Below are 57,671 nucleotides of genomic sequence, written 5' to 3' on the forward strand. Positions count from 1 at the left end.
GAATCGCTGATCTCGGCGGAAAGCCTGGCGCTGGTGGACTGCAGGTTGGCCAAAAGGACCGTGGAGGAGACCAGCAGCGGCAGCAGGGAGAGCAGCAGCGTGATGACCAGGATCTTTTTGAAGATGGTGAATCGTGGCAAAGGGCTCCCCCGCATGGTAGTGAGGTTCGCAGGTTAGCACAAAACGGCCGGCCGGAACAGCGTTCCTTTGCGCCGCTGCGGCCGGGGGTCTTTTGTGTTGACTTGACTGCGGGGGTGCATTAAAAGTAATGCGGTAATCAGGCTGACCTTGGCGGAGGATTTGTTGGGATATAAAGACCTTGCATCTTGCGTGGCCGACCTGGAGCGTACCGGCGCCCTGGTCAGGATCGATTGTGAAGTATCCGCGGAGCTCGAGATCGGCTCGATCCAGCGCCGGGTGTACCAGGCGGGAGGGCCGGCCCTCCTCTTCACCAGGGTCAAGGGAAGCTCCTTTCCCATGCTCGGCAACCTGTTCGGCACCCTGGAGCGGACCAGGTACATCTTCCGGGACACCCTGAAAGCGGTGGAGCGCCTGGTGAAGCTCAAGGTGGACCCGCGCTGCGCGCTCAGGGAGCCGGGTACCGTGCTCGGTGCCGTCCCGGCCGCCTGGCACCTGCTCCCCAAGAGCGTTAGCGACGGTCCCATCCTGGCCAACCGCACCACCATCGACCAACTCCCGCAGCTGAAGTCCTGGCCCGATGACGGCGGCGCTTTCATCACCCTGCCCCAGGTATATTCCGAGAGCCCGGCGCAGCCCGGCGTGCGCCATTCCAACCTGGGGATGTACCGGGTCCAGCTCTCCGGCGGGGAGTACCGGGTGAACCAGGAGATCGGGCTGCACTACCAGATCCACCGCGGCATCGGCTTCCACCACGCCGAGGCGATCGAGAAGGGGGTGCCGCTGCGGGTCAACATCTTCGTGGGGGGCGCCCCCTCGATGACCGTTGCCGCCGTCATGCCGCTTCCCGAGGGGATGCCCGAGCTCTCTTTCGCGGGACTTCTGGCGGGACACCGTATCGAGATTGTGCAGCGTCCCGGCGCGCTTCCCATCCCGGCCCAGGCCGACTTCTGCATAACGGGCGTGATCGACCCGGACAAGACCCTGCCCGAGGGGCCTTTCGGCGACCACTTCGGCTACTACAGCCTGGCCCACCATTTTCCCGTGCTTCGGGTCGAGGAGGTCTTCCACCGCGACGGCGCCATCTGGCCCTTCACCACGGTGGGGCGCCCGCCCCAGGAGGACACTTCCTTCGGCGCCTTCATCCACGAACTGACCGGGCCGCTGATCCCGACCGTGATCCCGGGGGTGAAGGCGGTGCACGCAGTGGACGCGGCCGGGGTGCATCCGCTTCTGTTCGCCGTGGGGAGCGAGCGTTACGTCCCCTACGGGGAGCGGCGTACCCCGCAGGAACTCTTGACCATCGCCAACGCAGTGCTGGGGCAGGGACAGCTCTCCCTGGCCAAGTACCTGATGATCGCCGCGTACGAGGATGCGCCGCGGCTGGACATCCACGACATACCGGCCTTCCTCGGGCACGTGCTGGAACGGATCGACCTTACCCGCGACCTCCATTTCCAGACCGCCACCACCATGGACACCCTGGACTACTCCGGCTCGGGGCTCAACAGCGGGTCCAAGGTGGTCTTCGCCGCCATCGGGGAAAAACGGCGCACCCTGGGGACCGAGTTCCCCGCGGCGCTGAGGCTCGCCCCCGGCTTCTCGGAGCCCGCCCTGTGCCTCCCGGGGGTGATCGCCGTCAGCGGCCCCGCCTGCCGCACCCCGAAGGGGGAGGCGGACGCACAGGTGGAGTCCCTGTGCCGCGCGCTCGAAGGGGTGGAGGGGATGGATGCCTTCCCGTTGATCGTGGTCTGCGACGACAGCCGCTTCACCGCGGCGCAGTTGAACAACTTCCTCTGGGTCACCTTCACCCGCTCCGATCCGGCCGCCGACATCTACGGCGTTGGGGCCGCCACGCACTGCAAGCAGTGGGGCTGCAGCGGTCCCCTGGTCATCGACGCCAGGGTGAAGCCGCACCACGCGCCGCCCTTGATCGAGGACCCCGCCGTGGAGAAGAGGGTGGACGAGCTCGCCGCGCCGGGCGGGCCGCTGCATGGATTGTATTAACCCCAAAAGCTTTAACGCAAAGACGCCAAGGCGCTAAGACGCAAAGAACAAAATAAATACTGGGAACTGCAAAAGGCTTTTATTTAACCTAAAAACGCAAGGCCGCAAAGAGAAGAACAATTCAAAAGCTTTGGGGGGTACCCTAATGCTTGTCTTCGCGCCTCTGCGGCTCCGCGCCTTTGCGTTAGGTCATTTTGCTTTTGGTTTTTGGGGTACTGGAGAGAAGGTGGCGAAGGAAAGACTCGACAAGCTGGTCATGGAACGGGGGCTCGCGCCCTCGCGGGAAAGGGCCAAGGCACTGATCATGGCGGGACAGGTGGTGGTGGACGACCACCTGGCGGACAAGGCGGGACTCATGGTGCCGTTGGAGGCGGAGATCCGCCTGAAGGGGGAACCGCTCCCCTACGTGAGCCGCGGCGGCCTGAAGCTCGCCAAGGGGCTGGACCACTTCGCCATACAGGTAGAGGGCCTCTGCGCGGTCGACGTCGGCGCTTCCACCGGCGGGTTCACCGACTGCCTCCTGCAACGCGGCGCCCGCAGGGTCTATGCCGTCGATGTCGGCTACGGCCAACTCGCCTGGAAACTGCGCGAGGACCCGCGGGTGGTGAACCTGGAAAAAACCAACATCCGCCACCTGGAATCGCTCCCGGAGGCCCCCGACCTCGCGGTGATCGACGCCTCCTTCATCTCGCTCGACAAGGTGCTCCCCCCGACGCTGCGCCTGATCAGGGAAGACGCCACCATCGTGGCGCTGATCAAGCCGCAGTTCGAGGTGGGACGCGGACAGGTGGGGAAGGGGGGCGTGGTCAGGGACGAAAAGAAACACCTGGAGGTCGTGGAGAACGTGACCGAACTGGCCAAGGGACTGGGACTCCTGGTGCTGGACGTCTGCGAGTCCCCCATCCTGGGCCCCAAGGGGAACAAGGAGTTCCTGATCCACCTGCAAAAGCATCCAGGGGGCACGTCGCAGCCCCTGGCCGAGGTTTGAGCAAAACTCGAACCTTTACTTTGAAACTGGAGGAAATCATGAGTGATTGTCTGTTCTGCAAGATGGCCGACGGCACCATCCCGGTAAAGAAGGTCTATGAGGACGACCTCCTCTTCGCCATCGAGGACATCAACCCGGTGGCGCCGGCCCACATCCTCATCATTCCCAAGAAACACCTGGTGAACACCCTGGAGCTCACCCCGGCGGACGACCAGTTGATCGGGGCGGTGCACCGCGTCGCCGCGGCGCTGGCCCGGGAGCGCGGCTTCGACCAGGAAGGGTTCCGCCTGGTGAACAACAACAACGCCGGAGCCGGGCAGTCGGTCTGGCACATCCACTTCCACCTGCTGGCAGGCCGCAAGCTTGGATGGCCTCCGGGGTAGTCGCCCGGCGGCCGTGTAACCGGCGCGAGGTGCAGATCCCTGAAGGCACGCTAAAGGAGGCCAGAATGAAAAGATTGCTCGTGTTGCTGCTCCTGCTGTACCCGCTGACCGCAGCGGGGGAAACCTACCAGTGGACCGACGAGAGGGGCACGGTGAATTTCGCCGATGACCTGGGACAGGTCCCCAAGAAGTTCCGGAAGAAGGCGAGGAGAGTCGGAGAGGAGGACGCCAGCCCCAGGGTGATCGAAGGGGGCTCGGCCGAGCCGACCAAGGGAAAACCGGAAGAGGCCCAGGGGGCCAAGAAGAGCTACGGCGGCAAGGACGAGGCCGCCTGGCGCAGGGAGTTCCTGCAGGCCGAGTTCAACTTGAAGAACGCGGAGTCGGAGCTTGCCACCCTCAAGGGGAGGCTTGTCGATACCTCGCGCATGACCCGTTCCGAGTACCTCACCATCCAGAACAGCATCAAGGTCGCCGAGGACAGGGTCAAGGCCCAGCAGAAGAGACTCGACCAGGTGCGCGAGAGCGCCGACCGCTTCGGCGTCCCTCCCGAGTTCAGGAAATAATTCCGGGGAGTGGCTCCGCCAGGTGCCTGTCCCTTGGTGTTTGGCAGGCGGCTGAGCTGAGAGGAGCGTTCCGCGAGAGGGACAGGCACCTGACGGAGCCTGTCCCTTCTGCCGCGGGCCCCGAGTCGGACACAATAACTATCACCTTGGAGAAAGCAGCATGATCTTCCCGAACATCGACCCGGTCTTCCTGCGCCTGGGGCCGCTGGAATTCCGCTGGTACGGTCTCATGTACATCTGCGGCTTCGTCGCCGCCTACTTCATCATCCTGTCCGGGGTGAAACGCAAGGGGCTCCCCCTGAACAAGGACCAGGTCGCCGACCTGATCTTCACCGTCGCGGTGGGGGTCATCCTGGGAGGGCGCTTAGGCTACATCCTGTTCTACAACTTCTCCTACTACCTGTCCCACCCGCTGAAGCTGTTCGCGGTATGGGAGGGGGGGATGTCCTTCCACGGCGGCCTGATCGGGGCGCTCCTGGCGAGCCTCTACTTCATCAGGAAGTTCAAGCTCCGCTTTTACCCGCTGGCCGACATCGGCTTCCTGGCGGCCCCGGTGGGGCTGGGCTTCGGCCGTATCGGCAACTTCATCAACGGCGAGCTCTACGGCCGGGTCACCGACGTTCCCTGGGGGATCGTCTTTCCTACCGGCGGACCGCTGCCGCGCCATCCGTCGCAGCTGTACGAGGCGTTCCTGGAAGGGCCGGTCATGTTCCTGATCCTGTACGCGATCTCGAAGAGGGTGCGGCATGACGGCGTGGTGGTGTGGTCCTTCATCGCGATGTACGGCCTGTTCCGTTTCCTGGTGGAGTTCGTCAGGCAGCCCGACGAGCAGATCGGATTTCTTCTGGGGGGATTTTCGATGGGGCAGATGCTGAGCTTGCCGATGTTCCTGCTGGGAGCGGCGATGGTATGCTACCGCTGCAGGCGGGGGTAACCCTCAACCGAGCTTTTTCTTCATCTCCAGCATGTTCTCCTTGCAGTTCTTGCGGTAAGCCACCGAGTCCATCAGGGTGCGGATCAGGAAGATACCCCGCCCCCGGTCCTCCAACTCCTCGAAGTTGGGGGCCGGGATGGAGTTGATGTCGAACCCCTGCCCGTCGTCGTAGACCCTGATGGTCAGGTCGTCATGGTGCAGGGTGATCACGATGCGCACGAGCTTTTCCGGCTCCTTGGGGCCGGCGTGCTTGATGGCGTTCACCATCGCCTCGGTGAGGACCAGGTTCAGATGGTAGGCAAGGATCTCCTTGTCGCCGCTGTAGCGCTCCAGCTCGCGGGCGATGTCCTCCCCGATCTTCCCGATAAGGCTCAGGTACCTCGTCTTGTTGGGAACCTTTATGTCGACCTCGATCGTGTTTCCTTCCATCTGATGCCTCGCTTTGTGCCACCCGATCCGTTAGGACTGGAAGTTCTCCACCGCCTCAGCCGTGGAAGGGAAGATCTCGAAGACCCGGTGCAGGCGGGTCAGCTCGAACATCGACTTGACCTGGGACTGCAGCGAGGAAAGTTTCAGGTTCCCCTGGTGCGAGATGGCGTTCTTGAACCCCGAGACCAGCGCGCCCAGCCCGGAACTGTCGATAAAACGTACATCCTTCAGATCCACCAGGACGTTCTTCTTGCCGTCCTCGAAAAGCTTCTGTACCGCGCTTTTGAGTTCAGTAGAGTTGTGCGCGTCCAGCCTTTCCTCCTTGACGTATATGATTACAACGTCGTTCCTCGTCTCGCTTGCTAGGTTCATAACCATCTCCTTGTTGTGAGGTCCGTACGGTATACAGCCAGATTTATTGTGCAATAAGTGCCGACATTTAGCAAGTGGCGCCGCCCCCGGTTCAGGCAACTTTCATGACTACCATGGATATGTCGTCCTGTAAAGGTTGCGGCCAGGCGTAGGAAGAGACCTCCGACAGCACCTTCTCGATCAACACCTCGGGCTCATGCTCGGTAAGCGTACCGATCAGCTCGCACAGCCTCGGGATGCCGAAGAGCTCACCCGCCGCGTTCTCGGCCTCGATGATGCCGTCGGTGTAGATGAAGAGGAGGTCCCCCGCCTGCAGCGTGATCCGCAGCTCCTCGAAGTCTACGTTTCGCTCCACTCCCAGGATGAGCCCCTCGGCGTCGAGTTCCACCCAGTTGCCGGCGCGAAACAACAGGGGGCGGGTGTGGCCGGCATTGGCGTAGCTGAGGGTCCGGTTCGCGCTGTCGTATCTCGCGCAGAACATGGTGATGAAGAGCTCGGCGCCGGTGAGGTCGTCGTAGAGGAGCTCGTTCAACAGCTGCAAGAGATCCCGGGCCGAGCGCGGCTCCTTGATCTGGGCCCTGAGCACGCTGCGGGTCTCCACCATGATCAGGGCCGCCCCGACGCTGTGGCCGGAGACGTCGGCCATGACCAGGTCCACCACCTGCTCGCCCCGCTCGAAGAAATCGTAGTAGTCCCCCCCCACGTGCGCGGCGGGGACGCAGCGGCTGGCGATGTGCGCCCCCGGCAGGGCGGGGGGGTGTTCCGGCAGCAGCGAGAGCTGGATCTGCTTGGCGAGCTCGAGGTCCCGGGTCACCCTGGCGTTCTCCAGGAGGGCGGCCTCCTTCTGGCGCCGCTCCCGCTCCTTGGCCTCGCGCTCCTCGACGATGCGCACCGCCTGGGCCAGCTGCCCGGCCAGGCTCTCCAGCAGTTCCACGAACTGCTCGGTGAAAAGCCCCACGATGGAACGGGAGAAGACCGAGAGTATGCCGACCGGCTGGGCCCCCTCGCTGGCGATGGGGATGTGGGCGAAGGACTTGATTCCTTCCCTGCGGAAGATCTCCTTGGCGATCGGCTTGGTGATGAAGGTGGTGTCGTTGAAGAACTCGGTGCGGCGCCCCAGGAAGGCCTCGCCGACGTGGGTGTCGATCTCCAGCAGACGGTCCTCGGCGGTGAGGCGCTCGCCGCCGATGCCGCGATAGCAGCGCACCTGCAGTACCGATTCCTGGTTCAGGAGCCTGATCACGGCGAGGTCGAGCTTGAACTCGCGCAGCAAAAGCTCCAGAAGATCCCCCATGATGATGTCCAGCTCCAGCGACCGGTTCATGATCTCTGAGGCGCGCAGCCGCACGAAGAGCGCCTCGCGGCTTTGGTCGCGCGAGGTGCGCACGGTGGAGAAGATGTCGTAGACCGGCTCCATGCGCGACCCGATGTCGGAGAGGAAACTCTCCACCACCGCACCCGCCGCGGCCCCCCCGAGCGAGCCGGCCAGGGTCTTCTCCACGAAGCGCTTCAGGTTGGGGAGCTCGAACTCGGAGACCCCCCCCTTGCTGTCGATCTCCCGGTCCCCCAGGTAGTCGGTGATGGCGGCGTTGGCCTGCTGCTCACCGATGAACTTGGTCATGAGGTTCACGAACTGCACGATGGTGACCGGCTTGGAGAGACGCTTGGTTTCCCAGTGCGGCGTCGCGCTCTCTGGGGTGAAGACGCGCACGAAGCGGTTCACCTGTTCGCGCTCCTTCTCGCTCTGGCCAAGGAGGATGGACAGGGACAGGTAGGCGGAGATGTTGATGAACATGCTCCAGAACAGGGTGTGGGTGTACGGGTCCAGCCCGGTCAGCCCGAAGAGCTCCTGCGGGCGCAACAGGGTGAAGCCGAAGGGGCCGTTCAACAGGAAACTGCTCTGCCAGCCGCCGGCCCGCAGCAGCGAGGGGAGCAACAGCGTGTAGAACCAGACCCCGAAGCCGGCGACAAGTCCCGCGATGGCGCCCGCCTTGTTGCCTCGGGGCCAGTAGAGCCCCCCTACCAGGGCCGGCGCGAACTGGATGGCGGCCGAGAAGGAGATGAGTCCCATGTTGGCCAGCATGTAGTTTTCACCGACCACGCTCTGGTACAGATACCCCAGGAGGATCACCAGCACGATCCCCAGGCGCTTCAGGTTAATGAGCAGTTGCGGGAACCAGGCGCGCGGCTTGAGCTTGATCACCACCGGCAGCAGCACGTGGTTCAAGAGCATGGTCGATACCGCGATCGATTCCACCATGACCATCCCCGCCGAAGCGGAGAAGCCACCCAGGAAGGCGACCAGGGCCAGCCACTGGTAGCCAAGCTGCATGGGAAGGGTGAGCACGAAATAGTCCGCCCCGGCGTTGCTGCCGTTTAGCAGCACCCCGGCCAAGGCAATGGGCATCACGAACAGGTTCATGAGGAACATGTAGGCGGGAAAGCGCCAGGACGCCGTGTTCAGGTGCGATTCGTGCGCGTTCTCCAGCACCATGACCTGGAACTGGCGCGGCAGGAGCATCACGGCGCCCATGGAGAGGGTCAGGATGCTGAACATGGAGGCGTAGGAGTTGTCGCCGTGGTCGCCCAGCGTGGTGAGCCGCGTCAGCATGAGCGGATCCTTCTGGTGCATGCGCTGGAAGATGTCCCCCATGCCGTTGAAGGCGAAATAGGTGATGCCGATGCCGACGGTGAGCATGGCGATCAGCTTCACCAGCGATTCGAGCGCGATCGCCGCCACCAGGCCGTCGTGGCGCTCCGTGGAGAGGAGGTGGCGCGCGCCGAAGAGGACGCTGAAAACGGCCAGAAAGAGCGCGGTGAAGAGCCCCGGATGGGGAGAGGGGATGTAGATGCGCTCCATGAAACCCAGGTGGAAATCGTGGTACCCGGTGATGATGGTGAACGAGGTCGAGACGGCGCGCAGCTGCAAGGCGATGTAGGGCATCACCCCCATCAGGGTGATCACGGTGATGATCGCGCCCAGCCACTGGGACGAGCCGTAGCGGGAGCTGATGAAGTCGGCGATGGAGGTGATGTTGTTCTCCTTGGAGATCCGCACCATCTTCTTGAGCAGGAACCACCAGGAGAACGCGGTGAGGGTGGGGCCCAGGTAGACCGGGAGGAAGTCTATGCCGGTGGTGGCGGCCTTGCCGACCGAGCCGTAGAAGGTCCAGGAGGTGGCGTAGACGGCGATGGAGAGGGCATAGACCCAGGGGGTGGCGGTGATGCTGCGGCCGGCCTTCTGCCGCTGGTCGGCGTAGTAGGCGACCAGGAAGAGAAAGGCTATGTAGAGCAGGGCCGTGCCCCACACCCAGTTGACATCCAGCATTACATATGCTCCCTGGTGTCGCTGTCCTTGCGTGCCGCCCGGCTGAACAAGTAGACGATGAAGATGGAGAAGACCCAGCCGATCAGCAGGTAGAGGTAGAGCAGCGGGATGCCGAAGGGAAGGGTCGGTTTGTTGAAGATGCTGATGAACGGATAGTTCATCATCACAAGGCCGAGGACGAAGCAGATCACCCAGGTGTCCTTCAGTTTGAGCCGGTGCAGCACCACTTGCTTCAGTTTGTTCTTCATGCCGTCAACCCCATGGCGGCCAGCACCCGGTCCGCCTCGTCCCAGACGGGGAGGGTGCTGTCGAGGAGCAGGCTTTCCCCCTCTTCGGGGTACTGGAATTCGGCCTGCTGCCGCTGGTACTGTTCCCACCGGGCGTCGGAGACCTCGGTGGGATCGTGGCGCCGCCGCTCCAGCCGCTCGCGAGCGACCTGTTGCGGGCAGCGGGTTTCTATGATCAGGAAAGGGCGCCCAAGCCGTGCGGCCAGTTGCCGAAACAGCTCCCGGTCGGAGCGCCGCTGGAAGGTGGCGTCGACCACGATGCCCCTGTGCTCGGCAAGGGAGCGCTCGGCCCGGCTCAAAAGGGCGCGGTAGGTGGCCTGGTCCATCTCCTCGTTGTAGATCCCGTCCCGGTAGGCGGCGCTTGGCTCCACACCGGAGGGAGCCACGCCCGCGAGCTCCTTGCGCACCAGGTCGGAGCGGACCAGGTCCAGTCCCAGCTCCCGGGCGAGCTCGGCGGCCAGACTGCTCTTGCCGCTGCCGCTCAGGCCGCAGGTGAGGACGAGAACCGGGGTGAGCCGGCTTCTCAGCGTGTAGCCGCGGGCCAGGCGGAAGTAGCGCCGCGCCGCGCTGCCGACGGCCGCGGATTCGGCCGCGTCCTGCCCGGGCTGGGCCAGGCGCAGACTGGTCACCTTACCGCGCACGAAGGCCCGCTGCGCCTTGTAGAAGTCGAGCAGCGGCGCCATGCCCCGGTCGCCGCTGGCCTCGCCGTAGGACAGCAGCAGCGCGCGGGACAGGTCGGCGCGCCCGGCGTACTCGAGGTCCATGAGCAGGAAGGCGAGGTCCGCGGCGGTATCTATGTAGCGGAACTGCTCGCCGAACTCGATGCAGTCGAAGATGCAGACCGGATCGGTGAGACAGATGTTGCCCGAGTGGAGGTCGCCGTCGCAGTCCCTGATGAAGCCGCCGGCGATGCGGGCTTGGAACAGCGTCTCGCTCTGCGCGAGGAACGCGCTCACCCATTGGCGGATTTCCGCCAGTTCCCCGGCCAGCAGGGTGTTGCCGACGAACGGGGCGCTCTGGCGGAAGTTCTGCTCCCAGTTCGCACCGATCATGGCCGGGGAGGCGCAGGCGTCGATGTGCGGGCCGCGCTCCGCGCCCGCGTGGAAGGAGGCGACGGCCGCCGCGATGCGGGTCATGTCGGCGCCGGAGACGGTTCCCTCCCGGAGCAGGCGGTCCAGCATGAGCTCCTCGGGGAGGCGCTTCATCTTGACGGCGTAGTCGATGACCGCGCCGGTACCGGTAAAACCCGCGCCGCGCGCGCTCTCGCGCAGTTCCACGACCCCGAGGTAGACCTCGGGGCACAGGCGCCGGTTCAGGCGCACCTCTTCGCCGCAGTAAAAGCGGCGCCGGTCCAGCGTGGTGAAGTCCAGAAAGCCGTAGTCGACGGCCTTTTTTACCTTGTATACGAAGTGGTCGGTGATGAAGATGAAAGAGACGTGGGTCTCGACCAGGCGCACCTTTGCCGTCGGTTCGGGGTAGGCCGCTGCTTCAAGTAGCGATTTTATAAGCTTTTGATCCATCGTTTTGCCGGTAAGCTGATGATTTCACTTGAGAATAGTATCATACCGCATTTGAGGTGCAACAGTCTAAAATGCATCTAAATGTTGTTTGACGCTGGTACCTATTTATGCTAGCTTTCATGTAGTGAACCGCGCCACCCCGGATACTGTATCCCACCGGGGTGCCGCGTTTTTTAGATTTTGCCCGAAATCTACCGAAGCCACAGGTAACCCATGACCAAGAAGTGTCTAGCGCTCCTTTTCCTGCCCCTGCTGCTCAACGCCTGCGCCACCACCGAACAAGCTTCGGAACTGCCGCCGCTCGCCGAACTCGGAGCCATTACCGCGCCGACCCCGCCCCCCGGGGCAGGGAGGAACCTGTCGCTGTTCGCCGAGGCCAGGCTGCGTGCGTCCGAAGGGGACCAGGACGGAGCCCTGCTCCTTCTGCGCGAAGCGATCGCCGCCGATCCCTCCTCCGCCTTCCTGCATAACGCCGCGGCACAGATCTACCTGCAGCAGAACCGTCCCGAAGAAGCGCTAAGCGAGTGCCAGGCCGCCATCGCCATCGATCCCGCCTCGCTTCAGGCCGAGCAGTTGTGCGGCAACATCCTGATGAGCATGCAGCGCGAGAAGGAGGCGGTCCAGCACTACAAGAAGGTGATCGAGCTCGACCCGACCAAGGAAGAGGTCTACCTGCACATCGCCATCTACTACCTGAAGAACTTCGAGTACGAGCAGGCGGTGGACACCCTGAAGGCGCTGGTGAAGGCCTCCCCCGATTCGGCGCTCGGTTACTACTACCTCGCCAAGACCTACGAGCAGATGCGTCTTCCCAAAGAGGCGCTCGCCTACTACAAGAAGGCGGTCGACCTCAAGCCCGATTTCGAGCAGGCCCTGATCGAGATGGGGATCTCCCAGGAGACCCAGGGGCTCATCCCGGACGCCATCGACAGCTATAAGGATCTCCTCGAGATCAACCCCAACAACGCCAACGTCATCCAGCACCTGGCGCAGCTCTACATCCAGCAGAAGCGCCTGGAGGAAGCCCTGGCCCTGTTGCAGCAACGAGGCGGCAAGTCTCTGGAGACCTCGCGCAAGATCGGCCTGCTGCTGCTCGAACTGGAGCGCTACGACGAGGCCATCAAGACCTTCCAGGACATCCTCGTGGCCGAACCGACAGCGCAGCAGGTCCGCTTCTACCTCGCCTCAGCGTACGAGGAGAAGGAGGACGTGGACCAGGCCATCGTCGAATTCAAGAAGATCTCCCGCGAGTCCCCGTACTACCTGGACTCTCTCGGGCACCTGGCCTACCTGTACAAGGAGAAGGGACAACCGGAGAAGGGGATCGTCCTGCTGCTGCAGGAAATCGGGGAGCAGCCTTCCCGCATCGAGCCGTACCTGCACCTGGCCGGGTTCTACGAGTCGATGGAGCAGTACCAGCGCGGCGTCGACACCCTGAAGAGCATGGACCCCAAAATGCAGGCCGATCCGCGCGTGCTGTTCCGGCTGGGCATCCTCTACGACAAGATGGGGCAGAAGGAGCTTTCCGTCGCCATGATGAAGAAGGTGCTGGCGGTGACCCCTGACGATCCCCAGGCCCTCAACTACCTGGGCTACACCTACGCGGAGATGGGTGAGAACCTGGAGGAGGCGCTGACCTACCTGAAAAAGGCGGTGAGCCTGAGGCCTGACGACGGGTTCATCCTGGACAGCCTGGGGTGGACCTACTTCAAGCTCAAGCGCTACAACGAGGCGATCGCGCAACTGGAGCGGGCCGCCGAGCTCTCCGAAGGCGACGCCACCGTGCTGGGGCACCTGGCCGACGTCTACTGCGCCACCCACGCCTTCAAGAAGGCGCTGCCGCTCTACAAGAAACTGCAGAAGATGGAGCCCGAGCAGAGCGCCGAACTCGCCGAGAAGATCAAGCACTGCCGCCAGGAAGCCGGTGAGAAATGAGCCTGGCCCGCACCGTCTGCCTCCTGGTCCTCCTTTTTCTGACCGCCTGCGGCAAGGATGCGCCGTGGAATAAGGCGCAGGGGCAGGGGGGATCGCAGTTCGTCACCGGGAGCATCGGCGAGCCCTCCAACCTCATCCCGATCCTCGCTTCGGACAGTTCCTCCAGCGACATCTCCGGGCTGGTGTACAACGGGCTCGTGCGCTACGACAAGAACCTGAAGCTGGAGGGGGACTTGGCCGAATCGTGGGAGGTTTCCCCGGACGGGCTCAAGATCACCTTCCACCTGCGGCGCGGGGTGAAGTGGCACGACGGCCACGACTTCACCTCGCGCGACGTGCTCTACACCTACCGCGTCACCGTCGATCCCAAGACCCCGACCGCATATGCCGAGGATTTCAAGCAGGTGCAAAGCGCCCAGGCCCCGGACCCGTACACCTTCCGGGTCACCTACGCCAAGCCCTTTGCGCCGGCGCTCGCCTCCTGGGGGATGCCGATCCTGCCTGCGCACCTGTTGGAGGGGAAGGACATCACCAAGAGCGCGCTGTCGCGCAATCCGGTCGGCACCGGTCCGTACATCTTCAAGGAGTGGGTCCCCGGGCAGCGGCTCGTGCTTGAGGCGTATCCGAAGTACTGGGAGGGGGCGCCGCACCTGGCGCGCTACGTCTACCGCATCATCCCGGACAACTCGACCATGTACATGGAGCTGAAGGCGGGCGGGGTGGACATGATGGGGCTCTCCCCGGTGCAGTACCAGCGCCAGACTACGAGGGAGGAGTTCCTGGCGCGCTTCAACAAGTACCGCTACCCTGCCTCGGCCTACACCTACCTGGGGTACAACCTGCGCCTGCCCATGTTCCAGGACGTCAGGGTGCGCCGGGCCATCACCTGCGCCATCAACAAGGAAGAGATCATCCAGGGCGTGCTGCTTGGGATGGGACAGATCGCCCACGGCCCGTACAAGCCCGGCACCTGGGCCTACAAGTCCAAGGTCGACAACGATCCGGGCTACGATCCGGAGCGCGCGAAGGAGCTGTTGCAGGAGGCGGGTTACCACATGGGGGCGGGCGGCATCCTGGAGAAGGACGGCAAGCCGCTCAGCTTCACCATCATGACCAACCAGGGGAACGACCAGCGCCTCAAATGCGCCCAGATCATCCAGATGCGCCTGAAAAAGGTCGGTATCGACGTGAAGATCCGGGTCATGGAGTGGGCCTCCTTCCTCACCAACTTCATCGACAAGGGGAAGTTCGAGGCGGTGCTGCTGGGGTGGACCATATCCCAGGACCCCGACCTTTACGACGTCTGGCACTCGTCCAAGACCGGGCCCAAGGAACTGAACTTCATCCATTATCTGAACCCGGAGCTGGACCGCCTCATCGTGGAGGGGCGCGGCACCTTCGACATGGCCAAGCGGCGCGACTGCTACTACAAGATCCAGGAGATCCTTGCCAAGGACCAGCCTTACACGTTCCTGTACGTGCCCGACGCGCTGCCGGTGGTGACCTCGAGGATCAAGGGGATAGAGCCCGCGCCTGCAGGGATAATGCACAACTTCATCAAGTGGTATGTGGAACAGTGAGCAATTGACAATTGACAATGGACAATTGACAACGGTTTGCAGCAGCGCCGCCTGGAGCGGTGCACGATACGTGAGCTGAGGCACAGACATACAACCGGCCTGCCGCTGCTAATGACATAGCGCGGCGGGCTCATGCAACACTTCAGACAACTATGGCCAACTACCTGATCAAAAGGATACTCATGCTGGTCCCGCTCCTCCTGGGGATCACGCTGATCACCTTCACGGTGATCCATCTCGCGCCGGGGGAACCGGTGGAGATGGCGACCGCCATGAGCCCCAAGGCCTCGGCCGCGACTCGGGCCCGGTTGCGCGAGTTCTACGGGCTGGACAAGCCGCTGCACGTGCAGTACGGGATGTGGCTCTCCAACCTCTCGCGGCTGGACTTCGGCCGCTCCTTCGCGCCGGACAACCGCCCGGTCCTGGACAAGATCAAGGAAAGGATCCCGATCACCATCTCGCTCAACGTGATCGCCCTGATTCTCGAGTTCGGCCTGGCGCTCCCCATCGGGATCATGGCGGCGGTGCACCGGGACACGTTGCTGGACCGCGCCATCTCCGTCTTCGTTTTCGTCGGTTTCGCGGTGCCGACCTTCTGGCTGGCGCTTTTGTGCATGTACCTGTTCGGGGTGAAGCTCGGCTGGCTCCCCATCTCGGGGATCCACTCGCTGGGTAGCGACCAGTGGTCCTTCTTCTGGCGCAGCGCGGACCTGGCGAGGCACCTGGTGCTCCCCGTTTCGATCGCCACCTTCGGGAGCCTCGCGGGGCTTTCGCGCTACATGCGTTCCACGATGATCGAGGTCCTGTCGCAGGACTACATCACCACCGCCCGGGCCAAAGGGGTGAGGGAGCGGGTGGTGATCTACCGGCACGCCCTCAAGAATGCGCTCCTTCCGGTGATCACGCTGCTCGGCTTCTCGCTTCCGGCTCTCATCGGCGGCAGCGTCATCTTCGAGACCATCTTCTCGATTCCCGGCATGGGGCAGCTCTTCTACCAGGGGGTGATGGCGCGCGACTACCCGCTGGTAATGGGGATCCTGGTGATCGGCGCCTGCCTCACCCTGATCGGCAACCTGCTCGCCGACCTCTGCTACGCCCTGGCCGATCCGCGCATCAGGCACGGGAGGGGATGATGAGAGGCAGGTCGAGGTCGAGGTCGAATAACTGGCAGCATTCAGCAGTTCGGGGGCGCCATGCGTGACCAGGTGAGCAGTCCGTTCCGGGAGTTCTGGGAGCGCTTCACCGGCAACCGTTTCGCGACGGCGGGGCTGGTGGTGATCGTGGCGCTGTTCGTGCTGTCGATGGCGGCCGCAGTGGTGACGCCCTACAGCCCCGATACCATCGATGCGTGGCACGTACTGCTGCCTCCGTCCGGAAGCCACTGGTTCGGGACCGATGAACTGGGGCGTGACGTTTTCACACGTGTCGTGTACGGCGCCCGGGTATCGCTCAAGGTCGGTTTCGTCGCGGTCGGCATTGCGGTTGTGATCGGGACGGTGATCGGTCTCTTCGCCGGCTTTTACGGCGGCTGGATCGACTCGGTCCTGATGCGGCTGGTCGACATCATGCTCTGCTTCCCGACCTTCTTCCTGATCCTCGCCGTGATCGCCATGCTGGAGCCTTCCATCTGGTACATCATGGTCATCATCGGGCTTACCGGCTGGATGGGGGTGGCGCGACTGGTGCGTGCCGAGGTGCTCTCGCTGAAGAGCCGGGATTTCATACTGGCGGCGCGGGTTCTGGGGGCGTCGGATCTGCGCATCATCTTCCGGCACATCCTGCCCAACGCGCTGTCGCCGGTGCTGGTTTCCGCGACGCTCGGGGTGGCCGGCGCCATCCTGACCGAGTCGGCGCTGTCGTTTTTAGGGATAGGCGTGCAGCCGCCGACGCCGAGCTGGGGCAACATCCTGACCTCGGGCAAGGATTACATCGAGTTCGCCTGGTGGTTGTCACTGTTCCCGGGTGTGGCCATCCTGGTGACGGTGCTTTCCTACAACCTGGTAGGGGAGGGGATACGGGACGCGCTGGACCCGAGACGGCAGTAAGAGGCAGAAACCGTTCAATGTTCAACGTTCAACGTTCCGGCCTTTGAACTGGCTGTTGGGAGGGCGTCTTGACGGCTTCTTCAGTGCAGGTGGCCTGGAAGCTGACACCCGGTGCGGGCGCTATCACGGTGAGGTTGCAGGAATCGGAGGCGCCCGCTGAACGTTGAACATTGAACGTTGAACATCTTTTAAGACAAGAGGATTCCATGGCTGAACTTTGCGAAGAGGCATTCGACGTGCTGAAGGTTGATAAAAGGGATTACGTGCCGACGACTCTCGAGGACGAGGTGCGGGTGGATAAGCTGGTGAGCGACCTGCTGCACCGGTTCTACGAGGAGATACAACAAACGGGGATGACGCCGGAACAGGCGACGGCTTTGGCCGGCGCGGCGGATTACTTCACCCGCGATTTCGTGGTCTCCATCAAGGGGCGCAGCATCTTCGACGAGCGTCCGGGGATCGTGCGCCAGTTCGCCGGCAACTGGTACATCGTCAACACCATGGAACCGCTGGCTTCCGAGATCGACGGGTACCTGGCCGGGATCCGCGAGTTCTACCGCTTCCTCTACGGCCACCAGCTCATCTCGCTCAAGTTCCTCCAGGCCATCGAGGCGGAATGCTCGCAACTGGATTACTACGCCGGGCGCATCGAGTCGTTCTGGGATATCGTGGGGGACGGCTACAACGCCTGGGAGCGGGAGTGCACGCTTAAGGACTAGAGAGGCGAAAAACGTTCTAGGTTCTACGTTCTATGTTCTACGTTGAAAAACTCGGTTGGGGCAGGTGGGGCGCTGCTGGAGAGGCTGCGACAGTAGGGCCGCTTGGGCTGGGCGAATGATCATTCGCCCCTACGACCCGACCTGTCTGGTGGGCGTAATCCGCCTGAATCATGAACGTATCACCTGTAGGGGCGAATAATCATTCGCCCCTGCTCTGTTCCACCCCTTCGCAGCACTTCGCTACCTTGCCGCAGCCCACCATACAGGAGCCGTTACCGCTTGAAAGACCTCGTCGCCAACGTCCGCTCGCAAGATCTGTTCTCCCCCGGTGAAACCGTCGTCGTGGCAGTCTCCGGCGGGGCCGATTCGGTGGCGCTCCTCGACATCCTGTCCCGGCTCGAGATCGAGGGGCTCAAGCTGATCGTCGCCCACTTGAACCACTGCCTGCGCGGCACTCATTCAGATGACGACGAGAAGTTCGTCGCGGACCTCGCCACTGGCTACCGTCTCCCCTTTGTTGCCATCCGGGTCGATGTCGCTTCGTTTGCCACGGCCGAGGGGCTTTCGCTCGAGGACGCGGGACGCCAGGCGCGCTACGCCTTTTTCCACGAGGTGGCCAGGCGCCGAGGCGCGACCGGGATCGCGGTCGCTCACCACCTGGACGACCAGGCGGAGACGGTCCTGATCCGCCTGCTGCGCGGTGCCGGTGCCACCGGGCTCAGCGCCATGAAGGCAAGCGGCGCCAACCTTGTGAAACGCCCGCTGCTCAAGGTGGGCCGGGAAGATATTGAGCGGTACTTGAAGGAGCGCGGCTTAACCTGGCGAACCGATGAAAGTAACTCCGATACCACCATCCTGCGCAACAGCATCCGCCATGAGCTGATCCCCGTCCTGAAGAAATACAATCCCAAGGTCACCGAACGGCTCGCGGCCACGGCGGAAATACTCGCGGCGGACGAGGAACTCCTGGATCACCTTACCGCCGGCGCCTTCGACCGGCTCGCCTCATCGGTAGACGATGAAGTGAGCTTCGGCATCAAGGCCCTGCTTCAGGAACACCGGGGACTGCGCCTGCGTCTTTACCGCCACGGGCTGAACGAACTGCGCGGGGACCTGAGGTGCATTGCGCTAACACACCTGGAAGCCATCGATCGCCTCGCCGGCTCCAGTCGGCCCAATGCCCGCTTGAAGCTTCCGGGCGACCTGCGCGTGAAGCGCTGCTACGACAGGCTGAGCTTTACCTGCGCCGAGCCTTCGGTTCCGAGGCCGTGGGAACTGGTCGTGCCGGGGGAGGGGAGCTATCCGCTGGAAAACGGGATGACGCTCACGGTGCGCCGGGTGCCGCCTCCGGAAGATCCGGCCACCGGCTCCAGAAAGATCGCCTACCTCTCGGAGGATGCGGCGCCTTTCCCCTGGCTGGTGCGCCCGTTCAGCGCCGGCGACCGCTTTACGCCGCTGGGAATGACCGGATCGCAGAAGGTGAAGGAGTTGTTCATCAACGAAAAGCTACCTCTTCATGAACGTGGCCGCGTGCCGCTTGTTTTCAGCAACGGAGAGATCGTCTGGGTTGCCGGTATGCGTATCGGTGAGAGAGCACGGGTAACTTCCAAGACTGGCGCGGTTTTGCGGGTCGAAATTCTTGAAATTACACCTTAAAGCTCTTGTCAACCTGCACCCTTTATGGTAATCCTTTTTACTCATTTGAACGCTTTTTTCTTCATTCTCATAAGGAAGCCGGCATAGGCGACCGTTCAACCAAGCAGCACGCTTTCTGTGTCATGACAAAGTCATTGCAGATTGAGTGTTTGCAGCATACCGATTGATCGGGAGGAAACTTGAATCAATTTTATAAGAACTTGGCGCTCTGGCTTGTTATCAGCTTGATGATGATCCTGTTGTTCAACCTGTTCAACAAGCCCAAGCCGACCCAGGAAAAACTGGACTACAGCGACTTCATCGAGGCGGTGGAAACCGGCAAGGTGAAGAACGTGAACCGCCCGGTGGCCTCGGTGGTCATCCAGGGCGACGAGATCCTCGGCAAGTTCGCCGACGGCAAGGAGTTCAGGACCTTCAAACCGGCGGACGCCAACCTGACCGACAAGCTGATCGAGAAGAAGATCGCCGTTTCGGCCCGCCCGGAGGAGGAGCACTTCTCCTGGTTCTCGCTGCTGGTCTCCTGGTTCCCGATCATCTTCCTGGTGGCGGTCTGGATCTTCTTCATGCGCCAGATGCAGGGTGGCGGCGGCAAGGCGATGGCCTTCGGCAAGAGCCGCGCGAAGCTGCTTACCGAGGCGCAGGGTCGCATCACCTTCGAGGACGTGGCCGGCATCGAGGAGGCCAAGGACGAACTGGAGGAGATCATCTCCTTCCTGAAGGACCCCAAGAAGTTCACCAAGCTCGGCGGCCGCATCCCGAAAGGGGTTCTGCTCATGGGCCCTCCGGGCACCGGTAAGACCCTCCTGGCCCGCGCCATCGCCGGCGAGGCCGGGGTGCCCTTCTTCTCCATCTCCGGTTCCGACTTCGTCGAGATGTTCGTGGGCGTAGGCGCCTCCCGCGTGCGCGACCTGTTCGTGCAGGGCAAGAAGAGCGCACCGTGCATCATCTTCATCGACGAGATCGATGCCGTCGGCCGTCACCGCGGCGCAGGTCTGGGCGGCGGTCACGACGAGCGCGAGCAGACCCTGAACCAGCTCCTGGTCGAGATGGACGGCTTCGAGTCCAATGAAGGGGTCATCCTGATCGCGGCGACCAACCGTCCCGACGTCCTCGACCCGGCGCTGCTCCGCCCGGGCCGCTTCGACCGCCAGGTCGTGGTACCCCGTCCGGACGTCAAGGGTCGCGAGATGATCCTCAAGGTGCACACCAAGAAGACCCCGCTGGCACCGGACGTCGACCTCGGCGTGGTCGCCCGCGGCACACCGGGCTTCTCCGGCGCCGATCTCTCCAACGTGGTCAACGAGGCAGCGCTGCTCGCCGCCCGCAAGGAGAAGAGCATGGTCGAGATGATCGACTTCGACGACGCGAAGGACAAGGTCCTCATGGGCGTCGAGCGTCGCTCCATGGTCATCTCGGACGAAGAGAAGAAGAACACGGCCTACCACGAGGCGGGTCACACCCTGATCGCGAAACTGATCCCGGGCGCCGACCCGGTGCACAAGGTCTCCATCATCCCGCGCGGTCGCGCCCTGGGCGTCACCATGCAGCTGCCGATCGAGGACAAGCACAGCTACTCCCGCGAGTCGCTCTTGGACCGCATCGCCGTCCTGCTGGGCGGCCGCGTCGCCGAGGAGATCATCTTCAACTCGATGACCACCGGCGCCGGCAACGACATCGAGCGCGCCACCGACATCGCCCGCAAGATGGTGTGCGAGTGGGGCATGAGCGAGAAGCTCGGGCCGGTTTCCTTCGGCAAGAAGGACGAGCAGATCTTCCTCGGCCGTGACATGGCGCACCAGAAGAACTACTCCGAGGCGACCGCCATCGAGATCGATCACGAGATCAGGCTCATCGTCGAGCAGAACTACGCGCGCGTGCAGGACCTCCTGAAGGCGAACCTCGACTCTCTGCACCGCATCTCCCTGGCGCTCATCGAGAAGGAAAACCTGACCGGCGAGGAGGTCGATCGCATCATCGAAGGCAAAGAGGTCTCTGCCGAACCCGTCGCCGCCGAGTGATGACGGCAAAGACGTGGGAACTTTCCCGACGTACCCTGTCCCTGGAGCGTCCGCAGATCATGGGCATCTTGAACGTGACTCCGGACTCCTTCTCGGACGGGGGGCGCTTCTTCTCCCTGGAGGCCGCAGTTGAGCGGGCCTGCGATCTGGAGCGGGAGGGTGCCGACATCATCGATATCGGGGGCGAAAGCACCCGGCCCAATGCTCCGGCGGTCAGCCTGCAGGAGGAACTGGACCGGGTGCTTCCCGTTATAGAGGCGCTCAGGGGACGGATCACCGTTCCCATCTCCATCGACACCTATAAGGCCGGGGTCGCCAAGGCGGCCTGCGCCGCCGGGGCCGAAATCGTGAACGACGTCACCGGTCTCATGTTCGATCCGGAGATGCCCGCCGTCGCGGCCGCAGCCGATGCCGGCGTCGTGGTGATGCACACCCGGGGCATGCCCGACACCATGCAGAAGGACACGGGCTACGACGACCTGATCGCGGACGTGAAAGAATATCTGGCCGGTTCCATTGCGCTGGCCAGGAAGGCGGGACTCCCCGAAAAGCGGATAGCGATCGACCCGGGGCTCGGCTTCGGCAAGAGCGTCCAGGGCAACCTGGAACTGATCAAGCGGCTGGAGGAATTCCTGCCGCTGGGACGCCCCATCCTGGTGGGACCTTCCCGCAAGTCCTTCGTTGGCGCCATTACCGGCCGGGACGGGGGAGAAAGGATTTTCGGCACCGCTGCCGCGGTCGCTATGTCGATCGTGCACGGGGCCACCATAGTACGGGTGCATGACGTGGCAGCCATGAGGGACGTCGTCTTGATGACGCGGGCGCTCATGTAGGCCGCGGCCCGAAAACCGGAAGCGCAGCTTCCCGACCGGTGCGGATGAACTCATTCCTGCAAAACATAGGCATACTGCGGGACCTCCTGGACCTGTCGCTCGCAATTCTGATCGTCTCCAGGCTGGCGCGACTGCTCAAGGGAGTGCTCGCGCTGCGCATCCTCGCCATCCTTTCGGTCCTCGTTGCCCTGCACCTTCTGGCGCGCTTCTTCTCCCTGCAGACCGTCCGTCTCATCGTCGACCTCATCCTGGCCTCGTCCGTGGTGGGGCTCGCGGTCATCTTCCAGACCGACATCCGCAGGGCGTTCGCGACGCTGGCGAGAAGCCGCACCGAGAAGGACGTCGAGATGTCGGACGTCATCGACGAACTGGTCTTCGCGGTCGCGGGGCTGGCCCAGAAGAAGATCGGGGCGCTCATCGTGATCGAGCGGGCCATCTCGGTGGACAGCTACCTGGCGGTCGGAACCGACATCGACGCCAAGGTCACCAGCGAGCTGATTTCGTCGATCTTTTTGCCGTACTCGCCCATCCATGACGGTGCGGTGATCATCCAGCACGGCAAGCTGACGAAGGCGGGGTGTTTCCTGCCGCTCACCCAGAACCTGGAGGTCAGCAAGAGCCTGGGGACCCGGCACCGGGCGGCCATTGGGCTCACCGAACTGGTTGACGCCGTGGTCGTGGTCGTTTCCGAGGAGACCGGCACCGCCTCCGTGATCGTGGGGGGCAAGAAGACCGATGTCATCGACATGCCCTCCTTGGGCAAGACCCTGAGAAGGCTGGTTGAGCCGAGGTGGCTTAAATGACGACGCATGTCAAGGGACGCGAATGGCTCAAGGGGGTGAAGGTCCTCTCGGTGCTTCTGGCCGTGCTGATCTGGCTGAGCGTGATCCTGGAGCGGCCCGGGGAGATGCTGCTCACGGTCCCCGTGGTGCTGGAGCGGATGCCGCACGGGTTGCAGTTGGACGGTGCGGCTCCCGCCGAGGCCGAGGTGGTCGTGTCGGGGCCGCGCATTCTGCTCTTTCTGCTCCCCTTCCACCAGACCAGGTGCGGTATCGACTTAGCCGGTGCCCAGCCCGGGCAGCAGCAGGTATCGCTGAAAGAGGCAGAATTCAACCTTGATGCGGAGATCAAGGTGATGCACGTAGCGCCGGCTACGGCGAGCATAACCTTGGCAACGAAAGAAACCAGGTGATGTAGCTACCAATGCGCATCCTCCCCCTCCCTTGACGGGAGGGGGCAGGGGGGTGGGTGAAGCTGCCAGCAGCGATGAAGGTGGCTGATTCCCCCACCCCCTAACCCCCTCCCGCAAGGGGAGGGGGGACATAGACAGACTAATTTACGAGGTGAAGTGATGAAGAAGCTTTTCGGTACCGACGGGGTCCGCGGCGTGGCCAACGTCTACCCGATGACGGCGGAGATGGCCATGCAGATCGGGCGCGCCGCCGCCTACATATTCAAAAACGGCAAGAAACGTCACCGCATCGTGATCGGCAAGGACACCCGCCTTTCCGGTTATATGCTGGAGAGCGCACTGATGGCAGGCATCTGCTCCATGGGGGTGGACGTGCTCCTGGTCGGCCCGCTGCCGACGCCGGGGATCGCCAACATCACCTCGTCGATGCGTGCCGACGCCGGCGTGGTCATCTCCGCCTCGCACAACCCGTTCGAGGACAACGGCATCAAGTTCTTCTCGCGCGACGGCTTCAAGCTTCCCGACGAGACCGAACTGATGATCGAGGAACTGATCTTCTCCAAGCGCATCGACTCGCTGCGTCCGACCGCGAAGGAAGTGGGCAAGGCGTACCGCATCGACGACGCCCAGGGGCGCTTCGTTGTCTTTTTGAAGAGCACCTTCCCCAAGGATCTCGACCTCTCCGGGCTGAAGATCGTGCTCGACTGCGCCAACGGCGCCGCCTACAAGGTGGCCCCTGCGGTGTTCGAGGAACTCGGGGCCGAGGTGATTCCGATCGGCGTCAAGCCCAACGGCACCAACATCAACGCGGATTGCGGATCGCTGCACCCGGGGGTGATGAGCGAGGCGGTGAAGCAGCACGGCGCAGACCTGGGCATCGCGCTCGACGGTGACGCGGACCGCGTCATCTTCGTGGACGAGTACGGCAACGTGGTCGACGGCGACAAGATCATGGCCATCTGCGCCACCGACATGCTCAAGCAGGGTACCCTGAAGCACAACACCCTGGTGGCTACCGTGATGAGCAACATGGGGCTCGACATCGCCATGAAGCGCGCCGGCGGCGAGGTGATCAAGACCGCCGTGGGTGACCGCTACGTGGTCGAGGAGATGCTGAAGGGGGGCTACAACCTCGGCGGCGAGCAGTCCGGCCACATGATATTCCTGGACCACAACACCACCGGGGACGGCATCCTCTCGGCCCTGCAGGTGCTTGCCATCATGCAGCGGCGCCAGAAGCGGCTCTCCGAGCTCGCCCTGGTGATGCATTCCCTGCCGCAGGTGCTGGTGAACGTGCGCCTGCCGCAGAAGACGGACGTGATGCAGATCCCGGAAGTGGCCAAGGTGATCACCGACGTCGAGGAGAAGCTCAAAGGTGAGGGGAGGGTGCTGATCCGCTGGTCCGGCACCGAGCCGCTCTTGCGCATCATGCTGGAAGGCAACGACGAGGCGACAATCCGCAATTGGGCCAACGAGATCGCGCAGACCGCGTCCGCTGCCCTGGGAGGTGAGAATCGTGGCTAGACTGGGAGTCAATATCGACCATGTGGCGACCCTGCGTAATGCGCGCGGCGGGGTCGAGCCGGATCCGGTGGCGGCAGCCGCCATCGCCGAGCTTGCCGGCGCCGACCAGATCACCATCCACCTGCGCGAGGACCGCAGGCACATCCAGGATCGCGACCTGAAGATCCTGCGCCAGACGGTGAAGACCAGGCTGAACCTGGAGATGGCGGCAACCGACGAGATGATCGCCATCGCGCTGAAGGTAAAGCCGGAGTGCTGCACCCTGGTCCCGGAGAAGAGGGCGGAACTGACCACCGAGGGGGGGCTGGACGTCAGGATCCACCAGGACGCGCTCAAGGTCGCCATCGAGAAACTGCAGGCAGGCGGCATCATCGTCAGCCTGTTCATCGATCCGGACCCGGACCAGATCAAGGCCGCCAACAAGATCGGCACCGACTACATCGAGATCCACACCGGTTCTTTCGCCGATGCGCCCACCTGGAGGGAGGAGAACCAGGAGCTGATCAAGATCGAGAACGCGGTGAAGCTGGCCAGGAAGCTCGAAATCGGTGTCAACGCCGGGCACGGGCTGAACTACACCAACGTGAAGAAGGTGGCGGCAATCGGCGGCATCGAGGAGTTCAACATCGGTCACTCCATCATGTCCCGCGCCATCCTGGTCGGCCTGGACCGCGCCGTGCGGGACATGTCCGAGCTGGTGCGGTACGCATAAGGAAAAGGGGACAGGCTGCTTTTGTAAGTAGCCAGAGAGCAAGGGGGACAGGCACCTGCGGAGCCAGTCCCCTGACCACAAATACAAGGGGACAGGCACCTGCGGAGCCAGTCCCCCAGACAAAGGAGATGAAAATGGCACGAGCTGCAGCAAGTCATATATTGGTGGCAACCGAGGAAGAATGCGTCGCGCTGAAGAACCAGATCGAGGCGGGTGCCGATTTCAGTGAAGTCGCGCGCGCCCATTCCCTCTGCCCGTCCGGCAACCAGGGCGGACGCCTGGGAGAGTTCGGCCCTGGCCAGATGGTCCGCGAATTCGATGAGGTCGTCTTCAGCGGTGAAGTGGGCAAGGTGCTCGGCCCCGTGAAGACCCAGTTCGGCTACCACCTGATCCTGATCACCAGCCGCACGGCTTAGGGATATCCCCCTCCCTGACCCTCCCCCTCCGGGGGCGGGAACGTGCACAGCCTCAGCGGCGCATGTTTCATGGGATGTAGGGGCGAATAATCTGGGTGCTCAACACGGAGGAACTTGATGGCAGGTAACAACGAGAAACAATCCCTAGTCGGCCTCATCTTCAGTGCACCGGTCCTGCTCGGCCTGGTCGGCGTTGGGTGCATGGTTTACGGCGTTGCTGAGGGATTCAAGGTCATGCAGTTCTTCTTCGGGGTCTGCATCGTGTTGGGCAGCGTCGGTCTGCACTTCATCAGGAAGAAGGATTGGGACGCGCACTGGAAGGAGATGGAACAGGTGCGCGAGGCCCACGAAAAGAGGATGACCGAAGAGGTGGAAAAGAAGAAATAGCGGCCGAGAGGCCGGTTAGAAGTTGGCAAGGCGGGGGATGATGAGATCCTCCGCCTTTTTTTTATGCCCAAAGACCTAACGCAAAGGCGCCAAGGCGCTAAGACGCGGAGGGATTCAAAGCCCTGGTAAAGTCCCCCTTGTCAAAGGGGGACTTTAGGGGGAGTTGCTGTAGTTGAGGAGAGGCAAAATCCCCCCCGTCCCCCCTTTGCAAAAGGGGAGAGCCCTGAGTCCATAGGCACCCTTTGAATTTAACCCTTTGCGGTTTGCGGTCTTCTCTGCGCCTTCGCGACTTTGCGCCTTTGCGTTGAAGCTTTTCAGGTTTTAGCTGCTAGTGTGCCGCGCCGGGTGGGAGGTGCTTCTGAGGCTTCTTCAGCAATAAAAGGAGCGGGATGATGACCAGGAAGGCGATGCCGACAATGAAGAAGATCCGGTTGTAGGAGAGCATATAGGCCTGCCTGACGACCTTGCCGTAGATGATGGCGAAGGCCCCCTGCTCGGCGGCGACGGGACCCAGTCCACGGTTCACCATGGCACCCTTGAGCATGGCGACCTGGGACTGCGCCATCGGGTTGTAGGGATTCACGTGGGCCACCAGGCTGGTCTGGTAGAACTGCGAGTAGCGCGCCAGCAGGGTGGCGGAGATGGCGATGCCGACGCTGCCGCCGATGTTCCGCAGCAGGCTGAAAATCCCGGTGGCGTTGCCCATCTCTTCCTTGGAAATGGTGGCCAGGGTCACCGTGGTGAGCGGCACGAAGATCATGGCGAGGCCTACCCCCAGTACGACGCGCGGCCAGACGAAGTCGCGGTACGCGGCCTCCAGGGTGAAGCCCTGCATGATGTGCATGGACCAGGCGGCGATGAGCAGCCCGACGAAGACCACTTTCCTGCCGTCGTAGCGCTGGATGATCGCCCCCACGAAGGGCATGCAGATCAAGGTGGCGACCCCGCCCGGGGCGAGCACCATGCCGGCCATGGTGGCGTTGTACCCCATGAGCGTCTGCAAGAAGAGCGGTATCAGCATGATAGAGCTGTACAGGCAGAAGCCGACCGCGAACATCACGAGGTTCCCGGCCGAGAAGGAGACGTTCTTGAAAAGGCGCAGGTTGACGATCGGGTGCGGGTGGGTGAGCTCAACGTAGACCAGCGCTGCCAGCGAGACGGCGGTAAGGATGGAGCAGGCGACGATGAAGCCGGAATTGAACCAGTCATCCTGCTGCCCCTTGTCCAGGACGATCTGCAAGGCACCGAGCCCCACGGTGAGCAGCGCCAGTCCCCAGTAGTCGATGGACGCCTTGGCACGTTTCAGGTAGCTCGGATCGTAGATGAAGAAGGTGGCCATGACCACGGCGATGATGCCGATGGGGATGTTGATGTAGAAAATCCAGCGCCAGCTCATGTTGTCGGTGATCCATCCCCCCAAGGCGGGGCCGATGATGGGGCCGAACATGGCGCCGACGCCGAAGATCGCCATCGCCATCCCCTGTTGGTAGGGGGGGAAGGTTTCCATCATGATCGCCTGGCTCATCGGGATGAGAGCGCCGCCGGCGGCACCCTGGAGCACCCTGAAGAAGATAAGCAGGCCCAGGGACGGGGCGGCGCCGCACATGAGGGAGGCAAGGGTGAAGAGGGTAATGCAGGTGATGAGGAAGCGCTTGCGGCCGAACATGCGCGCGAGCCAGCCGGTCATCGGGAGGACCACGGCGTTACTCACCAGGTAGGAGGTGAGCACCCAGGTGATCTCGTCGGTACCGGCGTTGAGGCTTCCCTGCATGTGCGGGAGCGCCACGTTGGCCACCGAGGTATCGACGATCTCCATGATGGCCGGGAGCATCACCGTGATGGTGATCAGCCACTTGTTGATGTTTTTTTCTTCAGCGCTCTTTTTCATCAAACCGCCAGTTGAGTTGCGTTCGCCATTCACACCATCGCCCTACAGGCGAGGGTGGTCGCAGGCCGGGAGAGGGGGCTGTAGGGGCGAATCATCATTCGCCCAACCGCACGTGCCCAAGGGAAGGGGACGTCGATGTCCTTAGTGCCCGAACCCGACCACCTGCCCGAAGGTCTGCCCGGTGAGGATGGTCGGGACGACGCTCATGCCGACACGCAGCAGGTGCTGGGGATCGCTCCTCCTGTCGATGGCGATGCGCACCGGAATCCGCTGGGTCACCTTCACGTAGTTGCCGGTGGCGTTTTCCGGCGGCAGCAGCGAGAACGCCGCTCCGGTGCCCGCCATGATGCTCTCGACCTTGCCGGTGAAGTGACGGCCGGGATAGCCGTCCACGGTGAAGTCGACCTCCTGCCCCGGACGCACGTTGGTCAACTGGCTTTCCTTGTAGTTCGCAGTGATCCAGGCGTCCTCGAGGGGGACGATGGCCATGAGCGCCTGCCCGGGCTGCACGTAGTTCCCCACCTCAACCCCCTTCCTGGTCACGAAGCCGTCGCTGGGAGCGACGATGCGGGTGTAGGAGAGGTTCAGCTTGGCGGCCTCCAGATCTCCCTGTTTCTGGGCGACCCTGGCATCCTTGGAGCCGCTGCCGGACATGCCGATCATGGCCTTGGCGCGGTTCTCCGCTTCCTGCGCCTCTCTTACCTGGGCCTGGGCCACCTTGTGCGCCGTGCGGGAGCGGTCCAACTGCTCCCTGGGGATCACTTCCTTGGCGTAGAGGGACTCGGCGCGCTTCAGGTCGAGGCTTGCCTGGTCCAGCCGGGCTGCGGCCAGGACGACGTTGGCGCGCGCGCTCTCGACCTCTGCGTAGTCGCCGGAGGTTTCGTTCTTCGCCATTTCCAGGGAAGCGGCAGCGCTCTTGAGCCGCGCCTGGTAGTCCGCCGGGTCCAGTTCGACCAGCAGGTCCCCCTTGTGCACGAACTGGTTGTCCACCACGGCGACGCGCTGCACCAGGGCCGGAATCCGGCTCGCCACCGAGTGGACGTGGGCCTCGACGAAGGCGTTGTCGGTTTCGATATGGGTCTTGCTGCGGACCCACTGGCGCACGCCGAAGAGGGAGCCGACCAGTATCAGGATCAAAAGGATGATGCCGCCGCGCTGCTTCTTGGTGAGGCCGCCCTTCGCGGGTGCCGCGGTCGGTTCATTGGTGGTGGTTTCATCTGCCATGTGTGTATCTCCGGTATCGGGTGCGGCCGGGCGTCCGGTCGCTGGCCCGTCGATGGTGGTGTCGGCGGCTACAGTTCGCCTGTTGCCCGCTTGACCCTGGCGGCGGCGACCTGAAGGTCGAACACGCTGCGGTAGTAGTCGGTCCTGGTTTTGGTCAAGAGCGTCTGGGCGTCCACGACTTCGGTGGCGGTGCCGACATGCTCCTGGTAACGGTCCTTGGTGATGCGCAGGTTCTCGACACCCTGGGTGATGGCCTTCTCCGCCACCTTGATGCGGGCGTCGGCGACTTTCAGATCGTTCACGGCCATGGCGTATTCGAGCCGGGTCCTCTCCTCAAGGTCCCTCAGCCTCTCTTCATCGCGGGAACGGGCCTGGACGGCCTGCCTCACCCTGGCCGCGGAAGCCGGGCCGTCGAAGAGGTTCACCTTGAAGCCGACGGTGACCGCGGTGATGGCCTGCTCGCGCACCTTGCTGTTGGAGAGGTAGTCGACGCCGAACTTGGCGAAGAACTCGGGGTAGTGGCTGGTCTTTGCTTCCTTGACGGCGAACTCGTCGGCTCCGACCAGGGCCTTCTGGGCGGCTATTTCGCCGCGCCTGGAGAGATCGGGAGCGGCGCCCGCGCCCGGCAGTTTAGGCAGTTGCGATTCATCCTTCAGTTCGGCCCGGAAGTCCGGGGCGGCACCGGTGAGGTAGTTCAGTAGCAGCCACCCGTTTTCCACCTCGTTCTGCGCACTCAGGACGTTCTGCCGGCTGGAGGCGACCCGCACCTCCGCCTGCAGGAGATCGTTCCTGGTGACGACGCCCTCGTCGAAAAGCGCCTGGGCCGTTTGGCGGTGCGATTCCATCTGCACAACCTCGTCCTCGGCGGCCTGCACCAGTTTCTGCGCGGTCATGATGCCGTAGTAGGCCTGCACCACCTGCAGGAAGAGGTCCTGCTCGTTGCCCGAATAGGCGTAACCCGCGGCCTCGCCGCGCATCCTGGCGATCCCTTCGCCCGCGCTGGTGCGGCCGAAGTCGTACAGCGTCTGGTAGACGCTGAAGTTGAAGAAGGGATAGCGCGGGTCCTGGGTCTCCTGCGACTGGTTGCCGAATTTGAAGGCCTGGGCCTTGGCCTGGGCGACGTAGCCGCCCTGCAGGTCGACGCGGGGGAGCCGGGCGGTGCGGGCGACGTTCACCTGCTCGCGGGCGATCTCGACCTCGCGGGAGGCCGATTTGAGCCCCTGGCTGGTGGCGGCGGCGCGTTCGAGGGCATCCCTGAGGGTGAGTGGCTGGGCATAGGCCGTGCCGGTCACCGCGCAGCAGAGTAGCGCCAGCAAAAGTGTGACTACATGCATGAAAGCTCCAGAATCAGTTGCGGATCTTCTCCAGCAGGGATTTCAAGGTTTCCACTTCCTGTGGATCGAGCTTGGCGATGAACATCTCCTGGGCCCGTAAAGCGATGGGGGCCAGGACCGGTTCCAGTGCCTTCCCCTTTTCCGTGAGGCAGATGCGGTAGGCGCGGCGGTCGACCGGGTCCGTCTTGCGAACCACCAGCCCCTCCTTTTGAAGGCGGTCAATGAGGCCGCCCATAGTGGTCCGGTCTATCTGGCTCTTGGCTGAAAGCAGCGCCTGGCTGAGGCCGTCCTCGCGCCAGAGAAAGCCAAGAAGGCCGAACTGCTGCGGGGTAAGGTCGTGTTCCTCGAAGTGTTCCTTGAAGATGAGGCAGGCCCGCTGGTACGCCTTCGCCAGCAGGAATCCGACGGTCCTCTCAATGTCGATGGGGGTTGTCTTCATTTCGTCCATGGCTCTTCCCCGTGTGCATCGGTTACTGTTCAACGTTTCGATTTGCCGTGCAAAAGTGGACCCAAGCAGGGTGCTCATTATGCATATAATCAGTACACTGTCAATAAGGCAAACGGTGCCGCACCTGTCGCATCGAGTCGGCACCGAGGGGGTAGACACAGAGATTCAGGATACTGTTCAATGGGCATGTTGTCTAAGGGGTTATCGTTGTTGCAGGAGGCATAGAACGATGCGTTGAATGGATTAGATAATATTTACTTTTGCGTCTCCGGTGCTATCTTGTAACCGGCCTAGACGGCTGTTACTGCATCTGCCCAGGGGGCGTACATGCGGATACTGATAGCGGAAGATGACCCTACTATTCGTCAAATGATGGTCACCCTGCTGAGGCGGCTGGACCACGATTGCGAAGGTGTCGACAACGGGCGCAAGGCCGTGGAAATGTGGGAGCAGGACGGATTCGATTTCATTTTCATGGATGTTCAGATGCCGATCATGGACGGCCTGAGCGCAACCAGGACCATCAGGGAGAGAGAAGCCGCAAGGGGAGGGCACGTGCCGATCATCGCCCTCACTGCACATGCGATGGAGGAAGACAAGCAGCAGTGCCTCGCTGCGGGCATGGATGACTACCTTTCCAAACCGATTGACCTCGATTTACTGTTTTCCCTGCTGGAAAAGGATTACCCGCCGCGAAGCTGACCTTCTCACTTGCCTGCATCTCCCTTAATATCAAGCCGAAGCCAGTGGTCTTTCCCCAGGGGGGGCACCCGCAGGTCGGTTGCTCTCCGCCTTTCCGTCTCCCCCATCCTGTTCCCCCCAGCAGGAGATGTCCTTTTACAATAGGAGCCTTATGATATCTTAATGTGGTCCGGCGGCCTGGCATTCCTGCCTGCCCCAGGAGGTACCTATGAGTAAGGACGACTGGTTCGTTCAATCTGGCCGCAGCTTGACGAACTACCATCGTTTTCAGGAGCAGATCTTTGCGGAACAGGTGGATCAACTGTATCGGCTTGCTCCATTTGGGATGTTCGCAGCGACCATCAATGCGGTACTGGTATTTTTCGTGCTGAAGGACGTGATGCGGTTGAGTTATCTGACCACCTGGCTGGTGCTCGTGATTCTGGTGACCGCGTTGCGCTTTGTGCTTACCCTCCGCTATCTGAAAGGCAGCCGCGACCCGGCACTGGCTCAACGGTGGGCCAACAGGTTCCTGGTCGGCCTGGTAGTGGTCGGCATATGCTGGGGGGGGATCGGGGTTCTTCCCTATGAGCACGGTGTGCTGGCACACCAGGTGTTCGTCGCTTTCGTGTTGGGCGGCATGGCTGCGGGAGCGTCCACCACCTTCGCCACGGTCAGGCATGCCTATTCAGCTTTCGCCGTTCCGACGCTGGTGCCGCTCGCAGTGCACTTCATCCTGATCAACGATGCCTTTCACCTGGTCATGGCGGTCATGGTACTGGTATTCTGCCTCCTGCTGTGGCGCATTTCCGTGCACAACTACGAGCTCAACAGGACGTCGCTGCTTTTCAAGTACGAGAACCGGGAGGTCATAGAGACGCTGGAGCGGTCCAAGGAACGGGTTGATCACCTGAACGCGCAGCTGATGGCCGAAATCGGGGCGCGGGTCGTAGCCGAGGAGGAACTCCGGGCCCAACAGGAACAGCTCGAACAAGAGGTCGAGGAACGGACCGCGGCTCTGCGGGAGAGCAACGAGCTGTTGCTGAACGAGATCGAGGAGAGAAAGCAGTACGAGGCTGCCCTGCTGGAGACCGGGAAACGCCTGGCGGTGGCCCAGCAGAACGCGGAGGCGGCCAACCGGGCCAAGACCGAGTTCCTGGCCAACATGAGCCACGAGATGCGCACGCCGCTGGCCGGGGCGCTGGGGATGATGAAACTCGTGCTCGATATGGAAATAGGAGCCGAGGAGCGAAACCTGCTCGAGATGGCGAAGCGCTCCGCCGACTCCCTGGTGCGCATCATCTCGGACGTGCTCGACTTCTCACGCCTGGAAGCCGGCAAGATGACCTTCGAGCATAAGCCCTTCGCACTGACTGCGGTTGTGAAGTCGGCGGTGGAAGTCGTTTCCCTGGTGGCCGAGGAAAAGCGGCTGCGTCTTAGCTGGGAGGTGGACCGGATGCTGCCTGAGGTGCTGACCGGTGATGAGGGGAGGGTGCGCCAGGTGCTGGTGAATCTGCTCGGCAATGCGCTGAAATTCACCGAGCAGGGTGAGATAGAGGTGAAGGTGGGCCCGGCTGGCCAAGGAGAGGAGGGGATAATCCTGTTCTCGGTGCGCGATACCGGCATCGGCATCCCCGATGATCAGCTGGAGAGGATCTTCGGCAGGTTCACCCAGGTGGATTCGTCGTTGACCCGGCAACACGGCGGGACCGGGTTGGGGCTTGCCTTGACCCGGCAGATCGTGGAGAAGCTGGGAGGGCGAATCTGGGCTGAGAGCCGCGAAGGTGCAGGGAGCACCTTCTATTTCACCCTTCCTCTTACGGCGGCAGTCGACGGCCCATCGGCCGAGGATGTCGTTCCATCCTGAGCACACCTTCCGCGAGCGGTGTCCCTTGCCGGGTGCTCATCTCGCCTGCTCGTTACCTGCCACGATTGATCAACGTTCCCCGAAACGCATCGCAACCTTTTGCTGCGCGCTCTCCTGGTTTTCCTTGGGTGCCACCTTCTGCTGTTCCGCCTGCTTGAACGGGGGGAGGCGATACAGCCTCTGGTACATCTGCATGCTGCTCACCACCTTCTTGACGTACTCGCGGGTTTCCCGGAACGGGATGCTTTCCACGAACTCGTCCTGGGGAAGATCCCCGTAGGCTTTCTGCCAGCGCTTCACGTTGCCTGAACCCGCGTTGTAGGCGGCTACGGTCAGGGTGAGGTTCCGGTCGTACAGCTCCAACAGGTCCTTCAGGTGGCGCGTGCCCAGCTTGATGTTCAGGTCGGGGCTGGTGAGCCGTTTGGAGCCGCCCTTGGACATCGCCTCGGCGGTCTCGGGCATGATCTGCATCAGGCCGACCGCACCCACCGGCGAAAGGGCGGCCGGGAAGTAGTTGCTCTCGGTGCGCATCACCGCGTACACCAGGCTCTCCGGCACCGCGTGGGCCGCCGCGTTCTTGGCGACGTCGTCGCGGTAAGCCAGGGGATAAGTGACACCGAGGACGGTGCCGTTGTCCTTGTCGCCGCGCCTGGGTTTCTCGTTGGCCATGGTATGGTAGGCGCCGTTATAGTTGCCCATCTCCAGGTACAGTCTCGCGATCCCCGCCGGGTTCTTCCCCTTCTTGGAAAGAGAGAGTTCGCGGGCGGCCTCTTCGAAGAGCCCCAGGGCGATCAGCGCCTTCTCGCGCTCGAAACCGGACGGCAGGGGGAGCGCTTCCGCCATGTTCTTCGGGGGCTGCGGCAGCGAATCTCCCGCCTGGAACTGGTTGCTGATCAGGGCGTAGTACCCCAGGGGGAACTCGGTGCCGAGGGTGGTCAACGCCGCCTGGGCCCCCTTTTCGTCGCCGGTCCTGGCGAGAGTCCGGGCGAGCCAGTAAAGCGCCTTGTCCCGGAGGTCCTCGCGGTCGGCGAGCTTCCTGAACTGGGCGGCGGCCTCCTGGTAGTCACGGGCCTGGTAGCTGCACCAGGCCGCTTCCCACGGCACGTTGCCGTTTTTCTGGCTGGGTGCCATGGCCAGGTACTTCCTGAACAGCGGTACCGCTTCACTCCAGTGCCTTTGGAATCGTTTCAGGTAGGCGGCTTCCAGCATCGCCTCCTGGGCCACGGCGCCCGCTTTGGGGTCCTGGGCCAGCTTAAGGAAGAGCTGGAAGGCTTCGTCCCCCTTACCGGTTTTGTCGAGGGTGCGCGCCAGCCAGAGATCCGCCTCGGCGTTGGCGGGCAACGAGCCGAAGGTGCTTTGCGCCTGCTGATAACGCTTCGAGCGGTACAGGGACTGCCCCTTCTTGAACTTCACCTTGCGGGCGAACTCCTCGTTTTCGCCGCTGAGCGGGATCTCGGCGTAGGCCTCGGCCGCTTTCAGGTGGCGACCGAGGTTGGACAGGGTGCCGGCGCGCTTGTAGAGTTCGGCGCTGGTGTAGGGTTCGGTCTTGACCCCTGCCGCGGCGAGACTCTGCAGCTCCAGCGCTGCCTTGTCGCCGTAAGGCGAGGCGGGGTAGACCAGGTAGATGTTGCGCAGCACGGCCGCGGCTGCCGCGGTGTCGCCCAGCTTCACCTTGCACAGCGCGGAACCGAAGATGGCCGAGATGGAGTCGTTGCCGGAGGGGTAGCGTTCCACGAAGGTGGCGTAGCTTTGCTGTGCTTCCTTGGGGTAACCGGCCGCCGCGAGGGTGTCGGCGTAGAGGATCAGGGCCTGGCGCGCCAGGCGGCTGTCTGCGTGGTCCTTGAGCAGTTTGTACAGGGGAGGGAGTGCCTGATCGTGGCGCTGCAGTTTGGAAAGGGCGAGTCCCTGGTAGTAGAGGGCGTAATCGGCCAGCAGCGGGTATCCATCGGCCGCAGCCGGGAGCTGTGCCGCGGTCTCTTCCCACTGCTCCATCTTGGCCGCGGCCATTCCCGTCATGAAGGAGCGCAGCGCCGGATCGTTGATGGTAAGGGCGGCGTCGTGGGCCCCGCGGAAATCCTTGACTTGCATGCGCTGGGCGGCTGCGCTGAGCGAGGTGTCGGGCTTGTTGAGGTTGACGGCTGAGGCGGGAAGGGTGGCGTACAACACGATCGCTGCTGCTGCAATGGTACGGCAAAACATGGCTACTCCCTGTCGTTACAAAGGCTAACCCGTATTTGTACCGAAGCGCAGCGCAAAAGGCAATGCAAAAGCAATTGACAATTGACAATGGATAATTGGCAATGAAATCGATCCGCCGCCACACGCGCATCTCCTCCCCACGTCGCCGGATTCGTCCCCCTGGAGGGGGAACCGCGCCGAGGCGGCGCACGTTGTCAATTGTCAATTGTCCATTGTCAATTGGTCCGTCTTGACTTTCGGATGCCCCTTCTGCATTATCCAACGATGTTGATTTCACTATGGTTCGCGGAAGGGTTCTGCTATGCGCAAAGGTAAAGACGCGATTTTGAGGCTGCTCGGCAAAGGGGAGCCGGTACCGTACCGGCAGATGCTGAAGGCCCTCAACGTCTCCCGGCACGAGCGGGGGCGCCTGGACGACCTGCTCGATTACCTGGTGGAGACGGGGGAGATCGCCAAGCTTCCCGGGCGGATCTATACGGTGGCTGGGGCGGGTGACACCGTGCGCGGCAAGCTCTCCACCCACCGGGACGGCTACGGTTTCGTCATGCCCGAGGACGGCGGCGAAGACCTCTTCGTTCCAGCGCGCTACCTCGCTGAATATATGAACGGCGACATCGTCGAGGCGCAGGTGGTGTCGACCAGGCGCGACGGCAAGCGGGAAGGGCGCGTGACGGCCCTCGTGCAGCGCGGCGTCACCGAGATCGTCGGTCGCTTCGAGGCGGTCGGCAAGGGGGGGAGGGTGATACCCGACGACCCCAAGCTCGGGCGCGACCTGTTCGTCACCCCGGGGGCCGCCGGCGGCGCCTCCAAAGCCAAGACCGGACAGATCGTGCTGGCGGCGATCACCTCGTACCCGTCCGGCGCCCGGCCGCTCGAGGGACGCATCGTCGAGGTGCTGGGCGAGGCGGACGACCCCGAGGTGGAAGCACTCACCGTGATCAAGAAGTACGAGCTCCCGAACGTCTTCGACGCCAAGGTCATGGCGGAGGCGGAGCAACAGCCTCAGGAGGTGACCGATGAGGCACGCCAGGGGCGCGTCGACCTGCGCGAGAGGTTGACCGTGACCATCGACGGCGAGACCGCCCGCGACTTCGACGACGCGGTTTCCGTGGCGCGCGAGGGTGACAAGATCCGGCTCTGGGTTTCCATCGCCGACGTCTCGCATTACGTCGTGGAAGGCTCCCGCCTGGACACCGAGGCCTACCTGCGCGGCACCTCGGTCTATTTCCCGGATCGCTGCATCCCGATGCTCCCCGAGCAGCTCTCCAACGGCATCTGTTCGCTGAACCCCCAGGTGGAGCGGCTTACCATGACCGCGGAGATGCTTTTCGACGCGGCCGGTGCCCGGGTGGAGCAGAAGTTCTACACCAGCGTGATCAAGAGCGCGGCGCGACTCACCTACACCACCGTGAAGAAGATCCTGGTGGACCAGGATGCCGAGGCGATCGAGGCGAACCGGCACCTGGTCGCGGACCTCAAGGTGATGGAGGATCTGTCCCTCAGGCTGAATGCGGTGCGCAAGGGAAGGGGGAGCATCGATTTCGATCTTCCCGAACCGCAGATCGTTCTCGACCTGCAGGGGGAGACCACGGCCATCGTGCGCGCCGAGAGGAACCTCGCCCACCGCATCATCGAGGAGTTCATGCTGGCGGCGAACGAGGCGGTGGCCCATTTCCTGGAGACGACCCCCGTGCCGTCGCTGTACCGCATCCACGAGAACCCCGATCCGGTCAAGCTGCAGGACCTCTCCGAATTCGTCTTCGGTTTCGGCTACATCCTCAAGGTGATGGACGAGAAGGTGAGCCCAGTAGCCCTGCAGAAGCTCCTCGCCGAAGTGGCGGGGAAGCCCGAGGAGCGGCTCATCAACGAGGTGCTTCTGCGCTGCATGAAACAGGCCCGCTACAGCGCGGAAAACCTGGGCCACTTCGGCCTGGCCGCCTCGTCCTACACCCACTTCACCTCTCCGATACGGCGCTACCCGGACCTCGTGGTGCACCGTATCCTGAAGCGGGTGCTCTCCGGGAAGATGAAGGGGGTGGACAAGGACCGTCTGGAGGCGCGGCTCCCGGAGACGGCGCTGCACACCAGCAAGCGCGAACGCGTCGCCATGGAGGCCGAGCGCGAGATGGTCGACCTGAAGAAGATGCAGTTCATGCGGGACAAGATCGGGGAGGAGTACGACGGCTACATCACCGGCGTCGCCCCCTTCGGCCTGTTCGTCGAGCTCATCGATCTCTTCGTCGAGGGGATGGTTCCGGTCGCGACACTCCCCCAGGACTACTACGTGCACCTTGAGAAGAGCCACGCCCTGGTGGGGGAGCGAAGCCGCGCCATGTACCGCATCGCCGACAAGATCAGGGTGAAGGTGGCGGCGGTGAGCGAGCCGCGCAAGCAGGTGGAGTTCGCCCTGGTGGGCACCCTGGAAAAGCGGCCCATCGAGCCGATCGCGGACGTGCGCAACGCCTACCAGCGCATCCCCATCAAGGGGAAACGTCCCAAGCCCAGACGCCGCTGAAAGCTGTTGCGCTGGCTTTCTTCGCTGTGGTATAGAATTAGTTTGGGCTCTACGCGCCATTAATTAGGAGAAACAAGTTTTATGGTTCAAGAAAAGGTACTGCCGTTCATGGAGCACCTGGTAGAACTCCGGAAGCGGCTTATCGTTTGCGTGTTCGCCATCATCATAGGCATGGGGGTCGCCTGGAACTTTTCCACGGACCTCTTGAAGTTCGTGGAGCAGCCGCTCACCGGCAAGACCTACCTGTCCGATATCAAGAAATCCCTCTACGAAAAGGTGAAGCAGAGCTACCCGGAGGCGTACCAGCGCATGAAGCTGGGCGAGGAGCACGCCGTCGTGGAAAAGCAGCGCATGCTGAACTACAGCGCGCCGCTGGAGCCGTTCTTCGTGCAGTGCAAGATCTCCATGCTGGCCGGCCTGGTCATCGTGCTCCCGGTCCTTTTCCACCAGTTCTGGCTCTTCGTGGCGCCGGGGCTGACGCGCAAGGAGCGGCGGCTGGTGGTTCCCTTCGTCACCACGGCCTCGCTCGCCTTCTGCGCGGGGGCGATGTTCTTCCTGATCATCATCTGGCCGGTGATCATCAACTTCTCGCTCTCCTACGAGGCGAGTGGGTTGCAAAGCTGGTACAACATCTCGGCCTACATCAACTTCTGCCTGCGCCTGATCCTGATGTTCGGGCTCATCTTCGAACTCCCGATCCTTGCGCTGCTTTTGGCCCGCTTCGGCATCGTCAACTACCGCATGCTCGCCACGCGCAGAAAGTACGCGCTCCTGGCAAGCTCCATCGTCGCCGCCTTCCACGCTGACCTGGTGACCATGTTCGTCATCATGATCCCGCTCTATCTCATGTACGAGATCAGCATCTGGGTCGCGCTCGTCTTCGGGAAGAAGAAAGCACCCAAGGCGGATGTCGAGCCGGTCGAGGCCTGAGGGACAGTTCCGTTCATGGTCATTTTCAGAAGCGTCTCGGAAATCAAGGGGAAACTGCGCCGCCCGGTGGTCACCATCGGCAACTTCGACGGCGTGCATCTCGGGCACCGCGAGATCTTCCGCAGGGTGAGGGAAATCGCCCGCGAGATCGACGGCGTTTCCGTGGTGATCACCTTCGTGCCGCATCCTCTCAAGGTGGTGGCGGCACACAGGGAGGTGCGGCTGATCACCACCAGTCAGGAGAAGGACGCACTCATCGAGGGCTCCGGCATCGACTACCTGCTGGAGATCCCGTTCGATCAGGCCTTCGCCTCGATACCCGCGGCTGAATTCGTGCAGCGGGTACTGGTCGACGCGATCGGCCTCGAGCGGCTGGTGATCGGTTACGACTACGCCTTCGGTCGGGGCAGGGAAGGGGACGTGGGGCTTTTGAGGGAGCTGGGTACCCGCTTCGGCTACAGCGTCGAGGAGCTGCAGCCCATTTCCGACGGCGCCACGGTCTACAGCTCCACCGCGGTCCGCAGGCTGGTGAGCGCCGGCGACGTTTCCGCCGCCTCGCTGCTGCTGGGACGGCATTTCTCGGTCACCGGGAAGGTGGTGCACGGCCATGAACGCGGACGCGGCCTCGGCTTTCCCACCGCCAACATCGAGACGGAAAAGGACCTGATCCCGTCGGTCGGCGTTTACGCGGTCAAGGTCTGCCTCGGGGAACGGCTCCTGGACGGCGCCTGCAACATCGGCCCGAACCCGACCTTTGGCAACGACCGCCTTTCCATCGAGGTGTTCCTGCTCGATTTCGACGGGGACCTGTATGGCAGAGAAATCACCCTTTTCTTCATCGAACGGCTGCGCGGCGAGAAGCGCTTTGCCGGCCTCGATGAACTCAAAGCGGCCATCGCATCCGATGTGGAGCGCTGCCGCGAGATCCTCCGGCTGGCACGGCCGGTTGCGTCGGAAAGCGGCGGCGACTGGGATTGCATGGCGCCGGCAAAGCGTTGACGGGGAAACGTTAAAGGGGACAGGCACCTGACGGAGCCAGTCCCCCTGCCAGTCCCCGCCAGTCCCCTGCCGGCACCGCGCGGTGACCGGCAAGACCCCAGAAGACAGGAGCGAGATTGTTCACAGGAAAAACAGATAAAAAGCTCTTGTTCGGCCTTGCCATCAGCGCGCTCTGCCTCTTCTTTCTCTTCCGCAAGATCGATTTCCACAAGATGGCCGACGCCTTTGCCGGGCTGGACTACCGCTACCTGGTGCCGGCGCTGCTGCTCACCTTCGTCAGCTATTACCTGCGCGCCGTGCGCTGGAAATTCCTGCTGCTCCCCATCAAGAAAACCAGCATGGGCAACCTGTTCCCTTCCACCCTGATCGGTTACATGGCCAACAACCTGCTGCCGGCCCGGCTGGGGGAGCTGGTGCGCGCATATTCGCTGGGGAACAAGGAAGGAATCGATACCAGCGCCGTGTTCGCCTCGCTGGTCCTGGACCGTCTTTGTGACGGCTTCACCGTCCTTTTGGTGCTGCTGATCACCTTCTTCACCATCAGGCTCCCGGCCGGGATGGAAGGGATCCAGCACGGTCTGGTCACCGGCGGCTACATCACCTTCGCGCTGTACGTGGGCGTGCTCACCTTTCTCTTCCTGCTCAGGCGGCACACCGAGTTCACCCTCGGCATCGTGGCGCGCCTGGTGCGCCCGATCGCGCCGCACCTGGCCGAGAAGATCGAGGCCATGCTCCGCTCCTTCATTTCCGGCATCCGTTTCCCTGGCGACGTCGGCGGCGTCATCGGCATCCTGGTCAGCTCGTTGCTGATCTGGTTCACCGCGATCTGGCCCGTCGACCTGATGCTGCGGGCCTTCGGCGTCGTGCTCCCCGCGACGGCCGCCATGTTCATCATGGTGTTCCTGGTCTTCGCGGTCATGGTGCCGGCATCTCCGGGCTTCATCGGGACCCACCATCTGGCTTGCGTCACCGCCTTATCCGCCTTCCAGATCGGGAGCGAGCGGGCGCTCAGCATCGCGATCGTGATCCATGCCATGGGCTTTTTCCCCGTGACCCTCGCGGGCCTTGGCTGCCTGTGGCGGGACAAACTTTCCATCAAGAACATCAGCGAAAATACCTCTCAGGAGCAACTGCGTGAACAATAACGGAATCCTCGGCAGGCTGGACCACTTCGCCATCCTGGCCTTCAGCATCCCCTTGTTCATCTACCTTTTGACGCTGGCCCCCACGGTCACCTTTTTCGACAGCGGCGAGTTCCTGACCGCTATCGCGTCGCTGGGGGTCGCGCATTCGCCCGGGTACCCGCTGTTCATCAACTACGCCAAACCCTTCACCTTCCTCCCCATCGGCAGCGTCGCCTTCAGGATCAACTTCGCCACCGCGGTCTCGGCGGGCCTTGCCTGCTACGGCGTATACCTGCTGACCGTGAAGTTTCTCGAGGGAGAGGAAACCGCGTGGCAGGGGAAGGGCCGTACCCTCCCGGTGAAACTCTCGGCGCTGGCCGCGGCGGTCACCTTCGCCTGCACCGCGAGGCTGTGGCTGCAGTCCAATCACGACAAACCGTACCCGCTGCTGGCCTTTATCTGCGCAGTGGTTTTCTACCTGATGCTTTTATGGCGGGAGAGCTTTCTCGCCGGAGATGAACGCCCCGCCTACGTTTATCTCGGTGCCTTACTCTGCGGTCTGGGCGCCGGTGCGCACCAGATCATGGTGCTGATGATCCCTACCTACGCCTTTTTGCTCTGGTCCGCAGATCACCGCGTCGTCCTGCGTTTCAAGGAATTCTTCATCGCCTTCGCCTTCGGGGTGCTGGGGTTCGGGATTCACCTGCACCTGGTGGTGCGCGCCTTCCGGCAGCCGGTGCTCAACTGGGGTGACTCCAGGAACCTGGAGCAGTTTCTGTGGAACATCTTGCGCAAGGGTTACCCGACCGAGAAGCCCAACCGCGACCTGGGCCTGCTCTGGTCGCAGCTGAACGCCTTCAACATCCCCTTCGAGTTCACCGTGGTGGGGATGGCGCTGCTTATCATCGGGCTGGCGGTCCTCTTCTTCAAGAAGCGCGAACTGGTGCTGGGCTACCTGATCGCCCTGGCATCCTTCCTGGTGGTGATCGTCGGCTACTTCAACACCCCCGGCGAGTTGATCTTCCTGACCGAGGAATTCTTTACGCCGCTGTACCTCCTTTCCGCCGTCTTCATCGGGGTCGGGCTCTTCACCGTGTTCAAGGAGGCGGCCCAGCGCCTGCCCGATTCGACGCCGCTGCGCGTCGGGCTGCTCGCGCTGCTGTTCATGCTCCCGGTCACCATCTTTGCCCGCAACTTCGTTGAGAACGACCAGCACGAGAACTACATCGCCTTCGACTACGCGAGCAACACGCTCAGGTCACTGCCCCAGAACGCGGTGATGTACACCTGGGGCGACTCCGGGGCCTTCCCGCTGTGGTACCTGCAGGGAGTGGAGCGGATGCGCGAGGACCTCGACCTGCCGCACACCCCGCACCTGGTGTTCGACTGGTATCTGGACAGCATGCCGCGCATGTTCAAGGAGAGCCAGTTGCACAAGTTGCCGATGGAATACCGCTCGCCGGACAACACGCTGCTTACCTCGGTCATGGAGCAGTTCGGCCGCCGCCCCGTCTTCGTCGACTTCTCGACCAAGTACTCGATCAACTTCAGCAACCTCGCTCTGCACCAGCGCGGCATCACCTTCCGTCTGGACAGCCCGAGCGTGCCGCAGTCTCCGCCTGACCTGGACACCTGGCCCATGTACTCCCTGCGCGGGGTACTGGGCGACCACGACATGTTCTTCCGCGACCTCGACACCGGCAAGGCGATCCTCATCTACGCTGCCGCCCTCATCGAATCGGGACAGACCCGTCTGCGTATGGGGCAGAAGGAGGCCGGGGTGCGCGACCTGCAGATCGCGGCGGCGATCTCGCCCGAGAACAAGCCGCAGATCGACGCCCTATTGAAGGCGAGCGGGGTGCGCTGATGACGATCACGGGCAAGACCACGGTAACCGGGATCATCGGCTGGCCGGTGTCCCATTCGCTCTCGCCGGTCCTGCATAACGCGGCCTTCCGGGCGCTTGACCTGGACTGGATCTACGTCCCGTTTCCGGTGGCGCCCGAGCGTCTCGCGCAAGGGGTGGCCGGGCTCGCTTCGGTCGGCGTGGCCGGTTTCAGCGTCACCATCCCCCACAAGGTGGCTATTATCCCGCTGCTGGACGAGGTTACTCCCGAGGCCGAACTGATCGGCGCGGTCAACACGGTGGTCGTGCGTGAAGGCAGGCTCACCGGGCACAACACCGACGGCATCGGCCTGATCGCCGCCCTGCGCGACAAGCTCTCCTTCTCGCCGCAGGGGAAGCGCATCCTTGTGCTGGGTGCGGGGGGGGCGGCCCGCAGCGCCGTGGTCTCGCTGGCCCTGGCCGGAGCCGCCGGCGTCACCATAGCCAACCGGTCGCCCGATGCGGCCCAGGGCCTGGCGCACCTGGTCGCGCCGCGGTTGCCCCGGACCGAGTTCGCGACCGGGGGGCTCGGGATCCTCTCCGACCCGGGCTTTCTGGCCGGCTTCGACCTCGTGGTCAATACGACTTCGGTCGGGATGGCGGGAGACGCCTTCGCCGGCCTCGCGTTATCCGCCCTAAAGCCGGGGGCGTGCGTTTACGATATGGTATACGCCCCCCCCGTCACGCCGCTGCTGGCCCAGGCCGGGGCGCTGGGCATTTCCTGCGCCAACGGTTTGGGGATGCTGGTCGCGCAGGGGGAGGCTGCATTCAGGATCTGGACCGGGGCGACCCCGCCCGCCGGGTGCATGGAGGGCGCGCTGGCTGCGGTTTTGTAGGTTCCAGCAATTCCTTGACATTAACGCGATTACAAAATACCATTCACAGGATCTTTAACCCCTGAGGTAGCTATGCACGTAAGCAGACTGGGTGAACTGCTGGTCACAAACAACCTGATCACCAAGGAACAGCTGAAGCAGGCGCTCGCTGAACAAAAGTCTGCGGGCGGTCAACTGCGTCTGGGCTCCATCCTGGTACGTGACGGACTGATCAACGAAGCAGATCTCACCTCCTTTCTCTCGAAACAATACGGTGTGCCGACCATCAATCTCGCCGACTATGAGGTGGATGCCGCGGTCATCAAGGCAATCCCTGCCGAGATCGCCCACAAATACCAGATCGTGCCGGTGAACAGGGCCGGTTCCACGCTCATCATCGCGATGAGCGACCCGAGCAACATCTTCGCCATCGACGACATCAAGTTCATGACCGGGTACAACGTCGAAGTGGTCGTGGTCGCCGAGAGTGCCATCAAGGCCGCCATCGACAGGCTCTATGACCAGAGCGCCTCGCTTGCCGACGTCATGAACGACCTCGACATGGAGGACCTGGAGGTCATCGGGGACGAGGAGGAGGTGGATGTCGGCTCCCTGGAGCGCGCCACCGAGGACGCACCGGTTGTCAAGCTGGTTAACCTCATCCTCACCGACGCCATCAAGAAGAAGGCCTCCGATATCCATATCGAGCCCTACGAGAAGTACTTCCGGGTGCGCTACCGTATCGACGGCGTGCTCTACGAGGTGATGAAGCCTCCCCTGAAGCTTAAAAACGCCATTACTTCCCGCATCAAGATCATGAGTGAACTGGATATCGCCGAGCGGCGTCTGCCCCAGGACGGTCGCATCAAGATCAAGCTCGGCGGCGGCAAGGACATGGACTTCCGCGTCTCGGTGCTCCCCACCCTGTTCGGCGAGAAGATCGTTCTGCGTCTTCTCGACAAGAGCAACCTGCAGCTGGACATGACCAAGCTCGGCTACGAGCCCGAGGCGCTGGCTCACTTTCAAAAGGAGATCCACAAGCCGTTCGGCATGGTGCTGGTCACCGGCCCTACCGGCAGCGGCAAGACGGTCTCGTTGTACTCGGCGCTCTCGGAGCTCAACAAGGTGACCGAGAACATCTCCACCGCCGAGGACCCGGTCGAGTTCAACTTCGCCGGCATCAACCAGGTGCAGATGCACGAGGACATCGGCCTCAACTTCGCGGCCGCCCTGCGCGCCTTCCTGCGCCAGGACCCCGACGTTATCATGATCGGCGAGATCCGCGACTTCGAGACCGCCGAGATCGGCGTCAAGGCCGCGCTCACCGGTCACCTGGTGCTCTCGACCCTGCACACCAACGACGCGCCCTCGACGATCAACCGTCTGCTCAACATGGGCATCGAGCCCTTTCTGGTCGCCTCCGCCGTCAACCTGATCACTGCCCAGCGCCTGGCGCGCCGCGTCTGCAGCGAATGCAAGGTGGTGGAGGAGGTCCCGGTACAGGCACTGATCGCCGCCGGGCTCCCGGCCGATCAGGCGTCGTCCGTGGTCTGCTACCACGGTACCGGCTGTCCCAAGTGCAACGGCACAGGTTACAAGGGGAGGGTGGGCTTCTACCAGGTCATGCCGATGCTGGAGCCTATCCGCGAGTTGATCCTGAACGGAGCCAACACCGCCGAGATCAAGCGCGAGTCGATGCGCCTGGGGGTGAAGACCATGCGCCAGTCCGGCCTCACCAAGCTCGTCGAGGGGGTAACCTCCTTCGAGGAAGTGCTGAGGGTCACGGTGGCGGACGACTGACGGCTGCGGCACGAACTACTGAGAGGTATTCATGATCAACTTTCATCAAATGCTAAAGGAACTGGTGGAGAGAGGCGGCTCCGACCTCCACATCACCACCAACACCTCACCGCAGATCCGTATCGACGGGCACCTGACCCCGATGGACGTCCCGCCGCTCACCGCCATCGAGACCAAGCAGCTTTGCTACAGCATCCTCACCGACGCCCAGAAACACCGGTTCGAAGAGGACAACGAGCTCGACCTCTCTTTCGGCGTCAAGGGACTCTCCCGCTTCAGGGGCAACATCTTCGTGCAGCGCGGCGCCGTTGCCGGCGTCTTCAGGGTGATTCCCTACAAGATACTGACCTTCGAGGAACTGGGGCTCCCCCCGGTGGTGCGGGCCCTGTGCGACAAGCCGCGCGGCCTGATCCTGGTCACCGGGCCGACCGGTTCCGGCAAGTCGACCACGCTCGCTTCGATGATCGACCACATCAACATGAACCGGCGCGATCACATCGTCACCGTCGAAGACCCTATCGAGTATCTGCATCCGCATAAGGGGTGCATCGTGAACCAGCGCGAGGTGGGCGCCGACACCAAGAGCTTCAAGCACGCGCTGAAGTACGTGCTGCGCCAGGACCCCGACGTGGTCCTGATCGGCGAGTTGCGCGACCTGGAGACCATCGAGGCGGCGCTGACCCTGGCCGAAACCGGTCACCTCTGCTTCGCCACGCTGCACACCAACTCCTGCGCCCAGACCATGAACAGGATCATCGACGTATTCCCTCCCTACCAGCAGACCCAGGTGAGGACCCAGCTCTCTTTCGTGCTGGAGGGGGTAATGTCGCAGACCCTGATCCCGAGGGCCACAGGACCAGGACGCGCCCTGGCACTGGAGGTCATGGTCCCCAACCCGGCGATCAGGAACCTGATCCGCGAGGACAAGGTGCACCAGATCTACTCGCAGATGCAAGTGGGGCAGGAGAAGTTCGGCATGCAGACTATGAACCAGTGCCTAATGAATCTTTTGTCGCGCCGTCTCATCACCGTGGACGACGCGCTCGGCCGCTCGTCCGAACCCGACGAGCTGAAGCAGATGCTTGCGCCCGGGTCCGGCTCGGCGCAGATGCGGCGTCCGCCGCAACGATAGCAGCAACCAGTCCCGGCCTGCCGGGAAAGGAGTAATACATGGCACAATTCGATTGGGAAGCAAAGAGCAAGGCGGGGGGCGTCCAAAAGGGCGTCATGGAGGCCGCCAGCGCAGCCATGGTGGAGGCGCAGCTCAAAAGATACGGTTTCTCCGGCATCAGCGTCAAAGAGCACGGCAAGGGGCTCTCGTTTGAGTTGAAGCTCCCTGGATTTGGCGGACCCAAGAAGATCGAGACCAAGGACCTGGTCGTCTTCACGCGCCAGTTCGCCACCATGATCGACTCCGGCCTGCCTCTGGTGCAGTGTCTGGACATCCTCTCCAGCCAGCAGGAGAACAAGACCTTCAAGGAGATCCTGGTGAAGGTCAAGGAGAGTGTCGAGAGCGGCTCGACCTTCGCCGACGCGCTCGCCCGGCACCCGAGGGCCTTCGACCAGCTCTACGTCAACCTCGTGGCCGCCGGTGAGGTGGGCGGTATCCTCGACACCATCCTGGCCAGGCTCGCCGCCTACATCGAAAAGGCGATGAAGCTCAAGAAGCAGGTGAAGGGGGCCATGGTCTATCCGATCACGATCATGTCCATCGCGGTCATCGTGGTAGGCGTCATCCTCATCTTCGTCATCCCGACCTTCGCGAAGATGTTCGCGGACTTCGGCGGCGAACTCCCTGCGCCCACCAAGTTCGTCATTGCGCTCTCCAACTTCCTGGTCAAGTACATCGTGCTGATCATCGCAGCCATGTTCGCCATCAAGTACGCCATCGGCAAGTACTACGCGACCCCCAACGGCAAAAAGGTCATCGACGCCTTCGCCCTCAAGGCCCCCATCGCCGGCCCCCTGATCCGGAAGGTCTCCGTCGCCAAGTTCACCCGCACCCTGGGAACCATGATCAGTTCCGGCGTTCCCATCATGGACGGCTTGGAGATCGTAGCCAAGACGGCGGGCAACAAGATCGTCGAGGAGGCGATCTACAACGTGCGCCAGTCCATTTCCGAGGGCAAGACCATCGCCGAACCGCTTGCGGAAAGCGGCGTATTCCCCGCGATGGTGGTGCAGATGATCTCGGTGGGCGAAGCGACCGGCGCCATGGATGCCATGCTGAACAAGATCGCCGACTTCTACGACGATGAGGTCGACGATGCCGTCGGGGCTCTCACCTCCATGATGGAGCCTCTGCTCATGGTGTTCCTGGGGACCACGGTCGGCGGCCTGGTCATCGCCATGTATCTGCCGATCTTCAAACTGGCTGGCGCAGTCGGCGGTTAACCTGGATGATCGAAAAGAAAAAAGTCTTCTGGTTCATTCTGCTAAGACTGCTGGTGGTAACCGTTTTCATGGTTACCACCGTTTATCTCGACGTACACACCTATGATGTAAGTGGCGAGGTCGCCGGCAGGGTGCTGGTCCGGTTGATCGGCGCCACCTACCTTTTTTCCCTGCTTTCGCTGGCGGTGCTGCGCACCGCGCCTCCCCGGACTACCCGCACCCTGACCTATCTCCAGATCGTCTGGGACCTGATCCTGGTCACCGTTTTGATCCTGGTTTCCGGCGGGGTCACCTCGCACTACGCTTTTCTCTACTTCCTGTCGATCATCAGTGCCAGCGCCCTTTTGGCACGTTCCCAGGCCTATTACACCGCGTCCTTGTGCGTCATCCTTTACGGCGCCATCCTGGACTTCCAGTACTACGGCAGGCTGGTTCCCCTCGGGCTTTCCCCTTACCCCGCGCAGCAGTGGGGTGCCGAGTACCTGTTCTACCTGATCTTTCTCCACTGCGCCTCCTTCTTTCTGACCGCGTTTCTGGCGGGGCACCTGGCCGAGCGCGCGCGGGTGTCCGAGAGTGCCCTGAAGGAAAAGGCGATCGACTACGAGGAGTTGGAGCGGCTGAACTCGTGCATCGTGTCGACCATTGACAGCGGCCTTTTGACCATCAATGCCTCAGGCAGGATTCGCGTTTTTAATCGCTACGCCGAAGTGCTGACCGGCACCTCCCAGCAAGACGCCTACGACCGCCCGTTGGCAGAGGTGCTGCCCGGCCTCGCCAAGTTCGAACCGAACCTGTTCGAATCCGGGCAGGGGGAGTTTTCCCACACCGGGCCCGACGAACACGAACTGCTCCTCTCCTTCAAGTCGGTCCCGCTGCTGGACAAGGAGGGGGCGACCGCTGGGGCGATCTTCGATCTGCACGACCTGACCGAGATCAAGCGCATGGCGGCGGAACTCAAGCGGGCGGACCGGCTGGCTGCGGTGGGCGAGCTCTCGGCGCGGATGGCGCACGAGATCCGCAACCCGCTGGCTGCCATCAGCGGATCGGTGCAACTGGTGGCACTAAGGCCCTGGGTGGATGAAAAGGACGAGCGGCTGTTCTCCATCATCCTCAGGGAGACCGACCGGCTGGACGGCCTGTTGCGCGATTTCCTCTTCTACGCCAAACCCAACCAACCTACCAAGGTCCCGCTGAACCTGCACCGTGTGATCAGCGACCTGTGCGCCCTGCTTGCCACCGACCCCCGGCTGGAAGGGGTCGAGATCGTGCACGAAATTCCAGCAGACCTGGTGGTGCAGTTCGACAAAGACCAGTGCACGCAGGTGTTCTGGAATCTGCTGGTAAATGCCGCCGAAGCCATCACGGGAGGCGGCAGCATCAGCATAGAAGGCGCTGCGGTGCTGGGGCATGGCGGTCGCGGCGAGGTCCGCATCAGCATCAGGGACAACGGCTCCGGGATGAGCCCTGAGGACGTGAAACGCGTGTTCGAACCTTTCTTCACCACCAAGAAGGGTGGGACCGGATTGGGGCTCGCCACCGTCTACCGCATCGTCGAGACCAACGGAGGCCGGATGTCCATCAACAGCAGCCTCGGCCAAGGGACCACCGTCGTCCTGCACCTGCCGGCCTGACGTTCCGGGGCTTGATGCTCTGGGCCGGTACGCCGGCCCGCGGCGCAAGGCCCTCCCGGGGGTGTTCATAATGAGATCAGTGAGCGAGGAGTTTTAGATGCGTGCCAGAATTTTGGTTGTCGATGATGAACTGAGCATGCGGGAGTTCCTGGCCATCCTCCTCGATGGCGAAGGGTACCTGGTGGACCAGGCGGAAAGCGCCGAGCAAGCGCTTTCCTGCATCGCCGAGCGGCATTACGAGATGGTGATATCCGACGTCAGCATGCCGGGGCTTGGGGGGATAGAGCTCCTCACCAGGGTGAAGGCGCAATCCCCCGATACCGCCGTCCTCATGATCACCGCCTTCACTACCGCGGAGCAGGCGGTCGAGGCCATGAAACTCGGCGCCTACGACTACATCGGCAAGCCCTTCAAGGTTGAGGAAGTGAAGGTGCTGGTGCGCAAGGCCCTGGAAAAGCAGAGCCTGGTCCAGGAAAACAAGCGCCTCAAGGCCGAGGTGCAGGAGCGCTTCAGCTTCTCGGGGATGATCGGCAAGAGCAAGCAGATCCGCGAGGTCTACGAGCTCATCGAGAAGGTGGCCGACAGCATGGCCAACGTCCTCATCACCGGCGAGAGCGGTACCGGCAAGGAACTCGCCGCCAGGGCGATCCATTACAACTCTCCGCGCAAGAACGCGTCTTTCGTGGCGGTCAACTGTGGCGCCATCCCCGAGACGCTCATCGAGAGCGAGTTGTTCGGTCACGCCAAGGGTGCCTTCACCGGCGCCATCGCCGACCGTCCCGGCCTGTTTGAACAGGCCGAGGGGGGGACGCTGTTTCTGGACGAGATCGGTGAGTTGCCCCTGCAACTCCAGGCCAAGCTGCTGCGCGTGCTGCAGGAGCGCGAATTCAGGCGGGTGGGGGGCGGGGTCGCCCTGAAAGCCGACGTTCGCATCGTGGCGGCCTCCAACCGCAACCTGGAGGAACAGGTGCGCGAGGGGAGCTTCCGCGAGGATCTGTTTTACCGTCTCAACGTGGTCCAGGTCCGCATGCCGTCCCTCAAGGAGCGCAGCGAGGACATCCCGGCCCTGGTCGAGCATTTCTACAAGAAATACTCCCTTTGGAGCGGTTCCGGCGACATGATCACCCCCGAGGCGCTGCGCGCGCTGTTTAATTACCCTTTCCCGGGTAATGTGCGCGAACTGGAGAACCTCGTCGAGCGCTGCGTGGTGCTGGGGAGCCGCGTCATAGAGATCGATTGTCTTCCCCCCTCAGTGCGTGAGCATCACATAGTGGTTCCGGAAGCCGGGCAACTCGAGATACCCGAAGAGGGGATGGACCTGCAGGCCTACCTGGATCACCTGGAGCAGAAGCTGTTGGTGCAGGCGCTGGAGAAAAGCGGCGGGGTGAAAAAACGGGCCGCCGCGCTGCTGGGCATGACCTTCCGTTCGTTCCGCTACCGGCTGGCCAAGTTCGGCATGGACGAGGAGTGAAGGTGACGAAAAATGTCACCATGTGGTGGCCTAAATTGTCTCAGTGACGTTTTTTGTACCGGGTGCTCTTTGCACTGTAGCAGCAAATACTACGAAAAAACTGAGCTTTCTCTCTGGAACCGGTTTTGGCCTGCATATTGCTCACTAGTCAACGTCTTGCAACACTGTTAGCAAAACCCGGGCAGTAGTCGGCAAACCTCATTGAAAAGGAGAAAGAGATGTTAAACAAACTGAGAAGCAAAAAGGGCTTCACCCTGATCGAGCTCTTGATCGTCGTGGCGATCATCGGCATCCTCGCCGCCATCGCCATCCCGCAGTTCTCCGCGTACAGGCAGAAGGCTTACAACTCTGCCGCCCAGAGCGACCTGAAGAACTCCAAGACCGCTCTCGAGTCCTTCTACGCCGACAACCAGACCTACCCGTTCTAACATTCTTTATTTAAGAAAGGAGTTCGACATGAAAAAAGTATTAGCGATCATCGCCCTTCTCGGCCTGAGCGCCGGTGCGGCCTACTCGGCAACCACCTGGGCATATCCCTCCACTTCCGGCACCTACACCCTTGGCACCGCTGGCTCCACCCACTTCCTGGACATCAAGCCGTCCGCTAACGTGGGCTTTGCCTACGACGGCGGCACCACCGGCGTCGCCTACGTCGTGGGTTCCTACCACGCACAGGGGAGCAGGGTCTTCGGTGGCAGCTCCACCGACACCAACATCTTCTACAAGGACATCACCGCCCCCGGCATCGGCACCCTCCTGACCGGTACCGACCTCCCGGCCGTCCCGACCCCGCCCAATGGCGCCTTCAGCGCCGGCTGGACCGCCGCGAAGTAATCGCAGCCTGTATCCGTTTCACTCCGACGGGGTGCATCTTGATGCACCCCGTCTTTTTAGGCGTCCCGCAAAAGGTAGTCCATGTCCATATTCGAGAACTTCTTCAGGCTGAGCGTCTTCTCCCTGGTGCGCGACCGGTTCCTCTACCTCCTATTCTCCCTGGCGCTGATCGCGCTTTTGCTGATCCCGGCCTTCAGCATGTTCTCCATGCGCCAGGTGCAGGAGCTCTCGGTCACCCTCTGTCTCTCCGCGCTGTCGTTCCTGCTCCTCGTGGTGACCGTGCTCACCGGATCCTCGTCGCTTTGGCGTGACATAGAGAAGCGCTACACCTTCTCGGTGCTCGGGCTGCCCGTTTCCCGGGCCGGGTTCGTGCTCGGCAAATTCTCCGCCGTCGCGCTGCTGCTCGCCGTGGTCGCCGCCGTCTTCGGCGCCGGCTCCTTTGCCGCCATCAAGGTTGCCGCCGGGGTCTATCCCTCCGACATTCCGGTTGCCTGGGGCGTCTTCTGCGCCGCTGTCGCCTTCGATGTGCTGAAATACCTGATGCTGCTCGCGATCCTCTTCTTTCTCTCGGCCCTCAGCACCTCCTTTTACTTCCCGTTTCTTGCGGGCATCGCCGTATTCATTGCCGGAAGTGCCAGCCAGGAGGTGTACGAGTACGTGCAGGGTGCGTACGGCAAGGGGATCACGCCGGCTGCCAAGGCTGTGATCACCGGCATCTACTACCTGCTTCCCAACTTCGCCGCTTTTGACCTGCACCCCCACGCGATCTATGCCCTGCCCGTCCCCCCCGGCGGCGCGCTCCTGACCTTCGTCTATTGGTTGTGCTACACCGGCGTCATGCTTTCGCTCGCCGTCTGGAGCTTTTCCAGAAGAGAGCTGACATGATCGGGAGGGTCGTCTTCGGCATCCTCCTGTGCTCGCTCGTCGCCGTCGCGGTCCCGTTCAGCAGGTCCGTCGCCGAGCGCCCGGTACTGGTGAAGCTCGGCGTGCTCCCAGCGGCGGAACCGCTCAAGATGATCAGCGGTGACCAGCGCTACCTGCTGGCGCAGTGCGCCGTGGTGAAGGTCCTCTTCTACTATGGGACCCTGGTGGAGAAGTTCCAGCAGAAGATCGCACTGCAGCCTGAGTACGGCAACATGTTCGGGACGCTGCAGACCGCGGTGGTTCTCGATCCCTGGAACGCCGACGCCTACTACTTCACCCAGGCCGCCTTCACGTGGGAGCTCGGCAAGGTGGACGAGGTGAACCGGATGCTCGAGTACGGGATGAAGTCCCGTACCTGGGACTACCAGCTCCCCTTCTTCGCCGGGTTCAACGCCGCCTACTTCAAGAAGGACTACGCGAATGCCGCGCGCTATTTTCAGCAGGCGGCCCGGCTCCGCCCGGACCCGCTGCTGACCAACCTCTCGTCGCGTTACTTCTACGAGTCCGGTGAGAGTCGGCTTGGGCTCGCCTTCCTCGACTACATGCAGCGACACGCCACCGACAGCAAGGTGATCCGTCTCTACCAGCTGAGAAAGCAGGCGCTTCTTGCCGTCATGGAGCTGCAGCAGGCCTGTGACCGGTATGCCGCCAGGTTCGGCCACCTCCCGGAAAAGATCTCGGACCTTGTCGCTGCCGGACTCGTCGAGCGCGTCCCTGCGGACCCTTACGGCGGCAGTTTCTACATCGATGACAAGGGGAAGATCCGGAGTACGAGCAAGTTCGCTTTCGCCCCGCAGACGGCATGGCCTGAAAAAACGACCCCGAAGGAGATGCACCCCTAATGAACGCAGTCGAGATATCGCACCTCTCCAAAAGCTACCCCGGCAAGAGGCTGGGCAAGGTGGCCGCGCTGCACGACGTCTCCCTTGAGGTCGCCGCAGGCGAGGTCTTCGGCTTCTTAGGTCCCAACGGCGCCGGAAAGAGCACCACCATCAAGATCGTCATGGGGCTGTTACGACCCGGTACGGGTAGCGTCCGTGTCTTCGGCACTCCGGTGCAGAGCGTTGAGAGCCGCCGCAAGGTCGGCTACCTCCCCGAGAACCCCTCCTTCTACGAGTTTCTGACCGGGCGCGAGTACCTCGCCTTCGTCGGGAGGGCCTTCGGCATGGACGATGCCGCCATCCGTTCCGAGTCGTCGCGGGTCCTGGAGTTGCTCGATCTCTCCGGCGCCGCCGACCGCCCCATCCGCGGGTACAGCAAGGGGATGGTGCAGCGCCTCGGGCTCGCCCAGGCGATGGTGCACGATCCCGACCTGTACATCCTCGACGAACCGATGAGCGGCCTCGACCCGGTGGGAAGGGCGCTGGTCAAGGAGATCATCAAGGACCTCAAAAGACGCGGCAAGACCGTCTTTTTCAGCACCCACATAACCGCCGACATCGAGATCGTCTGCGACCGCGTGGGCATCGTCGCCGGCGGCAGGCTCAGAACCGTTGACAGCGTAGCCAACATCCTGCAAAGTGGCGTCGTCGGCTACGAGATCGAGATAAGCCGCGCCGGTGCTGTCGAGGTCATCCAGGTGGAGCGGGACCTGCTGCAGCATCGGTTGTCTGAACTTATGGACACCGGTGCGGTCATCGAGCGGATCGAACCGGTGCGCAAGGACATGGAGGCCTTTTTCCTTGACATCATTTCCAGAGAGCCTGACGGTTCGCGATAGCAGGGCGGTCCTCCTCCTGATCGGGGTCGTCGTCGCGCTCTTCCTTCCGGCCGTCTGGTGTCCCTCCAACCCCATCGACGATCCCGGCATCCTGAGCGTCTACGGCAACGACCTGCTGACCCTCGCCGAAGTGGTGAGTCCTGGGGGGGGGTACTACTACCGCCCGCTCATCGCGCTGAGCTTCTATCTCGACTACCACGTGCTGGCACAGGACATCAGGCTTTTGCACCTGGAGAACGTCCTCATTCACGCCACCAACGCCGTGCTGCTGTTTCTTTTCGGTCGGCGCCTGTTCCCTAAAGCAGCCTCCGTTGTCCCTCTGGCTGCCGCCCTCATCTTCGCGCTCCATCCGGTGAACACCGAGGCGGTGAACTGGATCGCCGGGCGCACCGATCCTCTGGCCGCTCTGTTCGTGCTCCTTGCCGGACTTGCCCTCTGCCGCGGGCTCGCGACGGGAAGGGGGCGGTGGACCGTGGCGTCGGTCGCGCTGACGCTTTTTGGCGCGCTCGCCAAAGAGACGGCCCTCTTCATGATCCCCGCGTCATTTTTGATCGTCCAGGCGTGGATCTCCCAGCACCCGCAGCGGTCGGATTCGGCCAGGCGGCAGCGCATCGTCCTTGCGGCAGCCTCGCTTGCCCTTTCGCTTCTCTTCGCCTTTCTTTTCTCGTATCGTGCGCTTTCCCACGGCAACAGCGTTGCAACGCTCATGCAGGGGCACCGGCCTGACCTCTTCGGCTCGGTGCTGGTCCTGCTCAAGAGCGCGGGGTTCTACGTGAAGAAGATGCTCTTCCCGTGGCCGCTCAACATCGCCATCGATTCCGTTTCCGCCTGGTACCTGGTCCCGGCGCTTGCGGCACTGCTCCTTTTGTGGCGTTCCCCCAAAACGAGCCCTTGGCTCGCGATGACCTGCACGGGATTCATGTTCCTGATGCCCCCTCTCGCGGTGGCGCTCTTCGGTGTCGCCTGGACGCCCGTTGCCGAGCGCTACCTCTACATCCCCTCCCTGTTTTTCTCTCTGGGGGGCGCCGGGTGGTTCTTCAGCAGCGCGGCTTCCCTTGGCAAACAACGGCTGGCCGCGCCGGTTTTGGTGTCGGTGCTTGTCATTCTCGCTTTCGGTACCTGGCAGAGGATCTCTGTCTGGCGGGACAACATCGCGCTCTACCGGGACGCCGTCGCCCAGAGTCCGGACTTCGCCATGCTGCACAACACGCTGGCGGTTTTGTACGCAAAGGGGGGGAGAATCGACGAGGCGCACCGTGAGCTCAACCTCGCCTCCTCGTTGGAGCCGAGCGAACTGCTTAAGGTGCTGATACGGAAGAACCGGATCAGCCTCGCTATCTACGGAGTGCCCCCCGAGGAGGCACGCCGCACGCTGAACCTGTACCTGGGTAAACCTGCCCAGGAGGATACGGAACTCCTCGATGCCCTGCGCAAGATCGATGTCGTCCTGATCAGGAAGGCGCCCGCGGGTGCGGAGCGAGACGAGATGTCCCGCGAACTGGTCGAGGTGAACGAGGAGCTGTACGCCAGGACACGCGATCCCCTGCTGCTGTACCACACCGGGCAACTGCTCCTGGGCCTGGGGGAGGAGAAGCGGGCCGGAGCGTACTTCGGCCGGAGCTTCGGCGCAGCATCGGAGGGGGCGTATTATAAAGCCGCCGCAGGCAAACTTGCCGCGAAGTACGGGGAGGGGCGGTGACCGGTTACCTGAAGCTCATGCGGCCGCACCAGTGGCTGAAGAACCTGATGATCTTCTTCCCGGCCCTGCTGTCGGGTGTCATCATCCAGCCGGGCGTTGCGCAGCGGGGGGTGCTTCCCATGCTCGCCTTCTGTCTTGGTTCCAGCGCCACCTATGTCATCAACGACCTGCTCGACGCCCCCAAGGACCGCAACCACCCGAGAAAGAGCAGGCGCCCCATCGCCTCGGGGACGGTCGGGACGCGCCCGGCCCTTTTTCTGGCGCTGCTGCTCGCAGTCTGTAGCATCGGCACCGCGCTGCTCGTCCCCGGCATCTTCCCGCTGCTCCTCGTGAGCTACCTGGCGATCTCCGCCTGCTATTCGCTGAAATTGAAGGACGTGGCGATCGTCGACATCTTCTGCATCGCGGCGGGCTTCGTCCTGAGGCTCGAGGCCGGCGGCGATGCTCTCGGTGTGGCCATCTCCGAATGGCTTTTTCTCTCCGTGTTTCTGCTCTCGGTGTTTTTGAGCACCGGCAAGCGGCTGTGCGAGCAGCGCGGGCTGGGTGAAGGGGCGGGGAGCCATCGCAAAAGCCTGGAGGGATACCCCCCCGGGTTCCTCGATATCGCCATGGCGATGACCGGGGCCGCGGTCCTTGTCACCTACACCATGTACTCCCTCTCCAAGCCGCACCTCATCTACACCGTGCCGCTTTGCACCTTCGGGCTTTTCCGCTATGCGCTCAGGGTGAAGGCCGGGGGTGGGGGGGACCCGACCGATGCGCTTTTGAAGGACTTCCCGCTTTTTGCCACCGGCCTTCTCTGGCTGATCATGGTCGCTTCCGGGATCTACCGATGAGCGTCTACGTCGTCCTGGTGAACTACAACGGCTGGCGGGACACCGTGGAGTGTCTTGGCAGCCTTTTCCGCTCCGATTATTCCGGATTCCGGGTGGTGGTCTGTGACAACGGCTCTCAGGACGGCTCCCTGGACCACATCGAGGCGTGGGCACGGGACGCGGACTGCCTCGGCGCGGCGGGAACGTCCCGCCTGGTCCGCTACCGCCGCGGCGAGGCGGAATCGGGCGGGCAGCGAGACGAGCGTGCTCCCCTGGTCCTCGTCGACTGTGGCGGGAACCTCGGCTTTGCCGGCGGCAACAACGTCGGCTTGCGCTACGCCCTTTCCCGCGGCGACCTCGACTACGCCTGGCTGCTCAACAACGATACGGTGGTGGCTCCGGATGCCATGCGCCGCATGGTGAGCAGGCTCGAGGAGCACGGTGGGAGCGGCCTGTGCGGCTCGACGCTTCTGCACTACGGGGAACGAGACCGCGTGCAGGCCCTGGG

The 57,671-nt window shown here is 62.8% G+C and carries 51 protein-coding genes (2 of these 51 running past the window's edge); 40 read left to right on the forward strand and 11 right to left on the reverse strand.

All coding sequences use genetic code 11. The features are described 5' to 3' along the window. Positions 1 to 140 carry the 5' end (the start) of a PAS domain-containing sensor histidine kinase gene (locus KP004_RS07510; protein WP_216801715.1) on the reverse strand. It extends 2,359 nt beyond the left edge of the window, so the window shows 140 of its 2,499 coding nt (coding positions 1-140); it begins with the start codon at positions 138 to 140; its stop codon lies beyond the left edge, outside the window. Between the two features lie 163 nt (positions 141 to 303). Here KP004_RS07510 and KP004_RS07515 point away from each other — a divergent pair, with 163 nt between their 5' ends. The 5 genes from KP004_RS07515 (at position 304) to lgt (ending at position 5,013) form a co-directional block, all read left to right on the forward strand. After that, on the forward strand, positions 304 to 2,145 hold the full coding sequence (locus KP004_RS07515; RefSeq protein WP_216801716.1) for a UbiD family decarboxylase: 1,842 nt from the start codon (positions 304 to 306) through the stop codon (positions 2,143 to 2,145). A 226-nt stretch (positions 2,146 to 2,371) separates the two neighbouring features. Continuing rightward, on the forward strand, positions 2,372 to 3,133 hold the full coding sequence (locus tag KP004_RS07520; protein WP_216801717.1) for a TlyA family RNA methyltransferase: 762 nt from the start codon (positions 2,372 to 2,374) through the stop codon (positions 3,131 to 3,133). Positions 3,134 to 3,171: 38 nt separating this feature from the next. After that, positions 3,172 to 3,516, forward strand: coding sequence for a histidine triad nucleotide-binding protein (locus KP004_RS07525; RefSeq protein WP_216801718.1), 345 nt, complete (start codon positions 3,172 to 3,174; stop codon positions 3,514 to 3,516). Positions 3,517 to 3,581: 65 nt separating this feature from the next. Then, entirely contained in the window at positions 3,582 to 4,079 is a 498-nt protein-coding gene (locus KP004_RS07530) for a DUF4124 domain-containing protein (protein WP_216801719.1), read from the forward strand. Positions 4,080 to 4,239: 160 nt separating this feature from the next. Further along, positions 4,240 to 5,013, forward strand: a complete 774-nt coding sequence (gene lgt, locus KP004_RS07535; RefSeq protein WP_216801720.1) for a prolipoprotein diacylglyceryl transferase — start codon at positions 4,240 to 4,242, stop codon at positions 5,011 to 5,013. A gap of 3 nt (positions 5,014 to 5,016) precedes the next feature. Here the strand turns inward: lgt and KP004_RS07540 are convergent, their stop codons facing one another. The 5 genes from KP004_RS07540 to KP004_RS07560 form a co-directional block, all read right to left on the reverse strand. After that, a complete protein-coding gene (locus KP004_RS07540) occupies positions 5,017 to 5,442 on the reverse strand; it encodes an ATP-binding protein (protein WP_216801721.1) in 426 nt (141 codons plus the stop codon). A gap of 30 nt (positions 5,443 to 5,472) precedes the next feature. Then, positions 5,473 to 5,814, reverse strand: coding sequence for an STAS domain-containing protein (locus KP004_RS07545; RefSeq protein WP_216801722.1), 342 nt, complete (start codon positions 5,812 to 5,814; stop codon positions 5,473 to 5,475). Positions 5,815 to 5,905: 91 nt separating this feature from the next. Next, positions 5,906 to 9,142: a SpoIIE family protein phosphatase gene (locus tag KP004_RS07550; protein ID WP_216801723.1), complete on the reverse strand. Its 3,237-nt coding sequence runs from the start codon at positions 9,140 to 9,142 to the stop codon at positions 5,906 to 5,908. Next, positions 9,142 to 9,390, reverse strand: a complete 249-nt coding sequence (locus tag KP004_RS07555; protein ID WP_216801724.1) for a hypothetical protein — start codon at positions 9,388 to 9,390, stop codon at positions 9,142 to 9,144. The genes KP004_RS07550 and KP004_RS07555 overlap by 1 nt, the downstream gene beginning before the upstream one ends. Next, the gene (locus KP004_RS07560) at positions 9,387 to 10,949 is read right to left on the reverse strand and encodes a bifunctional aminoglycoside phosphotransferase/ATP-binding protein (RefSeq protein ID WP_216801725.1); all 1,563 of its coding nucleotides are present in this window, start codon (positions 10,947 to 10,949) and stop codon (positions 9,387 to 9,389) included. Before KP004_RS07560 ends, KP004_RS07555 begins: the two co-directional genes overlap by 4 nt. A 213-nt stretch (positions 10,950 to 11,162) precedes the next feature. Between KP004_RS07560 and KP004_RS07565 the strand changes: the two genes are divergently transcribed. The 14 genes from KP004_RS07565 (at position 11,163) to KP004_RS07630 (ending at position 25,966) form a co-directional block, all read left to right on the forward strand. Then, positions 11,163 to 12,884: a tetratricopeptide repeat protein gene (locus KP004_RS07565; protein WP_216801726.1), complete on the forward strand. Its 1,722-nt coding sequence runs from the start codon at positions 11,163 to 11,165 to the stop codon at positions 12,882 to 12,884. Beyond that, complete coding sequence (locus KP004_RS07570; protein ID WP_216801727.1) at positions 12,881 to 14,464, forward strand: peptide-binding protein; 1,584 nt, start codon at positions 12,881 to 12,883, stop codon at positions 14,462 to 14,464. The genes KP004_RS07565 and KP004_RS07570 overlap by 4 nt, the downstream gene beginning before the upstream one ends. 152 nt (positions 14,465 to 14,616) lie before the next feature. Continuing rightward, positions 14,617 to 15,597 (forward strand): ABC transporter permease, encoded by a 981-nt coding sequence (locus KP004_RS07575; protein ID WP_216801728.1) that lies wholly within the window; start codon positions 14,617 to 14,619, stop codon positions 15,595 to 15,597. Between the two features lie 60 nt (positions 15,598 to 15,657). Beyond that, positions 15,658 to 16,509, forward strand: coding sequence for an oligopeptide ABC transporter permease (gene opp4C, locus KP004_RS07580; protein ID WP_216801729.1), 852 nt, complete (start codon positions 15,658 to 15,660; stop codon positions 16,507 to 16,509). A 206-nt stretch (positions 16,510 to 16,715) separates the two neighbouring features. Next, positions 16,716 to 17,228, forward strand: a complete 513-nt coding sequence (locus KP004_RS07585; protein WP_216801730.1) for a hypothetical protein — start codon at positions 16,716 to 16,718, stop codon at positions 17,226 to 17,228. Between the two features lie 279 nt (positions 17,229 to 17,507). Next, entirely contained in the window at positions 17,508 to 18,884 is a 1,377-nt protein-coding gene (tilS, locus tag KP004_RS07590; RefSeq protein WP_216801731.1) for a tRNA lysidine(34) synthetase TilS, read from the forward strand. Between the two features lie 179 nt (positions 18,885 to 19,063). Continuing rightward, positions 19,064 to 20,902, forward strand: a complete 1,839-nt coding sequence (gene ftsH, locus KP004_RS07595; protein ID WP_183347439.1) for an ATP-dependent zinc metalloprotease FtsH — start codon at positions 19,064 to 19,066, stop codon at positions 20,900 to 20,902. After that, a complete protein-coding gene (folP, locus tag KP004_RS07600; RefSeq protein WP_216801732.1) occupies positions 20,902 to 21,735 on the forward strand; it encodes a dihydropteroate synthase in 834 nt (277 codons plus the stop codon). The genes ftsH and folP overlap by 1 nt, the downstream gene beginning before the upstream one ends. Positions 21,736 to 21,779: 44 nt before the next feature. Continuing rightward, positions 21,780 to 22,538, forward strand: coding sequence for a diadenylate cyclase CdaA (cdaA, locus tag KP004_RS07605; protein WP_216801733.1), 759 nt, complete (start codon positions 21,780 to 21,782; stop codon positions 22,536 to 22,538). Continuing rightward, a complete protein-coding gene (locus tag KP004_RS07610; protein WP_216801734.1) occupies positions 22,535 to 22,927 on the forward strand; it encodes a YbbR-like domain-containing protein in 393 nt (130 codons plus the stop codon). Before cdaA ends, KP004_RS07610 begins: the two co-directional genes overlap by 4 nt. 159 nt (positions 22,928 to 23,086) lie before the next feature. Then, positions 23,087 to 24,451 carry a phosphoglucosamine mutase gene (gene glmM, locus KP004_RS07615; RefSeq protein ID WP_216801735.1) on the forward strand — a complete coding sequence of 455 codons (1,365 nt, stop codon included), beginning with the start codon at positions 23,087 to 23,089 and terminating at the stop codon, positions 24,449 to 24,451. Continuing rightward, entirely contained in the window at positions 24,444 to 25,163 is a 720-nt protein-coding gene (locus tag KP004_RS07620) for a pyridoxine 5'-phosphate synthase (RefSeq protein WP_216801736.1), read from the forward strand. The genes glmM and KP004_RS07620 overlap by 8 nt, the downstream gene beginning before the upstream one ends. Before the next feature lie 134 nt (positions 25,164 to 25,297). Then, on the forward strand, positions 25,298 to 25,579 hold the full coding sequence (locus tag KP004_RS07625; RefSeq protein ID WP_216801737.1) for a peptidylprolyl isomerase: 282 nt from the start codon (positions 25,298 to 25,300) through the stop codon (positions 25,577 to 25,579). 117 nt (positions 25,580 to 25,696) lie between these two features. Continuing rightward, positions 25,697 to 25,966: a hypothetical protein gene (locus tag KP004_RS07630; RefSeq protein ID WP_216801738.1), complete on the forward strand. Its 270-nt coding sequence runs from the start codon at positions 25,697 to 25,699 to the stop codon at positions 25,964 to 25,966. 328 nt (positions 25,967 to 26,294) lie between these two features. Here the strand turns inward: KP004_RS07630 and KP004_RS07635 are convergent, their stop codons facing one another. The 4 genes from KP004_RS07635 to KP004_RS07650 all read right to left on the reverse strand — a co-directional run bounded on the left by KP004_RS07635 (position 26,295) and on the right by KP004_RS07650 (position 30,860). Beyond that, positions 26,295 to 27,854, reverse strand: coding sequence for a DHA2 family efflux MFS transporter permease subunit (locus tag KP004_RS07635; protein ID WP_216801739.1), 1,560 nt, complete (start codon positions 27,852 to 27,854; stop codon positions 26,295 to 26,297). A 141-nt stretch (positions 27,855 to 27,995) separates the two neighbouring features. After that, a complete protein-coding gene (locus KP004_RS07640; RefSeq protein ID WP_216801740.1) occupies positions 27,996 to 29,078 on the reverse strand; it encodes an HlyD family secretion protein in 1,083 nt (360 codons plus the stop codon). Positions 29,079 to 29,146: 68 nt separating this feature from the next. Continuing rightward, the gene (locus KP004_RS07645) at positions 29,147 to 30,412 is read right to left on the reverse strand and encodes a TolC family protein (protein WP_216801741.1); all 1,266 of its coding nucleotides are present in this window, start codon (positions 30,410 to 30,412) and stop codon (positions 29,147 to 29,149) included. Between the two features lie 13 nt (positions 30,413 to 30,425). Next, a complete protein-coding gene (locus KP004_RS07650) occupies positions 30,426 to 30,860 on the reverse strand; it encodes a MarR family winged helix-turn-helix transcriptional regulator (protein ID WP_216801742.1) in 435 nt (144 codons plus the stop codon). 327 nt (positions 30,861 to 31,187) lie between these two features. On the opposite strand from KP004_RS07650, the gene KP004_RS07655 reads away from it, so the two are divergent. Further along, on the forward strand, positions 31,188 to 31,562 hold the full coding sequence (locus KP004_RS07655; RefSeq protein WP_216801743.1) for a response regulator: 375 nt from the start codon (positions 31,188 to 31,190) through the stop codon (positions 31,560 to 31,562). A 208-nt stretch (positions 31,563 to 31,770) separates the two neighbouring features. After that, the gene (locus KP004_RS07660) at positions 31,771 to 33,408 is read left to right on the forward strand and encodes an ATP-binding protein (RefSeq protein WP_216801744.1); all 1,638 of its coding nucleotides are present in this window, start codon (positions 31,771 to 31,773) and stop codon (positions 33,406 to 33,408) included. A gap of 69 nt (positions 33,409 to 33,477) precedes the next feature. Here the strand turns inward: KP004_RS07660 and KP004_RS07665 are convergent, their stop codons facing one another. Continuing rightward, the gene (locus KP004_RS07665; protein WP_216801745.1) at positions 33,478 to 35,607 is read right to left on the reverse strand and encodes a transglycosylase SLT domain-containing protein; all 2,130 of its coding nucleotides are present in this window, start codon (positions 35,605 to 35,607) and stop codon (positions 33,478 to 33,480) included. Positions 35,608 to 35,908: 301 nt separating this feature from the next. Here KP004_RS07665 and rnr point away from each other — a divergent pair, with 301 nt between their 5' ends. The 19 genes from rnr to KP004_RS07760 all read left to right on the forward strand — a co-directional run. Further along, positions 35,909 to 38,122 carry a ribonuclease R gene (gene rnr / locus KP004_RS07670; protein ID WP_216801746.1) on the forward strand — a complete coding sequence of 738 codons (2,214 nt, stop codon included), beginning with the start codon at positions 35,909 to 35,911 and terminating at the stop codon, positions 38,120 to 38,122. Positions 38,123 to 38,203: 81 nt separating this feature from the next. Then, positions 38,204 to 39,052 carry a twin-arginine translocase subunit TatC gene (tatC, locus tag KP004_RS07675; protein WP_216801747.1) on the forward strand — a complete coding sequence of 283 codons (849 nt, stop codon included), beginning with the start codon at positions 38,204 to 38,206 and terminating at the stop codon, positions 39,050 to 39,052. A gap of 15 nt (positions 39,053 to 39,067) precedes the next feature. Further along, positions 39,068 to 40,051: a bifunctional riboflavin kinase/FAD synthetase gene (locus tag KP004_RS07680; protein ID WP_216801748.1), complete on the forward strand. Its 984-nt coding sequence runs from the start codon at positions 39,068 to 39,070 to the stop codon at positions 40,049 to 40,051. A gap of 146 nt (positions 40,052 to 40,197) precedes the next feature. Continuing rightward, positions 40,198 to 41,196 carry a lysylphosphatidylglycerol synthase transmembrane domain-containing protein gene (locus tag KP004_RS07685; protein WP_496197165.1) on the forward strand — a complete coding sequence of 333 codons (999 nt, stop codon included), beginning with the start codon at positions 40,198 to 40,200 and terminating at the stop codon, positions 41,194 to 41,196. After that, positions 41,186 to 43,042, forward strand: coding sequence for a protein O-mannosyl-transferase family (locus KP004_RS07690; protein WP_216801750.1), 1,857 nt, complete (start codon positions 41,186 to 41,188; stop codon positions 43,040 to 43,042). The genes KP004_RS07685 and KP004_RS07690 overlap by 11 nt, the downstream gene beginning before the upstream one ends. Beyond that, positions 43,042 to 43,896 carry a shikimate dehydrogenase gene (locus KP004_RS07695; RefSeq protein ID WP_216801751.1) on the forward strand — a complete coding sequence of 285 codons (855 nt, stop codon included), beginning with the start codon at positions 43,042 to 43,044 and terminating at the stop codon, positions 43,894 to 43,896. Before KP004_RS07690 ends, KP004_RS07695 begins: the two co-directional genes overlap by 1 nt. A 72-nt stretch (positions 43,897 to 43,968) precedes the next feature. After that, positions 43,969 to 45,675 (forward strand): type IV-A pilus assembly ATPase PilB, encoded by a 1,707-nt coding sequence (gene pilB, locus KP004_RS07700; RefSeq protein ID WP_216801752.1) that lies wholly within the window; start codon positions 43,969 to 43,971, stop codon positions 45,673 to 45,675. A 31-nt stretch (positions 45,676 to 45,706) separates the two neighbouring features. Further along, positions 45,707 to 46,807: a type IV pilus twitching motility protein PilT gene (locus KP004_RS07705; RefSeq protein ID WP_216801753.1), complete on the forward strand. Its 1,101-nt coding sequence runs from the start codon at positions 45,707 to 45,709 to the stop codon at positions 46,805 to 46,807. 38 nt (positions 46,808 to 46,845) lie between these two features. Beyond that, on the forward strand, positions 46,846 to 48,069 hold the full coding sequence (locus tag KP004_RS07710) for a type II secretion system F family protein (protein ID WP_216801754.1): 1,224 nt from the start codon (positions 46,846 to 46,848) through the stop codon (positions 48,067 to 48,069). 5 nt (positions 48,070 to 48,074) lie between these two features. After that, positions 48,075 to 49,700 carry a two-component system sensor histidine kinase NtrB gene (locus KP004_RS07715; protein ID WP_216801755.1) on the forward strand — a complete coding sequence of 542 codons (1,626 nt, stop codon included), beginning with the start codon at positions 48,075 to 48,077 and terminating at the stop codon, positions 49,698 to 49,700. Positions 49,701 to 49,797: 97 nt separating this feature from the next. Next, positions 49,798 to 51,171 (forward strand): sigma-54-dependent transcriptional regulator, encoded by a 1,374-nt coding sequence (locus tag KP004_RS07720; protein ID WP_216801756.1) that lies wholly within the window; start codon positions 49,798 to 49,800, stop codon positions 51,169 to 51,171. Positions 51,172 to 51,389: 218 nt separating this feature from the next. After that, a complete protein-coding gene (locus KP004_RS21290; RefSeq protein WP_216801757.1) occupies positions 51,390 to 51,599 on the forward strand; it encodes a type IV pilin protein in 210 nt (69 codons plus the stop codon). A gap of 28 nt (positions 51,600 to 51,627) precedes the next feature. Continuing rightward, entirely contained in the window at positions 51,628 to 52,005 is a 378-nt protein-coding gene (locus tag KP004_RS07730) for a hypothetical protein (protein ID WP_216801758.1), read from the forward strand. An 81-nt stretch (positions 52,006 to 52,086) separates the two neighbouring features. Continuing rightward, positions 52,087 to 52,890 (forward strand): ABC-2 transporter permease family protein, encoded by an 804-nt coding sequence (locus KP004_RS07735; RefSeq protein WP_216801759.1) that lies wholly within the window; start codon positions 52,087 to 52,089, stop codon positions 52,888 to 52,890. Then, positions 52,887 to 53,771 (forward strand): hypothetical protein, encoded by an 885-nt coding sequence (locus KP004_RS07740; RefSeq protein WP_239026979.1) that lies wholly within the window; start codon positions 52,887 to 52,889, stop codon positions 53,769 to 53,771. Before KP004_RS07735 ends, KP004_RS07740 begins: the two co-directional genes overlap by 4 nt. After that, positions 53,771 to 54,649, forward strand: a complete 879-nt coding sequence (locus tag KP004_RS07745; protein ID WP_216801760.1) for an ABC transporter ATP-binding protein — start codon at positions 53,771 to 53,773, stop codon at positions 54,647 to 54,649. Before KP004_RS07740 ends, KP004_RS07745 begins: the two co-directional genes overlap by 1 nt. Next, complete coding sequence (locus KP004_RS07750; RefSeq protein WP_216801761.1) at positions 54,612 to 56,348, forward strand: tetratricopeptide repeat protein; 1,737 nt, start codon at positions 54,612 to 54,614, stop codon at positions 56,346 to 56,348. Before KP004_RS07745 ends, KP004_RS07750 begins: the two co-directional genes overlap by 38 nt. After that, entirely contained in the window at positions 56,345 to 57,184 is an 840-nt protein-coding gene (locus tag KP004_RS07755) for a decaprenyl-phosphate phosphoribosyltransferase (RefSeq protein WP_216801762.1), read from the forward strand. Before KP004_RS07750 ends, KP004_RS07755 begins: the two co-directional genes overlap by 4 nt. Further along, positions 57,181 to 57,671, forward strand: the 5' end (the start) of a protein-coding gene (locus KP004_RS07760) for a glycosyltransferase family 2 protein (protein WP_216801763.1). The gene runs 496 nt beyond the window's last position; 491 of the gene's 987 nt are visible here — the first part of the coding sequence; its start codon is at positions 57,181 to 57,183; the stop codon falls past the right edge of the window. Before KP004_RS07755 ends, KP004_RS07760 begins: the two co-directional genes overlap by 4 nt.

This window comes from Geomonas oryzisoli (genome assembly GCF_018986915.1).
Lineage (GTDB): Bacteria > Desulfobacterota > Desulfuromonadia > Geobacterales > Geobacteraceae > Geomonas > Geomonas oryzisoli.

Excerpts from the sequence above, each read along its gene's own strand:
- KP004_RS07525 (WP_216801718.1), top strand. The coding sequence starts at position 3,172 with ATGAGTGATTGTCTGTTCTGCAAGATGGCCGACGGCACCATCCCGGTA.
- KP004_RS07530 (WP_216801719.1), top strand. The coding sequence starts at position 3,582 with ATGAAAAGATTGCTCGTGTTGCTGCTCCTGCTGTACCCGCTGACCGCA.
- lgt (WP_216801720.1), top strand. The coding sequence starts at position 4,240 with ATGATCTTCCCGAACATCGACCCGGTCTTCCTGCGCCTGGGGCCGCTG.
- KP004_RS07540 (WP_216801721.1), bottom strand. The coding sequence starts at position 5,442 with ATGGAAGGAAACACGATCGAGGTCGACATAAAGGTTCCCAACAAGACG.
- KP004_RS07545 (WP_216801722.1), bottom strand. The coding sequence starts at position 5,814 with ATGAACCTAGCAAGCGAGACGAGGAACGACGTTGTAATCATATACGTC.
- KP004_RS07550 (WP_216801723.1), bottom strand. The coding sequence starts at position 9,142 with ATGCTGGATGTCAACTGGGTGTGGGGCACGGCCCTGCTCTACATAGCC.
- KP004_RS07555 (WP_216801724.1), bottom strand. The coding sequence starts at position 9,390 with ATGAAGAACAAACTGAAGCAAGTGGTGCTGCACCGGCTCAAACTGAAG.
- KP004_RS07560 (WP_216801725.1), bottom strand. The coding sequence starts at position 10,949 with ATGGATCAAAAGCTTATAAAATCGCTACTTGAAGCAGCGGCCTACCCC.
- KP004_RS07565 (WP_216801726.1), top strand. The coding sequence starts at position 11,163 with ATGACCAAGAAGTGTCTAGCGCTCCTTTTCCTGCCCCTGCTGCTCAAC.
- KP004_RS07570 (WP_216801727.1), top strand. The coding sequence starts at position 12,881 with ATGAGCCTGGCCCGCACCGTCTGCCTCCTGGTCCTCCTTTTTCTGACC.
- KP004_RS07575 (WP_216801728.1), top strand. The coding sequence starts at position 14,617 with ATGGCCAACTACCTGATCAAAAGGATACTCATGCTGGTCCCGCTCCTC.
- opp4C (WP_216801729.1), top strand. The coding sequence starts at position 15,658 with ATGCGTGACCAGGTGAGCAGTCCGTTCCGGGAGTTCTGGGAGCGCTTC.
- KP004_RS07585 (WP_216801730.1), top strand. The coding sequence starts at position 16,716 with ATGGCTGAACTTTGCGAAGAGGCATTCGACGTGCTGAAGGTTGATAAA.
- folP (WP_216801732.1), top strand. The coding sequence starts at position 20,902 with ATGACGGCAAAGACGTGGGAACTTTCCCGACGTACCCTGTCCCTGGAG.
- cdaA (WP_216801733.1), top strand. The coding sequence starts at position 21,780 with ATGAACTCATTCCTGCAAAACATAGGCATACTGCGGGACCTCCTGGAC.
- KP004_RS07610 (WP_216801734.1), top strand. The coding sequence starts at position 22,535 with ATGACGACGCATGTCAAGGGACGCGAATGGCTCAAGGGGGTGAAGGTC.
- glmM (WP_216801735.1), top strand. The coding sequence starts at position 23,087 with ATGAAGAAGCTTTTCGGTACCGACGGGGTCCGCGGCGTGGCCAACGTC.
- KP004_RS07625 (WP_216801737.1), top strand. The coding sequence starts at position 25,298 with ATGGCACGAGCTGCAGCAAGTCATATATTGGTGGCAACCGAGGAAGAA.
- KP004_RS07630 (WP_216801738.1), top strand. The coding sequence starts at position 25,697 with ATGGCAGGTAACAACGAGAAACAATCCCTAGTCGGCCTCATCTTCAGT.
- KP004_RS07635 (WP_216801739.1), bottom strand. The coding sequence starts at position 27,854 with ATGAAAAAGAGCGCTGAAGAAAAAAACATCAACAAGTGGCTGATCACC.
- KP004_RS07640 (WP_216801740.1), bottom strand. The coding sequence starts at position 29,078 with ATGGCAGATGAAACCACCACCAATGAACCGACCGCGGCACCCGCGAAG.
- KP004_RS07645 (WP_216801741.1), bottom strand. The coding sequence starts at position 30,412 with ATGCATGTAGTCACACTTTTGCTGGCGCTACTCTGCTGCGCGGTGACC.
- KP004_RS07650 (WP_216801742.1), bottom strand. The coding sequence starts at position 30,860 with ATGGACGAAATGAAGACAACCCCCATCGACATTGAGAGGACCGTCGGA.
- KP004_RS07655 (WP_216801743.1), top strand. The coding sequence starts at position 31,188 with ATGCGGATACTGATAGCGGAAGATGACCCTACTATTCGTCAAATGATG.
- KP004_RS07660 (WP_216801744.1), top strand. The coding sequence starts at position 31,771 with ATGAGTAAGGACGACTGGTTCGTTCAATCTGGCCGCAGCTTGACGAAC.
- KP004_RS07665 (WP_216801745.1), bottom strand. The coding sequence starts at position 35,607 with ATGTTTTGCCGTACCATTGCAGCAGCAGCGATCGTGTTGTACGCCACC.
- rnr (WP_216801746.1), top strand. The coding sequence starts at position 35,909 with ATGCGCAAAGGTAAAGACGCGATTTTGAGGCTGCTCGGCAAAGGGGAG.
- tatC (WP_216801747.1), top strand. The coding sequence starts at position 38,204 with ATGGTTCAAGAAAAGGTACTGCCGTTCATGGAGCACCTGGTAGAACTC.
- KP004_RS07680 (WP_216801748.1), top strand. The coding sequence starts at position 39,068 with ATGGTCATTTTCAGAAGCGTCTCGGAAATCAAGGGGAAACTGCGCCGC.
- KP004_RS07695 (WP_216801751.1), top strand. The coding sequence starts at position 43,042 with ATGACGATCACGGGCAAGACCACGGTAACCGGGATCATCGGCTGGCCG.
- pilB (WP_216801752.1), top strand. The coding sequence starts at position 43,969 with ATGCACGTAAGCAGACTGGGTGAACTGCTGGTCACAAACAACCTGATC.
- KP004_RS07705 (WP_216801753.1), top strand. The coding sequence starts at position 45,707 with ATGATCAACTTTCATCAAATGCTAAAGGAACTGGTGGAGAGAGGCGGC.
- KP004_RS07710 (WP_216801754.1), top strand. The coding sequence starts at position 46,846 with ATGGCACAATTCGATTGGGAAGCAAAGAGCAAGGCGGGGGGCGTCCAA.
- KP004_RS07715 (WP_216801755.1), top strand. The coding sequence starts at position 48,075 with ATGATCGAAAAGAAAAAAGTCTTCTGGTTCATTCTGCTAAGACTGCTG.
- KP004_RS07720 (WP_216801756.1), top strand. The coding sequence starts at position 49,798 with ATGCGTGCCAGAATTTTGGTTGTCGATGATGAACTGAGCATGCGGGAG.
- KP004_RS21290 (WP_216801757.1), top strand. The coding sequence starts at position 51,390 with ATGTTAAACAAACTGAGAAGCAAAAAGGGCTTCACCCTGATCGAGCTC.
- KP004_RS07730 (WP_216801758.1), top strand. The coding sequence starts at position 51,628 with ATGAAAAAAGTATTAGCGATCATCGCCCTTCTCGGCCTGAGCGCCGGT.
- KP004_RS07735 (WP_216801759.1), top strand. The coding sequence starts at position 52,087 with ATGTCCATATTCGAGAACTTCTTCAGGCTGAGCGTCTTCTCCCTGGTG.
- KP004_RS07740 (WP_239026979.1), top strand. The coding sequence starts at position 52,887 with ATGATCGGGAGGGTCGTCTTCGGCATCCTCCTGTGCTCGCTCGTCGCC.
- KP004_RS07745 (WP_216801760.1), top strand. The coding sequence starts at position 53,771 with ATGAACGCAGTCGAGATATCGCACCTCTCCAAAAGCTACCCCGGCAAG.